General features: G+C 62.9%; 52 protein-coding genes and 1 pseudogene (2 of these 53 running past the window's edge). 30 read left to right on the top strand and 23 right to left on the bottom strand.

The window, feature by feature from the left end; all coding sequences use genetic code 11:
- Together IHE39_RS13770 and IHE39_RS13775 are read left to right on the top strand one after the other, a co-directional pair.
- On the top strand, nt 1–342 hold the 3' end of the coding sequence (locus IHE39_RS13770; protein ID WP_192566852.1) for a glycosyltransferase family 61 protein. 834 nt of this gene lie to the left of the window's left edge; the window shows 342 of its 1,176 coding nt (coding positions 835–1,176); the start codon falls outside the window, past its left edge; the stop codon is at nt 340–342.
- Nucleotides 343–370: 28 nt separating this feature from the next.
- The gene (locus IHE39_RS13775; RefSeq protein WP_192566853.1) at nt 371–1,303 is read left to right on the top strand and encodes a glycosyltransferase; all 933 of its coding nucleotides are present in this window, start codon (nt 371–373) and stop codon (nt 1,301–1,303) included.
- Between the two features lie 499 nt (nt 1,304–1,802).
- Here the strand turns inward: IHE39_RS13775 and IHE39_RS13780 are convergent, their stop codons facing one another.
- Together IHE39_RS13780 and IHE39_RS30645 are read right to left on the bottom strand one after the other, a co-directional pair.
- Nucleotides 1,803–2,873 carry an IS3 family transposase gene (locus tag IHE39_RS13780; protein ID WP_246471554.1) on the bottom strand — a complete coding sequence of 357 codons (1,071 nt, stop codon included), beginning with the start codon at nt 2,871–2,873 and terminating at the stop codon, nt 1,803–1,805.
- Nucleotides 2,840–2,992, bottom strand: a pseudogene (locus tag IHE39_RS30645) (transposase); the annotation flags it as partial. The pseudogene IHE39_RS30645 and the gene IHE39_RS13780, both read right to left, overlap by 34 nt.
- Before the next feature lie 183 nt (nt 2,993–3,175).
- On the opposite strand from IHE39_RS30645, the gene IHE39_RS13785 reads away from it, so the two are divergent.
- The 8 genes from IHE39_RS13785 to IHE39_RS13820 all read left to right on the top strand — a co-directional run bounded on the left by IHE39_RS13785 (nt 3,176) and on the right by IHE39_RS13820 (nt 12,875).
- Nucleotides 3,176–4,072 carry a class II glutamine amidotransferase gene (locus tag IHE39_RS13785; RefSeq protein ID WP_184770575.1) on the top strand — a complete coding sequence of 299 codons (897 nt, stop codon included), beginning with the start codon at nt 3,176–3,178 and terminating at the stop codon, nt 4,070–4,072.
- Between the two features lie 3 nt (nt 4,073–4,075).
- Complete coding sequence (locus IHE39_RS13790; RefSeq protein ID WP_184773600.1) at nt 4,076–4,813, top strand: GltB/FmdC/FwdC-like GXGXG domain-containing protein; 738 nt, start codon at nt 4,076–4,078, stop codon at nt 4,811–4,813.
- Nucleotides 4,814–4,821: 8 nt separating this feature from the next.
- The gene (locus IHE39_RS13795; protein WP_115734726.1) at nt 4,822–6,150 is read left to right on the top strand and encodes an FMN-binding glutamate synthase family protein; all 1,329 of its coding nucleotides are present in this window, start codon (nt 4,822–4,824) and stop codon (nt 6,148–6,150) included.
- Between the two features lie 29 nt (nt 6,151–6,179).
- The gene (glnT, locus tag IHE39_RS13800; RefSeq protein WP_184770577.1) at nt 6,180–7,523 is read left to right on the top strand and encodes a type III glutamate--ammonia ligase; all 1,344 of its coding nucleotides are present in this window, start codon (nt 6,180–6,182) and stop codon (nt 7,521–7,523) included.
- Nucleotides 7,524–7,606: 83 nt separating this feature from the next.
- A complete protein-coding gene (locus tag IHE39_RS13805; protein WP_184770578.1) occupies nt 7,607–8,860 on the top strand; it encodes a sarcosine oxidase subunit beta family protein in 1,254 nt (417 codons plus the stop codon).
- Nucleotides 8,861–8,876: 16 nt separating this feature from the next.
- Nucleotides 8,877–9,185: a sarcosine oxidase subunit delta gene (locus IHE39_RS13810; RefSeq protein ID WP_067967931.1), complete on the top strand. Its 309-nt coding sequence runs from the start codon at nt 8,877–8,879 to the stop codon at nt 9,183–9,185.
- Between the two features lie 2 nt (nt 9,186–9,187).
- Complete coding sequence (locus IHE39_RS13815) at nt 9,188–12,250, top strand: sarcosine oxidase subunit alpha family protein (RefSeq protein WP_246485473.1); 3,063 nt, start codon at nt 9,188–9,190, stop codon at nt 12,248–12,250.
- Nucleotides 12,243–12,875: a sarcosine oxidase subunit gamma family protein gene (locus IHE39_RS13820; protein ID WP_192566855.1), complete on the top strand. Its 633-nt coding sequence runs from the start codon at nt 12,243–12,245 to the stop codon at nt 12,873–12,875. Before IHE39_RS13815 ends, IHE39_RS13820 begins: the two co-directional genes overlap by 8 nt.
- A gap of 162 nt (nt 12,876–13,037) precedes the next feature.
- Here the strand turns inward: IHE39_RS13820 and IHE39_RS13825 are convergent, their stop codons facing one another.
- The gene (locus IHE39_RS13825) at nt 13,038–13,418 is read right to left on the bottom strand and encodes a BRA0787 family protein (RefSeq protein WP_192566856.1); all 381 of its coding nucleotides are present in this window, start codon (nt 13,416–13,418) and stop codon (nt 13,038–13,040) included.
- Between the two features lie 359 nt (nt 13,419–13,777).
- Here IHE39_RS13825 and IHE39_RS13830 point away from each other — a divergent pair, with 359 nt between their 5' ends.
- The 3 genes from IHE39_RS13830 (at nt 13,778) to IHE39_RS13840 (ending at nt 18,559) form a co-directional block, all read left to right on the top strand.
- Entirely contained in the window at nt 13,778–16,486 is a 2,709-nt protein-coding gene (locus tag IHE39_RS13830; protein WP_246485474.1) for a phosphoenolpyruvate carboxylase, read from the top strand.
- Nucleotides 16,487–16,526: 40 nt separating this feature from the next.
- Complete coding sequence (glyA, locus tag IHE39_RS13835) at nt 16,527–17,831, top strand: serine hydroxymethyltransferase (RefSeq protein WP_192566857.1); 1,305 nt, start codon at nt 16,527–16,529, stop codon at nt 17,829–17,831.
- Between the two features lie 80 nt (nt 17,832–17,911).
- Complete coding sequence (locus IHE39_RS13840) at nt 17,912–18,559, top strand: LuxR C-terminal-related transcriptional regulator (RefSeq protein WP_184774613.1); 648 nt, start codon at nt 17,912–17,914, stop codon at nt 18,557–18,559.
- A gap of 6 nt (nt 18,560–18,565) precedes the next feature.
- On the opposite strand, the gene IHE39_RS13845 is transcribed toward IHE39_RS13840, so the two are convergent.
- Both IHE39_RS13845 and IHE39_RS13850 read right to left on the bottom strand, forming a co-directional pair.
- The gene (locus IHE39_RS13845; protein WP_184774611.1) at nt 18,566–19,348 is read right to left on the bottom strand and encodes an anti-sigma factor family protein; all 783 of its coding nucleotides are present in this window, start codon (nt 19,346–19,348) and stop codon (nt 18,566–18,568) included.
- A complete protein-coding gene (locus tag IHE39_RS13850) occupies nt 19,345–19,884 on the bottom strand; it encodes an RNA polymerase sigma factor (RefSeq protein ID WP_184774620.1) in 540 nt (179 codons plus the stop codon). Before IHE39_RS13850 ends, IHE39_RS13845 begins: the two co-directional genes overlap by 4 nt.
- Nucleotides 19,885–20,061: 177 nt before the next feature.
- Between IHE39_RS13850 and IHE39_RS13855 the strand changes: the two genes are divergently transcribed.
- Nucleotides 20,062–21,438: a S8 family serine peptidase gene (locus IHE39_RS13855; RefSeq protein WP_192566858.1), complete on the top strand. Its 1,377-nt coding sequence runs from the start codon at nt 20,062–20,064 to the stop codon at nt 21,436–21,438.
- A 56-nt stretch (nt 21,439–21,494) separates the two neighbouring features.
- Here the strand turns inward: IHE39_RS13855 and IHE39_RS13860 are convergent, their stop codons facing one another.
- A complete protein-coding gene (locus tag IHE39_RS13860) occupies nt 21,495–22,718 on the bottom strand; it encodes a glycerate kinase family protein (protein ID WP_192566859.1) in 1,224 nt (407 codons plus the stop codon).
- 157 nt (nt 22,719–22,875) lie between these two features.
- Nucleotides 22,876–24,342 (bottom strand): SLC13 family permease, encoded by a 1,467-nt coding sequence (locus tag IHE39_RS13865; RefSeq protein ID WP_246485475.1) that lies wholly within the window; start codon nt 24,340–24,342, stop codon nt 22,876–22,878.
- Between the two features lie 480 nt (nt 24,343–24,822).
- On the opposite strand from IHE39_RS13865, the gene IHE39_RS13870 reads away from it, so the two are divergent.
- Genes IHE39_RS13870 through IHE39_RS13895 form a run of 6 tightly spaced genes read left to right on the top strand, consistent with a single transcriptional unit; the run spans nt 24,823 to nt 28,153 of the window.
- Nucleotides 24,823–25,140 (top strand): hypothetical protein, encoded by a 318-nt coding sequence (locus tag IHE39_RS13870; RefSeq protein ID WP_184774605.1) that lies wholly within the window; start codon nt 24,823–24,825, stop codon nt 25,138–25,140.
- Between the two features lie 11 nt (nt 25,141–25,151).
- Nucleotides 25,152–25,535: a hypothetical protein gene (locus IHE39_RS13875; protein ID WP_115734511.1), complete on the top strand. Its 384-nt coding sequence runs from the start codon at nt 25,152–25,154 to the stop codon at nt 25,533–25,535.
- Between the two features lie 11 nt (nt 25,536–25,546).
- Nucleotides 25,547–25,714 carry a hypothetical protein gene (locus IHE39_RS13880; protein WP_115734510.1) on the top strand — a complete coding sequence of 56 codons (168 nt, stop codon included), beginning with the start codon at nt 25,547–25,549 and terminating at the stop codon, nt 25,712–25,714.
- A 10-nt stretch (nt 25,715–25,724) separates the two neighbouring features.
- Nucleotides 25,725–27,122 carry an APC family permease gene (locus IHE39_RS13885; RefSeq protein WP_184774604.1) on the top strand — a complete coding sequence of 466 codons (1,398 nt, stop codon included), beginning with the start codon at nt 25,725–25,727 and terminating at the stop codon, nt 27,120–27,122.
- 10 nt (nt 27,123–27,132) lie between these two features.
- Nucleotides 27,133–27,882: a hypothetical protein gene (locus IHE39_RS13890; protein WP_246485476.1), complete on the top strand. Its 750-nt coding sequence runs from the start codon at nt 27,133–27,135 to the stop codon at nt 27,880–27,882.
- A 7-nt stretch (nt 27,883–27,889) separates the two neighbouring features.
- Complete coding sequence (locus IHE39_RS13895) at nt 27,890–28,153, top strand: hypothetical protein (RefSeq protein WP_115734536.1); 264 nt, start codon at nt 27,890–27,892, stop codon at nt 28,151–28,153.
- A 4-nt stretch (nt 28,154–28,157) separates the two neighbouring features.
- Here IHE39_RS13895 and IHE39_RS13900 read toward each other — a convergent pair whose 3' ends face one another.
- Together IHE39_RS13900 and hppD are read right to left on the bottom strand one after the other, a co-directional pair.
- Nucleotides 28,158–28,580 (bottom strand): hypothetical protein, encoded by a 423-nt coding sequence (locus IHE39_RS13900; protein ID WP_184774602.1) that lies wholly within the window; start codon nt 28,578–28,580, stop codon nt 28,158–28,160.
- 157 nt (nt 28,581–28,737) lie between these two features.
- Nucleotides 28,738–29,847, bottom strand: coding sequence for a 4-hydroxyphenylpyruvate dioxygenase (gene hppD / locus IHE39_RS13905; RefSeq protein WP_192566860.1), 1,110 nt, complete (start codon nt 29,845–29,847; stop codon nt 28,738–28,740).
- 124 nt (nt 29,848–29,971) lie between these two features.
- Between hppD and IHE39_RS13910 the strand changes: the two genes are divergently transcribed.
- A complete protein-coding gene (locus IHE39_RS13910) occupies nt 29,972–30,439 on the top strand; it encodes an Lrp/AsnC family transcriptional regulator (protein ID WP_184774598.1) in 468 nt (155 codons plus the stop codon).
- Here the strand turns inward: IHE39_RS13910 and IHE39_RS13915 are convergent, their stop codons facing one another.
- A complete protein-coding gene (locus IHE39_RS13915) occupies nt 30,440–30,895 on the bottom strand; it encodes a MarR family winged helix-turn-helix transcriptional regulator (protein WP_184774596.1) in 456 nt (151 codons plus the stop codon).
- A gap of 83 nt (nt 30,896–30,978) precedes the next feature.
- Here IHE39_RS13915 and hmgA point away from each other — a divergent pair, with 83 nt between their 5' ends.
- The 3 genes from hmgA to maiA are packed head-to-tail and all read left to right on the top strand — an operon-like array spanning nt 30,979 to nt 34,005.
- The gene (gene hmgA / locus IHE39_RS13920) at nt 30,979–32,328 is read left to right on the top strand and encodes a homogentisate 1,2-dioxygenase (RefSeq protein WP_184774594.1); all 1,350 of its coding nucleotides are present in this window, start codon (nt 30,979–30,981) and stop codon (nt 32,326–32,328) included.
- 19 nt (nt 32,329–32,347) lie between these two features.
- The gene (locus tag IHE39_RS13925) at nt 32,348–33,364 is read left to right on the top strand and encodes a fumarylacetoacetate hydrolase family protein (protein WP_192566861.1); all 1,017 of its coding nucleotides are present in this window, start codon (nt 32,348–32,350) and stop codon (nt 33,362–33,364) included.
- 5 nt (nt 33,365–33,369) lie between these two features.
- Nucleotides 33,370–34,005 (top strand): maleylacetoacetate isomerase, encoded by a 636-nt coding sequence (gene maiA / locus IHE39_RS13930; RefSeq protein ID WP_192566862.1) that lies wholly within the window; start codon nt 33,370–33,372, stop codon nt 34,003–34,005.
- 3 nt (nt 34,006–34,008) lie between these two features.
- Here maiA and IHE39_RS13935 read toward each other — a convergent pair whose 3' ends face one another.
- The 8 genes from IHE39_RS13935 to IHE39_RS13970 form a co-directional block, all read right to left on the bottom strand.
- Nucleotides 34,009–36,021, bottom strand: coding sequence for a putative 2-aminoethylphosphonate ABC transporter permease subunit (locus IHE39_RS13935; protein WP_192566863.1), 2,013 nt, complete (start codon nt 36,019–36,021; stop codon nt 34,009–34,011).
- 1 nt (nt 36,022) lies between these two features.
- On the bottom strand, nt 36,023–37,183 hold the full coding sequence (locus tag IHE39_RS13940) for a putative 2-aminoethylphosphonate ABC transporter ATP-binding protein (protein WP_184774586.1): 1,161 nt from the start codon (nt 37,181–37,183) through the stop codon (nt 36,023–36,025).
- A 75-nt stretch (nt 37,184–37,258) separates the two neighbouring features.
- Complete coding sequence (locus tag IHE39_RS13945) at nt 37,259–38,281, bottom strand: putative 2-aminoethylphosphonate ABC transporter substrate-binding protein (RefSeq protein WP_184774584.1); 1,023 nt, start codon at nt 38,279–38,281, stop codon at nt 37,259–37,261.
- Between the two features lie 264 nt (nt 38,282–38,545).
- Nucleotides 38,546–39,385 (bottom strand): EamA family transporter, encoded by an 840-nt coding sequence (locus tag IHE39_RS13950; RefSeq protein ID WP_184774582.1) that lies wholly within the window; start codon nt 39,383–39,385, stop codon nt 38,546–38,548.
- Nucleotides 39,386–39,544: 159 nt separating this feature from the next.
- Complete coding sequence (phnY, locus tag IHE39_RS13955) at nt 39,545–41,002, bottom strand: phosphonoacetaldehyde dehydrogenase (protein WP_192566864.1); 1,458 nt, start codon at nt 41,000–41,002, stop codon at nt 39,545–39,547.
- Nucleotides 41,003–41,015: 13 nt separating this feature from the next.
- Complete coding sequence (gene phnA / locus IHE39_RS13960) at nt 41,016–42,272, bottom strand: phosphonoacetate hydrolase (RefSeq protein WP_192566865.1); 1,257 nt, start codon at nt 42,270–42,272, stop codon at nt 41,016–41,018.
- A 30-nt stretch (nt 42,273–42,302) separates the two neighbouring features.
- Nucleotides 42,303–43,505, bottom strand: a complete 1,203-nt coding sequence (locus IHE39_RS13965; RefSeq protein WP_184770917.1) for a 2-aminoethylphosphonate--pyruvate transaminase — start codon at nt 43,503–43,505, stop codon at nt 42,303–42,305.
- 132 nt (nt 43,506–43,637) lie between these two features.
- Complete coding sequence (locus tag IHE39_RS13970; RefSeq protein WP_192566866.1) at nt 43,638–45,305, bottom strand: Na/Pi cotransporter family protein; 1,668 nt, start codon at nt 45,303–45,305, stop codon at nt 43,638–43,640.
- A 142-nt stretch (nt 45,306–45,447) separates the two neighbouring features.
- Between IHE39_RS13970 and IHE39_RS13975 the strand changes: the two genes are divergently transcribed.
- The 3 genes from IHE39_RS13975 to IHE39_RS13985 all read left to right on the top strand — a co-directional run bounded on the left by IHE39_RS13975 (nt 45,448) and on the right by IHE39_RS13985 (nt 47,001).
- The gene (locus IHE39_RS13975; RefSeq protein WP_192566867.1) at nt 45,448–46,317 is read left to right on the top strand and encodes a LysR substrate-binding domain-containing protein; all 870 of its coding nucleotides are present in this window, start codon (nt 45,448–45,450) and stop codon (nt 46,315–46,317) included.
- Nucleotides 46,318–46,368: 51 nt separating this feature from the next.
- Nucleotides 46,369–46,590 carry a hypothetical protein gene (locus tag IHE39_RS13980; RefSeq protein ID WP_192566868.1) on the top strand — a complete coding sequence of 74 codons (222 nt, stop codon included), beginning with the start codon at nt 46,369–46,371 and terminating at the stop codon, nt 46,588–46,590.
- 237 nt (nt 46,591–46,827) lie between these two features.
- A complete protein-coding gene (locus IHE39_RS13985; RefSeq protein ID WP_184770921.1) occupies nt 46,828–47,001 on the top strand; it encodes a hypothetical protein in 174 nt (57 codons plus the stop codon).
- A gap of 24 nt (nt 47,002–47,025) precedes the next feature.
- Here IHE39_RS13985 and IHE39_RS13990 read toward each other — a convergent pair whose 3' ends face one another.
- Nucleotides 47,026–47,409: a YciI family protein gene (locus IHE39_RS13990; RefSeq protein ID WP_184770923.1), complete on the bottom strand. Its 384-nt coding sequence runs from the start codon at nt 47,407–47,409 to the stop codon at nt 47,026–47,028.
- A gap of 105 nt (nt 47,410–47,514) precedes the next feature.
- Entirely contained in the window at nt 47,515–48,426 is a 912-nt protein-coding gene (locus IHE39_RS13995; RefSeq protein WP_192566869.1) for a LysR family transcriptional regulator, read from the bottom strand.
- A gap of 138 nt (nt 48,427–48,564) precedes the next feature.
- Here IHE39_RS13995 and gstA point away from each other — a divergent pair, with 138 nt between their 5' ends.
- Both gstA and IHE39_RS14005 read left to right on the top strand, forming a co-directional pair.
- On the top strand, nt 48,565–49,191 hold the full coding sequence (gstA, locus tag IHE39_RS14000) for a glutathione transferase GstA (RefSeq protein ID WP_192566870.1): 627 nt from the start codon (nt 48,565–48,567) through the stop codon (nt 49,189–49,191).
- Between the two features lie 2 nt (nt 49,192–49,193).
- Nucleotides 49,194–49,523, top strand: coding sequence for a DMT family transporter (locus IHE39_RS14005; protein ID WP_184770929.1), 330 nt, complete (start codon nt 49,194–49,196; stop codon nt 49,521–49,523).
- A 64-nt stretch (nt 49,524–49,587) separates the two neighbouring features.
- Here the strand turns inward: IHE39_RS14005 and IHE39_RS14010 are convergent, their stop codons facing one another.
- Nucleotides 49,588–52,065, bottom strand: a complete 2,478-nt coding sequence (locus IHE39_RS14010; RefSeq protein ID WP_192566871.1) for a GcvT family protein — start codon at nt 52,063–52,065, stop codon at nt 49,588–49,590.
- A gap of 208 nt (nt 52,066–52,273) precedes the next feature.
- Here IHE39_RS14010 and IHE39_RS14015 point away from each other — a divergent pair, with 208 nt between their 5' ends.
- Entirely contained in the window at nt 52,274–52,933 is a 660-nt protein-coding gene (locus IHE39_RS14015) for a dihydrofolate reductase family protein (RefSeq protein ID WP_192566872.1), read from the top strand.
- A 50-nt stretch (nt 52,934–52,983) separates the two neighbouring features.
- Here IHE39_RS14015 and IHE39_RS14020 read toward each other — a convergent pair whose 3' ends face one another.
- Together IHE39_RS14020 and IHE39_RS14025 are read right to left on the bottom strand one after the other, a co-directional pair.
- Nucleotides 52,984–53,766, bottom strand: coding sequence for a DeoR/GlpR family DNA-binding transcription regulator (locus IHE39_RS14020; RefSeq protein ID WP_192566873.1), 783 nt, complete (start codon nt 53,764–53,766; stop codon nt 52,984–52,986).
- Between the two features lie 77 nt (nt 53,767–53,843).
- Nucleotides 53,844–56,197, bottom strand: the 3' portion of a protein-coding gene (locus tag IHE39_RS14025; protein WP_192566874.1) for a GcvT family protein. The gene runs 70 nt beyond the window's last position; the window shows 2,354 of its 2,424 coding nt (coding positions 71–2,424); its start codon lies beyond the right edge, outside the window — the gene reads right to left on this strand; it ends in the stop codon at nt 53,844–53,846.

A 56,197-nucleotide genomic window follows, 5' to 3' on the forward strand; every position in this document is an offset into this window, starting at 1 on the left:
GTCGCTGCCGACTTTGGCTTTGAAGCCGTCTATCCTGAGATGATGACGTTTCGCGAACAGGTAGAGCTCTTTCACAGCGCTAGCCTCATAGTTGGGGCTTCCGGAGCAGCTTTCGCGAACATGATTTTTTGCCAAGCAGGGACGCGGGCCTTAACTTGGATCATTCCACAATATGACGAATTCTGTTGCTATTCTAATCTTGCAGGGCTTGTCGGAGCGGATCTAAATTACCTTTTTGTTTCCTCTGCAGTGAATATCACCTCTTCATTTGAGGCCTACAGCGCCGCATATAACGTGGATCCGATCGAGCTAAAGTCGGCCTTGATCGCCCTGAATTTCTGAGGGCCCGATGCGTGCAAGCATGATCTTGATGACCTACAATCATGAGGCATTTGTCGCTGAGGCAGTTAGGGGCGCCTTGGAACAGCAATGTGATCCAATTGATATCCTGATTTCAGATGACGCCTCACTTGATCAAACATTTGAGATCACGCGTCTGATCGTCGCGGACTATCGTGGGCCACATCGGGTCCGGCTAAACCGTAATGTGCACAATCTCGGTATCGCGGCCCACCTCAACCGGTGCATGGAGCTTACGGACTCTGAGATTGTTGTTGTCGCAGCAGGTGACGACATCTCGTTGCCGCAGCGCGTGTCGCGAGTACTAGAGACGTTCAGTGCGACAAACGCTCTTTTGGTCCATTCGAGAGTCAGAGAAATTGGGCGGCACGGGGAAGATGTTGAAGGTCCATTCCCTCACGATGGTGCGCTATTCTTGCGATCAACGTCTGCGGTCGCTGCGGCCAACAGTATGGCTCTCTATATTGGAGCGACGGGCGCATGGCGCCGGGAGGTCTTTGACCGATACGGCATTCTTCGGTTTCCGGACCTATACGAAGATTTAGTCGTAGGATTTCGAGCTGCGCTGGAGGAACGTGTTGCATTCGTGGATGAGGCACTGGTCAAGTATCGTGTCGGCAGTGGGGTCAGCAGCATCCCGCAGCAAGCGATGACCATGAATGACTGGCGAGTGACGCGACTTAAGACGCTGAAGCGCGATCGCGCTGTTTTGGAGCAGCGAACGCTCGACGCGCGCACTCGCGATGCGGCGGCAGTGGGGAGCGTCCTAGATGTTCTCGCGGCTGCCATAATGATTACTGATCTCCGGATACAGAGTTATGATCAGCCGAAGACAACTTTCCTCCTTAAAAATACAGGACGCCTTCACCTCGCGCTAAAGGCACTGATTTCGGAGCGGAAACGTGCGCGTCGGGCCATGCGCACCCATCAGTGGAAAGTGTGATGATGACGACTACGCAAGATTTCCTAGGGCAGTCGCGCAATGTTGGCCAGGTAGCGGATCGTCCATGATGGAGAGTGCTGCCCTGTTGATTGCCACTGAAAAACTGACACGGCATAGCTCGATTTTTGTTGAGCCATGTGTGAACCTTCCCTCGCTTGTTTTTAGCGGGGGCTGTGGGAGTGATCGACATGGCGTCACTTGGGGCGCCGAAAAAGGCGCGCCGCACGCCGATTCACAGTGACGGCATAGAAACAGAATTCCCGAGCCTCGGCGCTGGGATAAAGAGCAAGGTGCCAAAGCGTGATGAACCCGAGAGGCAACACCTCGATGCCGATCAGACCGTCTGACTCACTGCGCTATGCAGCGCGCAAAATTGATTAGGCGATCGGTATCGCGGATATCATCGTGGCCAGCGGTCGATGACCGCACTGACAGGCCGGACATATGACGGCACCCCTCGGAGAATTGCGCGACGACAACCTGACCTGCCACTGAACTGTCATCCATTGGCGATTAGAGCCTCGGCCGTTTTTGTTACGCCCTGAGGCGCGGTGAAAGCAACCGGCGGAGGCGTGGAGCCTTCCATCAGCACAGCGTCGGAGCCGGTTGCGGTGATGACCTCGGCATAGGCTGCGGGGGTCTGGTAGCCGAGCGAGGAATGCGGCCTCGCGGTGTTGAAGTCCTGACGCCATTCGGCGATGGCGCTTCGGGCGTGGTCGAGGCCGAAGAACAGGCTCTCGTTCAACAGCTCGTCGCGCATCCGGCCGTTGAAGGATTCGACATAACCGTTCTGCATCGGCTTGCCGGGCGCGATGTAGTGCCATTTGATCTCGTGATCCTTCGACCAGGCGAGGATGGCGTTCGAGGTGAACTCGGTGCCGTGGTCGGAGACGATCATGCCCGGCGTGCCGCGCTGGGTGATCAGTTCCGTCAGTTCACGGGCAACCCGACGGCCGGAGATCGAGGTGTCCGGGATTGCGGCCAGGCATTCGCGCGTCACATCGTCGACGACGTTGAGCACGCGGAAGCGCCGGCCGCAGGCGAACTGATCATGCACAAAATCCAGCGACCAGCGTGCGTTCGGCTTTGCTTCGACCAGGATCGGTGCCCGCGTGCCCACGGCGCGGCGGCGTGCCCGGCGCTTACGCACCGTCAGACCTTCCTCGCGGTAGAGGCGATAGATGCGGTTGATCCCCGACGCCTCGCCCTCGCGCCGGAGCAGTATGAACAGGCGCCGGTAGCCGAAGCGCCGGCGCTCGTTGGCCAGATCGCGCAGCCGGCCGCGCAACTCCGTCTCTGGCGGACGCCGGAACAGGTAGCGGATCATCTTGCGATCGGCGCCGACGAAGAAACAGGCCCGACGCTCCGACAGACCCATGACGGACTGCAGATGCGCGACGGCTTCACGCTTGGCGGCGGGCCCTACCATTTTTTTGACAGAAGCTCGCGCCGTGCCGAGGCTTCCAACATCTGCTCGGCGAGCAGCTTCTTCAGCTTGGCGTTCTCGTCTTCCAGTGCCTTCAGCCGCTTGGCGTCGGACACCTCCATGCCGCCATACTTCGCCTTCCAGTTATACAGCGTCGCCTCCGAGATCCCGTGCTTGCGAGCCAGATCGCCCGCCTTCGCTCCTGTCTCGTGCTCGCGCAGAACCGCGATGATCTGCTCTTCCGTGAACCGCTTTCTCTTCATCAGTCCGTCCTTCGATCAAGGACCGGACTCTAATCTCAGATGGAGGAAAAACTCAGCGGCAGGTCACCATTCGTCGCCGGCTCCGTTGTTTTTCTACAGGAATAAAAAATTCATCACAGTTGAATTGGCATCCGGAACCTGCTAGCTTTTGTCACAGGCAGCCAATCAGGTGAGGAAACCGGGATGTGCGGAATTGTAGGACTGTTTTTGAAGGACAAGTCGCTGGAGCCCCAATTGGGCGCATTGCTGTCCGAAATGCTCGTAACCATGACCGACCGCGGCCCCGATAGCGCGGGCATCGCCATCTACGGCGGCGGCACCAAGGGTCATGCCAAAGTCACCATCCAGTCGGCCAACCCGGACGCGGATTTCAAGGGTCTCGATGCCGAGCTCGGCAAGAAGATCGGTGCCAAGGTTTCATCGACGGTGAAGTCCACCCATGCGGTGCTGGACGTGCCGACCGAAAAGGTCGCGGAAGCCCGCGCCGCACTTTCCGAACTGCGCCCCAACGTCCGTGTCATGGGTGCTGGCGAAGCGATCGAAATCTACAAGGAAGTCGGCCTGCCGGTCGAAGTCGTGAAGCGCTTCGACGTCACCAAGATGAGCGGCAGCCACGGCATCGGCCATACCCGCATGGCCACCGAATCCGCCGTCACCACGCTTGGTGCGCATCCTTTCTCGACCGGCCCCGACCAGTGCCTGGTGCACAACGGCTCGCTGTCGAACCACAACAACCTGCGCCGCGAGCTGATCCGCGACGGCATGCGCTTCGAGACCGAAAACGACACCGAAGTGGCCGCCGCCTACCTGTCTTCGAAGATCGCGCATGGCCAGAACCTTGGTGAGGCGCTGGAAAGCAGCCTGAACGATCTCGACGGCTTCTTCACCTTCGTGGTCGGAACCAAGAATGGCTTCGGCGTCGTCCGCGACCCGATCTCCTGCAAGCCCGCCGTCATGGCCGAGACTGACCAGTACGTCGCTTTCGGCTCCGAGTATCGCGCCCTCGCCAATCTGCCCGGCATCGAAGACGCCAAGGTCTGGGAGCCCGAGCCGTCCACCGTCTATTTCTGGGAGCACTGAGATATGCATTCAACAAATCTTGCGACCGCGCCTCTGCACCAGGCCAACTACACGCCGAAGACCTTCGATCTGTCCAAGATCACGTTGCGCGAGTTCAACCAGGCCCTCCACAACGTGAAGGATGCCGCAGGTGAATCGAACTGGGAGGTTCTCAACCCCAAGGGCAGCCATGCTGTCGCCGTTGGCGCCGAACACGCGATCTCGATCGATGTGCAGGGTTCGGTTGGCTATTATTGCGGCGGCATGAACCAGAACAGCACGATCACCGTGCACGGTTCGGCCGGCCCCGGCGTCGGTGAAAACATGATGTCGGGCGCAATCATCGTGAAGGGCGACGCCAGCCAGTACGCCGGCGCCACCGGTCGCGGCGGCTTGCTTGTCATCGAAGGCAACGCTTCGTCGCGCTGCGGTATCTCGATGAAGGGCATCAACATCGTTGTCCGTGGCAACATCGGCCACATGTCGGCCTTCATGGCTCAGTCGGGCAACCTCGTTGTCCTCGGTGATGCCGGCGACGCGCTCGGCGACTCGATCTACGAGGCCCGCCTGTTCGTGCGCGGCTCGGTCAAGAGCCTCGGCGCCGACTGCATCAAAAAGGAAATGCGCCCCGAGCACATCGCCATCCTGAAGGACCTGCTTGATCGCGCCGGTATCACCGACGTCAAGCCGGAAGAGTTCTCGCGCTACGGTTCCGCGCGCACGCTCTACAACTTCAACATCGACAACGCCGACGCTTACTGAGGAACAAAATGAGCTATCACAATCCTCCGACGACGCCACGTAAGTCGGCCACGTTCGATGAATACGCGATGTCCGAAATCCGTCGCGCCGCAGCGACCGGTATCTACGACATCCGCGGCTCCGGCGCCAAGCGCAAGGTCCCGCATTTCGACGACCTGTTGTTTCTCGGCGCCTCGATCTCGCGCTATCCGCTCGAAGGCTACCGCGAAAAGTGCGACACGTCGGTTGTCCTGGGCACGCGTTTCGCCAAGAAGCCGATCGAGCTGAAGATCCCGATCACCGTTGCCGGCATGAGCTTCGGCTCGCTTTCGGGCCCGGCCAAGGAAGCCCTTGGCCGCGGTGCAACACTGTCCGGCACCTCGACCACCACCGGCGACGGCGGCATGACCGAGGAAGAGCGCGGCCACTCCAAGCAGCTGGTTTACCAGTACCTGCCGTCACGCTACGGCATGAACCCGCGTGACCTGCGCCGTGCCGACGCCATCGAAATCGTTGTCGGCCAGGGCGCAAAGCCAGGCGGCGGTGGCATGCTTCTGGGCCAGAAGATCTCCGACCGCGTTGCCGAGATGCGTACGCTGCCCAAGGGCATCGACCAGCGCTCGGCCTGCCGTCACCCCGACTGGACCGGTCCGGACGATCTAGAGATCAAGATCCTCGAAATCCGCGAGATCACCGACTGGGAAAAGCCGATCTACGTCAAGGTCGGTGGCGCGCGCCCCTACTATGACACGGCCCTCGCAGTGAAGGCCGGTGCCGACGTCGTCGTGCTCGACGGCATGCAGGGCGGCACGGCTGCGACCCAGGAAGTGTTCATCGAGCATGTCGGCCAGCCGACGCTTGCTTGCATCCGTCCGGCAGTGAAGGCGCTGCAGGATCTCGGCATGCACCGCAAGGTTCAGCTCATCGTCTCCGGTGGCATACGCAATGGTGCCGATGTGGCCAAAGCGCTGGCGCTTGGTGCCGATGCAGTATCGGTCGGTACCGCGGCACTTATCGCACTCGGCGACAATGACCCGCGTTGGGAGGAAGAATACCAGAAGCTTGGCACCACCGCCGGTGCCTACGACGACTGGCACGAGGGTAAGGACCCGGCCGGCATCACCACGCAGGACGTCGAGCTGATGAAGCGCGTCGATCCGATCGCGGCTGGTCGCCGTCTGGCGAATTATCTGAAGGTCATGACGCTTGAGGCACAGACGATTGCCCGTGCCTGCGGCAAAAACCACCTGCACAATCTCGAGCCTGAGGATCTCTGCGCTCTTTCGATCGAAGCTGCCGCCATGGCTGGCGTGCCGCTTGCGGGGACAAGCTGGGTACCTGGTAAGGGTCCCTTTTAAAACCACAAGGATTGGGAGGAGCAATTCACATGGGTACGGCGTTCGAAGCCAAGATCGATCAGTCGGAGGTGACTGATCTCAAAGAGTTCGCAAAAGCTCGCAACATCAGATACTTCATGGTCTCGTATACGGACCTGTTCGGAGGTCAGCGCGCCAAGCTGGTGCCGGCCCAGGCCATCTCGGACATGCAGAAGGACGGAGCCGGCTTTGCCGGCTTCGCGACCTGGCTGGATCTGACGCCAGCACACCCCGACATGCTCGCCGTGCCGGACCCGCTCTCGGTCATCCAGCTGCCATGGCGGCCGGAAGTGGCCTGGCTCGCGTCCGACTGCCTGATGGAAGGCAAGGGCGTTGCCCAGGCACCGCGCAACACGCTGAAGCGCCTCGTCGCTGAAGCCGCCAAGGAAGGCATGCGCGTCAAGACCGGTGTTGAGCCGGAATTCTTCCTGACGACACCGGATGGCAACCAGATTGCCGACGAGTACGACACGGCGGCAAAGTCCTGCTACGACCAGCAGGCCGTCATGCGCCGCTTCGACGTCATCGCCGAAATCTGCGATGCCATGCTCGACCTCGGCTGGAAGCCCTACCAGAACGACCATGAGGACGCGAACGGCCAGTTCGAGATGAACTGGGAGTATGACGACGTTCTCCAGACCGCCGACAAGCACTCCTTCTTCAAGTTCATGGTGCGCTCGATCGCCGAAAAGCACGGCCTGCGCGCAACCTTCATGCCGAAGCCGTTCCAGGGCCTGACTGGCTCGGGCTGCCACGCCCACATCTCGGTGTGGGACCTTGCCGGCAAGTCCAATGCTTTCGCCGACAAAAACATGGAACTCGGTCTTTCCGAGAAGGGCCGCCACTTCCTCGGCGGCATCATGAAGCACGCCTCGGCACTTGCCGCGATCTGCAACCCGACCGTCAACTCCTACAAGCGCATCAACGCACCGCGCACCGTCTCGGGCGCGACCTGGGCGCCGAACACGGTGACCTGGACCGGCAACAACCGCACCCACATGGTGCGTGTGCCCGGCCCTGGCCGCTTCGAACTGCGCCTGCCCGATGGCGCGGCCAACCCATACCTGATGCAGGCGATCATCATCGCCGCCGGCCTCAGCGGCATTCGCTCCAAGGCCGATCCAGGCCCGCGCAGCGACGTCGACATGTACCGCGAAGGCCACACCGTCACCCATGGTGCCAAGCTGCCGCTCAACCTGCTCGACGCCTTGCGCGCCTATGACGAAGACAGCGAGCTGAAGGCTGCGATGGGCGAAGAGTTCTCCGCCGCCTACGTCAAGCTCAAGCACCAGGAGTGGAACTCCTACGCGTCGCACTTCACCCAGTGGGAGCGCGACCACACGCTGGACGTCTGAGGCACCCAAACAGGCGTCGCGCCCGGTCGTCATGATAGGGCGCGGGCCTCGGATACACCTCACATTTCGCCGGAACACATGCGATGAAATATTCGATCTTCTCACTCGCCAAGGCTGCATTGTCGGGCCACAAGGGCTGGACCCGGGCGTGGCGCGATCCGGCACCCAAGAGCCACTACGACGTCATCATCATCGGCGGTGGCGGCCATGGCCTGGCCACCGCGTATTTCCTCGCCAACGAATACGGCATCCGCAATGTCGCGGTGCTTGAAAAGGGCTGGATCGGCTCCGGCAATGCCGGCCGCAACACCACCATCATCCGCTCCAACTACGGACTTCCAGGCAATACCGGCTTTTACGAGATGTCGATGAAGCTGTGGGAGCGCATGGAGCAGGATCTCAATTACAACGCGATGGTTTCCCAGCGCGGCATCATCAATCTCTACCACTCCGATGCCCAGCGCGACGCCTTTGCGCGGCGTGGCAACACCATGCGCATCAACGGCATCGACGCCGAATTGCTCGACGCAGCACAGATCCGCAAGGAGCTGCCGTTCCTCAATTATGACAGCCCGCGCTTCCCGATCATGGGCGGCCTGATGCAGCGCCGCGGCGGCACTGCACGCCACGACGCCGTGGTGTGGGGTTATGCCCGCGCCGCCGACCAGCGTGGCGTCGACATCATCCAGAACTGCGAAGTCACCGGCTTCGTGCGCGACCACAATGGCAAGGTCACCGGCGTTGAGACATCGCGCGGCAAGATCAGCGCCGGCAAGGTCGGTATGGCGGTCGCCGGCAATACCTCGCGTGTAGCCGCGATGGCCGGCATGAAGCTGCCGATCGAAAGCCACGTGCTGCAGGCCTTCGTCTCCGAGGCGATCAAGCCGCTGATCCCGGGCGTGATCACCTTCGGCGCCGGCCATTTCTACATCAGCCAGTCCGACAAGGGCGGCCTCGTCTTCGGCGGCGACCTCGACGGCTACAATTCCTACGCCCAGCGCGGCAACATGCCTGTTGTCGAGGATGTCTGCGAAGGCGGCATGGCGGTCATGCCGATGATCGGCCGCGTCCGCATGCTGCGCCAGTGGGGCGGCATCATGGACATGTCGATGGACGGCACGCCGATCATCGACAAGACGCCGATCGACGGCCTCTATCTCAACGCCGGCTGGTGCTATGGCGGCTTCAAGGCGACGCCGGCTTCGGGCCTCGTCTTCGCCCATCTGCTGGCGCGCGACGAACCGCATCCTGAAGCAGCGCGCTTCCGTCTCGACCGGTTCCGTCGCGGCGCGATGATTGATGAAAAGGGCCAGGGCGCCCAACCCAACCTGCACTGAAAGCGAGACTGGCGGAATGCGTATTGCATGTCCTTTCTGCGGCGAACGCGAGAATGGCGAGTTCACCTATCTCGGCGATGCTTCGCCCAAGCGGCCCAACTTCGCAGTCGATAGCGGCGAAAGCCCTGAAGGCGTCGAGGACGCCTTCTACGACTATGTCTATCTGCGCGACAACGTCGCCGGCTACATGCGCGAATACTGGTACCACGGCGGCGGCTGCCGCTCCTGGCTGATAGCCGAGCGCAACACGGTGACGCATGAATTCAGATCGGTGACCGCAGCCCCAGGCGTTGGCGCGGCCAAGCCGGTGCAGGCAGGAGAATAAACATGTCGGGCTATTCCGGATCCGAACCGCTCGGCAGGACGGCCGCGCTCGAGGGCACCACCCCAAGCGCACGCAGCCAGGCAGCATCGGCCAGCCAGTCGCACCGCCTGCGCAGCGGTGGTTTGATCGACCGCCAGCAGCCACTGCAGTTTTCCTTCGATGGCAAGGTTATGTCCGGCTTTGCCGGCGATACGCTTGCCTCGGCGCTTGTCGCCAACGGCGTCAAGCTGGTGGCGCGTTCGTTCAAGTACCATCGCCCGCGCGGCATCATCACCGCCGGCTCCGAGGAGCCGAGCGCGCTGGTCGAGATGCGCAGCGGCGCCCGCAAGGAGCCGAACACCCGCGCCACCACGCAGGAGCTCTATGACGGGCTGGTTGCCCAGAGCCAGAACCGCTGGCCGTCGCTGCGCCGCGACTTCATGTCGATCAACCAGCTGGCCGCCCCGATCTTCGTTGCGGGCTTCTACTACAAGACCTTCATGTGGCCGGCGAAGTTCTGGGAGAAGGTCTACGAGCCGCTGATCCGTCGTGCGGCGGGTCTCGGCAAGAGCGCCGAGCTGCCCGATCCTGACCACTATGACAAGGCCTGGGCGCATTGTGACGTGCTGGTGATTGGCGGTGGCGCTGCTGGTCTCGCGGCCGCTCTTGCAGCAGGCCGTGCCGGCTCGCGCGTCATCCTTGTCGAAGAAGACAGCCGCCTCGGTGGCCGTCTGCTCAGCGACGGCGGCGAGATCGACGGCATGCATGCCGAGGAGTGGGTGCGCCGCACGGTCGACGAACTCGCCTCGCTTGCAAATGTCCGCATCATGGTCCGCACCGCGCTGTTCGGTGTCTATGACGGCGGTGTCTATGCCGCGCTCGAGCGCGTCAACGACCATGTTCCGCTGCCGGGCCCACATCAGGTCCGCCAGCGCGTCTGGCGCATCGTCGCCAAGCGCTCGGTCGTGACAGCCGGCGCCATCGAGCGGCCGGTCGTCTTCCCGGGCAATGATCGTCCGGGCGTGATGATGGCATCAGCCGTGCGCACCTATGTCCATCGCTTCGCGGCGATGCCGGGCCGCAAGGTGGCGTTGTTCACCAACAATGACGACGGCTGGCGCACGGTCGAGGCCGTTCAGCAAGCCGGTGGCGACATTGCGGCAGTCATCGATCCGCGCGGCAAGGTGCCGGCGGAGTATCAGGCGCTTGCCGAGCTCTCCGACCTGCGCGTGTTTTCGGGCGGCGTCTCGGACGTCAAGGGTGGCGTCGATGGCGTGCGCGGTGTCGTCGTCACCGACAACAATGGCCGTACGCAGCAGATCGATGCCGATTGCCTCGCGGTCTCTGGCGGCTGGAACCCGAATGTCGGGCTGTCCTGCTTCCATCGTGGGCGTCCCGTCTGGCGCGACGATATTGCAGCATTCGTTCCGGGAGATTCGCCGAAGGGCATGACCACGGCCGGTGCCGCCAATGGCGAGTTCTCGCTCGGCGCCTGCCTGCGCGATGGTCATACTGCTGGTGCCGCGGCTGCCGCCGAATGCGGTGCATCAGGCAATGCCGGCGAAGCCTCGGAGGCTGGTGACGAGGTCTATGCGATCTCACCGCTCTGGCAGGTCAAGGCCAAGGGCAAGGCTTTCGTCGACTTCCAGCACGACGTCACCGCGTCAGACGTGACGTTGGCACAGCGCGAAGGCTTCGAGAGCGTCGAGCATCTCAAGCGCTACACCACGCTTGGCATGGCGACCGACCAGGGCAAGACCTCCAACATCACCGGCCTCGCCATCATGGCCGAAGCCACCGGCCGCACCATCCCGCAGACCGGCACGACGATCTACCGTCCGCCCTATGCGCCGGTGGCGATCGGCGCGCTCGCCGGCCATCATCGCGACGAGAATTTCCACGCCTGGCGCCTGACGCCGTCGCATCACTGGGCCGCGGCCCGGGGTGCAGTCTTCGTCGACACCGGCCTGTGGAAGCGCGCGCAATGGTATCCGCAGCCAGGCGAAAAGGACTGGATTGAATCGGTCACCCGCGAAGTGCTGGCCGTGCGCAACGGCGTTGGCTTCTGCGACGTTTCCACGCTTGGCAAGGTCGACGTTCGTGGCGCGGACGCCGGCACCTTCCTCGACCGCGTCTACATCAATGCCTTCTCGTCGCTTGCCGTGGGCAAGGCGCGCTACGGACTGATGCTGCGCGAAGACGGCATCGTCATGGACGACGGCACGACCTCGCGCATTGCCGAAGACCACTACTTCCTGACCACGACCACGGCCAAGGCCGGTCCTGTGATGGCGCATCTCGAATTCTGCCGCCAGGTGCTCTGGCCCGAACTCGACGTGCAGCTGTCGTCGGCTTCGGATCAGTGGGCGCAGTTCTCCATCGCTGGCCCCAACACCCGCAAGCTCTTGCAGGAACTTGTCGATCCGTCCGAGGACATGTCCAATGAGGGCTTCCCGTTCATGGGAGCTCGCGAGGTCAAGTTGCGCGGCGGTGTCACCGCTCGCCTGTTCCGCATTTCTTTCTCCGGTGAGATCGCCTTCGAGATCTCGGTTCCGGCCCGTTACGGCGGTGCCATGGCGCAGAACTTGATGATTGCCGGGCGCGATCTGGGCGTCACGCCTTACGGAACCGAAGCACTTGGCGTCATGCGCATCGAGAAGGGCCACGTCGCCGGTCCAGAGCTCAATGGCACGACGACCGCCGACGATCTCGGCCTTGGCAAGATGATGTCGAAGAAGAAGGACTTCATCGGTCGCGTCATGGCCGGCCGCGAAGCGTTGACGGCACCCGACCGCCAGGTCGTCGTCGGCATCAAGCCGCTCGACCAGAAGCGTCGCCTGCGCTCCGGCGCCCATGTCGTTCCCAAGGGCGCGATCCCGGGCCCGGAGACGGACCAGGGCTACGTCACTTCGGTCTGCTACTCGCCGATGATGGAACAGTGGATCGGTCTTGGCCTTGTCGAACGCGGCCGCGAGCGTTTCGGCGAAATCGTGCGCATCCACGACCCGCTGCGCAGCGAAGACTACGAAGCCGAAATCTGCAATCCAGTCTTCTACGATCCAGAAGGAGCGCGCCAGCGTGGTTGATTATCTCTGGAACACCCAATCGCCGCTGCAGAAGGCGCTTGTTCCCGGCCGTCATGGCGCAGCTGGAGCACATGTTGGCGTGACGCTCAACGAAGTGCGCGACATCGTGCTGGTGCAGGTCATGGCCCGGCGCGGCAAGGCAGCGGACGCCGCCAAGGCGGCCAAGAAGCTGTTCGGCATCGAGGCGCCGGCTACGCCCAAGGCTGTCACCGGTAAGACGGCGACGTTGATCTGGTCGGGCCCCGATCAGTTCACGGTCATTGCACCACGCACCGACGAAGCTTCGCAGCTCGCGGCGATGGTGCAGGTCTTCGCCGGCTCGGCATCTCTGTCCGACCAGTCGGACGGACGCTGCCTGATCCGGGTTTCCGGCCCGCGCGGTCGCGATGCCATCGCCAAGTTCTCGTCGCTCGACCTGCATGACCTGGCATTTCCGGTAGGTGCGGCGGCGAACACTTCGGTCGACCACACGGCAGTGAACTTGTGGCGCGAAGCGAACGGCGCTGACGGGCACCCTGTCTACAACATGCTGGTTTTCACCAGCTTCGCCGACAGCCTGTGGCACACGGTCGTGGATTCGTCGCTGGAGTATGGCGTCGAGGCGGCGAGCGCCCGGGCGGCTTGAGCCATTCTTCACATTTCAAAGCAAAAGCCCCGTTCGACTGGACGGGGCTTTTTGTTTTTTGGCAACTCAGACTCTCTGAGCCCAGGCTGAGGTTCAGTCATGGAAAAGCGCTGCCGCAAGCGCTGGAGCGATTACGGCAACGCTGATTGAAGCGGGAATGGATCAGCCCTCGACGCAGGCCTTGCGCAGTTCGATCAATGAGGCTGTCGGACGCAACAGCGACAGCGTCAGACGCTCGACGCAGATCGGCATCACCAGCTTGGCGCCATCGGCATAAAGCGAGCCGCCCGATGCGCGGAACGAACCCTTGTCGACGATGGTTTCGAGCACGTCGCGCGTTCGCAGCGGCAAAAGGTCGGTGCACGCACTCATGCGGGCGAAGATGTGGCTGATCGGGACGTTGTAGCTATCGACGGCTACGAGAGGCTCTTCATTGCCGTCCTTCCATTCCTCCAGCGCTTCGAGCGCATCATGGAAGGCGTTGTGGAGGGTTATGGGCGCGTGGCCTTCGTAAAGTTCCGGCAGCACTTTGTGCATGGGCATGTTCCTCTTCAAGCTCGGTTGGATCGTGCTGCGGCAATGCGGATCAGGCTATTGGACCTCACTTTCAAGTGCATCCATACTTGCCTCATATGCAACATATTTGCACATGAGTTAAATCTCGTCCACTGCAAAACGCACTGGACCAACCAGCGGCATCATCCTGATCGTGCACGTTGGGCGATAGTCCGATTTGGGCTTGGAGATCATCGTTCGGCCAGTTTCGGCACCACCCGAACGAATGGGAAATCTACCCGTCCGGGGCGTTTTCAAGCCGGCACAAAAACTGTCTGCTGTCAGTTAGGAAAACTGCATCTTTCCGGATTGCCGGCTCAACAAGCGGCGTTCGGGACCAACTCGAAATGAACGGGTGCCGCTTGGAGGAGAGCAGACCACTCAGCTTTCGCGAGGACGTCCGCAGCCTGCTGTTCAGGGTGCTTTTGGCCGTCGTCTCCGAACGCGAGCCGGACATGGCGGAGGTTCTCACCGGCCGCGTCAGCCTCGATGCGCTCGAAAGCGGGCAACGCATTGCCGCGCTGCAGGCAACCGGCATCTGGTTCCAGCTTGTTGCCATCGCCAATGAACTTCTGGCCATGCGCTCGCGCCGCGAACTTGAACAGATGGGCGGCGCGGACGAGGTCATAGGCTCTTTCGCCAATGTGATGGGTGAAATAGCTGCCGGCGGCTACCCGGCCGAGCAGATCCAGACTACCCTCGACGACCTCTGCGTCGGGCCGACGATGACGGCGCATCCGACCGAGGCCAAGCGCGTCACGGTCCTCGAAATCCACCGCCGCATCTACCGCAAGCTGACCGAGCTCGAGCAACAGCGCTGGGCGCCGCGCGAACGTGAGCAACTGATTGACGATCTCAAGAGCGAGATAGAACTGCTGTGGATGTCGGGCGAGCTGCGGCTCGAGCGGCCGTCGGTCGAGCGCGAGATCGCCTGGGGCCTGCACTTCTTCCGCGAAGTGATCTTCGAAGCGACGCCCAAGCTCTATGACAGCGTCGAGGAAGCGCTGGCACGCCACTACCCCGAATACGACCTCAAGGTGCCGTCCTTCATGCGGTACGCCTCGTGGATCGGTGGCGACCGCGACGGCAATCCGAATGTCACCGCCAAGATCACCGCCTATGCCCTCAACGAGTGCCGCCAGGCGATCGTCGGCTGGTACATCGGCCAGGTGCGCAAGCTGGTCACGGTGTTGAGCATCAGTGCCAATGTCGTCGACATTCCCGATAGCTTCATCAAGGCGCTGGGCCATGCGCTGCACCGCTCCGGCAATGCCTCGGAGATCGTTGCGCGCAATCCCGACGAGCCACTGCGCCAGTTCGCCGGCGCCATGCTCGACCGCCTGGAAGCGATGCGTGGTGCAGCCTCGGCCAAGCCGTACACCCGTTCGGAGGGTTTCAAGACCGACCTGCGCGAGCTTGAAAACGTACTTGCCCAGCTTGGCGGCAAGCTGATCGCCAGGCGCTTCGTCCGGCCGCTGCGCCAGCAAGTCGAGACTTTCGGCTTCCGCACCGTTTCGCTCGACATCCGCCAGAACTCGACGGTGGTGAACCGCGTGCTGAGCGAGCTGTTCAAGCTTGCCGACCCGGCAGCGGCGCCGGCGCCCGACACGCTGCAATGGACGCAGCGTATCAGGGCGGCACTGAACTCCGGCGAGCAGTTGGAGGTCGACAGGCTGGCGCTGTCAGAGGAAGCGCAGGAGCTTCTCGATCTGTTCGATGTCATTCGCAAGGCTTCGGCCGGCTTGAATGGTGGTGCCGTCGGGGCCTTCATCCTGTCGATGACCCGGTCGAGCGACGACCTGCTCGCCGTCTATCTGCTCGCACAGTACTCCGGCCTGGCGACAGCCATGGATGGCAGCGGAACCATCGCGCTGCGTGTCGTTCCGCTGTTCGAAACCATCGCTGACCTGCGTGCCGCGCCCGACATTCTCGATCAGCTGTTCGGTGTCTCGATCGTTCGCCGGTCGGTGCGCGACTTCGGCAACCGCCAGGAAGTGATGCTCGGCTACTCCGACTCCAACAAGGATGGCGGGTTCCTTGCCTCCAACTGGGAGCTCAACAAGGCGCAGCGCCGCATCACGGCACTTGGCATCAAGCGCAAGGTCAAGATCAGCTTCTTCCATGGCCGCGGCGGTTCGGTCAGCCGTGGCGGCGCGCCGACGGGCAGGGCGATTGCCGCCCAGCCGGCCGGCACGATCGGTGGCGCGATGCGCGTCACCGAGCAAGGCGAGGTTGTGTCGTCCAAGTTCGCCAACCGTGGCACCGGGCTCTACCAGCTCGAGATCCTGGCTGCGAGCGTCTTTGCCCACAGCGTCAAGTCGCCAAACGAGGCCGAACTGAAGGACATCCCGGAGTTCAGCGAGGCGCTCGAGGCGCTGACCGGCATGTCCCAGGCCTCCTATTCGGGCCTGATCAACGAGCCGGGGTTCATCGACTATTTCAACCAGGCAAGCCCGGTCGAGGAACTGGCGCTGCTCAAGATCGGCTCGCGTCCGGCTCGCCGCTTCGGTGCTCGTGACATCGCGGATTTGCGCGCCATACCGTGGGTGTTTGCCTGGAGCCAGAACCGACATCTGCTGACCAACTGGTACGGCATCGGCAGTGCGCTGAACTCGTTCGTCAATGTCCGCGGCGACGCCGGGCTGGAACTGCTCCAGCAGATGTTCGAGCGCTCGCGCTTCTTCCGGCTCGTCATCGACGAGGTCGACAAGGGTCTCTACCAATCCGATATGGACATCGGAAAGCTCTATGCCGGGCTGGTTCAGGACCACGAGGTGGGCGAGCGCATCTATTCCAAGATTTCGGCCGAATATGCGCTGACGCGGCGGATGATCTCCGAGGTCAATGGCGGCTTGAAATTGTCCGAGCGCTTCCCAGCCTTCAAGCGGCATTTCGATCGCATCCGCCCGCAGATGGACTCGATCCATCGCCTGCAGGTGCAGCTGTTGCGCGAGGTGCGCGCGCAGGACGATGCCACCGTCAATCCGAAGCGGGCCGTCAATGCGCTTCTGCTTTCGATCAACTGCATTTCCGCCGGTCTCGGCTGGACCGGATGACCCAGATTTCAGGCGTCTCAGGCGCCGCTAGGAGGAGCCCATGAATATCCCGACAAGACCCGGCATCGGCAGTGCCCGCAACTTCTTCCGCACCGGCGTCGCCCAGGCAGACCCCGCTGTCAGCGATGCGATGGGGCGCGAGCTTCAGCGTCAGCGCGACGAGATCGAACTGATTGCATCGGAAAACATCGTCTCGAGGGCGGTGCTCGAAGCACAAGGCTCGGTGTTGACCAACAAATATGCCGAGGGCTATCCCGGTCGTCGCTACTATGGCGGTTGCGCTTACGTCGACGAGGTCGAGGATCTGGCGCGTGAACGTGCCAAGGCGATGTTCAATTGCAGCTTCGCCAACGTCCAGCCCAACTCGGGCAGCCAGGCCAACCAGTCGGTGTTCATGGCCCTGATGAAGCCGGGCGACACGTTCCTCGGCCTCAATCTGGCAGCTGGCGGCCACCTGACCCATGGCGCGCCGGTTAACCAGTCGGGCAAGTGGTTCAATGTCGTCTCCTATGGCGTCAAGACCGACACACATCGCATCGACATGGATGAGGTCCGTGACCTCGCCAAGAAGCACCAGCCTAAGGTGATCCTCGCCGGCGGTTCTGCTTATCCCCGCATCATCGACTTCAAGGCATTCCGCGAGATCGCCGACGAGGTCGGCGCCAAGCTGTTCGTCGACATGGCGCATTTCGCCGGCCTGGTTGCCGGTGGCGTTCATCCCAATCCGCTCGAACATGCCCACGTCGTGACAACGACCACACACAAGACCCTGCGCGGCCCGCGCGGCGGCATGGTGCTTTCCAACGACGAAGAGATCGGCAAGAAGATCAACTCGGCGGTGTTCCCCGGCCTCCAGGGCGGCCCGCTGATGCATGTCATCGCCGCCAAGGCGGTTGCCTTCGGCGAGGCCCTGACGCCAGATTTCAAGGTCTATGCCGCCAACGTCGTCTCCAATGCCAAGGTGCTGGCCGAGACGTTGCAGGAGGGCGGCGTCGATATCGTCTCGGGCGGCACTGATACGCATCTGATGCTTGTCGACCTGCGCCGTAAAAACCTCACCGGCAAGGCGGTGGAGGCAGCACTTGGCCGTGCCCACATCACCTGCAACAAGAACGGCATTCCGTTCGATCCGCAGGGGCCCATGGTCACCTCAGGCGTTCGTTTGGGCACGCCGGCGTGCACGACGCGCGGCTTCCTCAACGAAGAGTTCCGCCAGGTTGGCCGCATGACGATGGCCGTCATCGACGGGCTTACGGCCAATGGCGAGGAAGGCAACGCCAAGATCGAGGCTGCCGTTCGTGAAGAAACGCACGATTTGGTCAGCCGATTCCGAATCTACGACTGATTTCTGTCGTAGAAGAGCAGGCACGCCTTGGCGAATTCGAGTGGAATGCGCCAAGGCACGATGCCTAAGATGGCGGGCTGATGGCGCAACAAAAGAAGCTGAATGTCCTGATCGCCGAGCGCAATCCGCTGGTGATTTCGGCTTTGCGCGACATGATCAGCCGCGACGAACGTTTTTCTTTCGTCGAAGGCGTACAAAGCGGCGACGCCTTCATCAAGGCGGTGGCGGCGGTCGAGCCGGCATTCGATGTCGCCATCGTGGCCTGGAAGCTGTCGGACATGGACGCCAGCGAGGTTCTCACCGAACTGCAACGCCGGCAGCTCACCGCCCGCATGGTGATCTTTTCCAACGACCATGACATCGGCATTCTGAAGCAGTGCGTGCGGCTGGGCGTGCAAGGCTTCTGCTATCAGTTCGACGATCCGTGCATCCTGTTCGACACGCTGCTTGCGGTCGCCAATGGTCGCATCTGCATTCCTTACATCGACGTCGCCAAGATCAATGAGACGCCACTGTCGCGGCTGACGACGCGCGAGCTCGAGCTGCTTGGTGTGCTGGCCGATGGCTGGACCAATCTGCAGATCGCGACACGGACCGGGATCTCGGAGAACACGGTCAAGTATCATCTCAAGAATCTCTACGACAAACTGGGCGTGCGCAACCGCGCCATGGCGGTCGCGCTCTATGCCAGCGAGCGCAAGCGCGGCCCCCAACCAAGCCCGCGATAGAGCCGGTCACGGTAGGCCGAGCGCCTTTTTCTCATCCGCTTCCGACAGCGGCGCGCCGGCATGGATCGTGGTCAGATAGGCATCGACTGTCTCGGAGGCACCAGCCGGAACATAGTCCTGTCCAGCTGTGGGCGCGGCCACGGCAAGCCTGAGGTCCCATTGCTGCTCGGTTCGACAGGCGACCGAAACAAGCGACGGCTTCGATGCGCGATGAAGCTCGAACTCGCGGCAGAGTGCGCCAGACTCGTCACGGAAGCTGGAGACGAGTTTCATTGTCGCGTCGCCCAGTGCCACGTCGGAGCCTGAAGCAGTAGAGCCGAGCGCTTCCGTGATGGCCGGATCGCTGATCGAAGCAACGGCGAAACCTTCCGAAGCAGGCGCCCCTGCCTTGCCGGCGAGATAGCCGCCGGCACCGACGATGACGGCGGCAAGCGAGGCGGCCAGCGGCAGTGCCCAGCTCGAGCTGACTTTTCGTGGCGCGCCAGGCTGAAACGCTACGACATTGTCCTGGGCAGGCGGCTCGCTTGCTTCGACAGCTGCATTGTCCCGCTGCCGCGCCGCGTCGATCATCTTTTGCACCGACAGGGTCAGCGCCTCGGGCACCGGCTCGTCGATCAAAGGCTTGAGCGCAGCCGATGCCTGGGCACGGCTTGCCATGAAGGTGGCGACGCGGGCAATGAGCGTGTCATCCGAACCCATGGCTTCTTCGATCGCCGTTGTGGTTTCAGCGTCGAGTTCGCCGTCGGCGAAGGCCATCAGGGTTTCGTCGTCGAATTCGCGCCTGCTCATATCTTCCCACCTTTTTCGGGTGAACGGTCCGCTGCCGGGTTTATTCCGGCTGCGTCCGCAAGATTCTTTCTGGCGCGGGCCAGCCTGCTCATGACCGTGCCGATGGGGATGCCCAGCACCTCGGCTGCCTCCTTGTAGGATAGATCCTCGATGCAGACGAGAAGCAGAACCTCGCGTTGCTCGTCGACAAGTTCGTCGATGGCCACAGCCACGCTTTTCAACGTCAGCCGTGCTTCGACGTCGCGTTCGCCGCTCGAGCCGACGATGTCCTGGCGGTCGTCGATGTCCTCGCGCGGCCCAGCCGTTTTGGTGCGGCGAACATGGTCGATCCACAGGTTGCGCAGAATGCGAAACATCCAGGCGTCGAAGCGGGTACCCGCTTCGAACCTGTCCTGACTGGCCAGGGCCCGTTCGCAGGCCGCCTGCACGAGATCGTCGGCGAGATCGCGCGATCGGCACAGCGAAATGGCGAACCGGCGCAGATTGGGCAGGAAAGCGATCAGGCGATCGCTGACCGGAACATCGTCACCCTTCATGCAGTCGTATCCTGTCTCTCCCCCGCGGAAATAAACGAGGCCACGGAATAAACCGGGCCCTCGTCCGTTGGGCTCAAAATGCACAAATGTAGTCAAAATGATATGGGATGCCGAAAGGCTTATGTGGATCGCTAACAATTGCCGTCTGCTCGCCATATCGGCAGGAAAGGACGAACCATGCCTCTGAAAGCTCCATCGGGTTCACTTGCGGTCGTTTTCGCGCTGGCCTTGAGCGGCGCGACCTTTGGTGTCCCCACGGCAGATCAGTTGCCGGGGCAGGTTTTCGGAACCGGCCTCGCGATCGCCGATGACGATGATGACGGCGGTGGTGGTGGCGGAAATTCTCCTGGAAGCAGGGACTCAAGCTCGTCGGGGCAAGGGGTTGGAAAGGGGCGAAGCATTTTCGACCTCTTCCGCACGCAGGAACCACGCCGCAAGGCCGCGGCACGGCCGGCTGCCGCGCTTGTACGCCAGGCGCCACAAGAGATCGTGGCGCTTGGTCTCGATCAGGGCTCGATCACCAACCTGACCGCCATCGGCTATTCGGTCAGCGACCGTGCCGATGTAGCGCTTGTCGGGGCCGAAATCGTCAAGCTGCGTGTTCCCAACAGCACGACGCTCGAAGCGGCCCGCGTACAAGTAGCGGCTGTGGCACCTGACGCCGTCGTCGACTTCAACCATTTCTACCGGCCCGACCAGGACCGTCCAGACCCTTGCGGCGCGGACCAGTGCCTGGCGCGCCACGTCGTTGGCTGGCCCGAGACCGGGGCGATGCCGGATCGCTGCACAGCCCCGGTGCGCATTGGTCTCATCGACACGGCGATCAATGCCGAACATCTCGCCTTTGCCGGCGGGCGGATCGAAACGATCAGGCTGGGGACGGGCGACCTGCCGGAGTCGGGGCGCCAGCACGGTACGGCGGTAGCAGCCCTTCTTGTCGGATCGGCGGAGAGCCGAACGCCCGGCCTCGTTCCCGGCGGCGAGCTCGTCGCGGTCGACGCGTTCCAGCGCAACGGCAATGACGACCGTTCCGCCGTTTACGATCTTGTGCGGGCGATCGACCTTTTGGCGAGCAAGGGGGTGCTCGTCATCAATATGAGCCTGACCGGCCCGGCAAACCTTTTGCTCGAACGCACTGTCGAGATGGCGGCACAGCGCGAGATCGTGCTGGTTGCGGCGGCAGGAAATGGCGGCCCGCGCGCAGCCCCGCTCTTTCCCGGCGCCTATGAGGAGGTGATTGCGGTGACGGCGATCGACCGGCGCAAGAATGCTTATCGCCGCGCCGGCGCCGGCAACCATATCGACATTGCGGCACCTGGCGTGCAGGTGTGGACGGCGGCTTCGGTCAAGGGTGCTTCTTCCAAGACGGGTACGTCCTTTGCCGCGCCCTTCGTCACGGCAGCAGCGGCGATGATCAAGGCCGCCAATCCGCAACTCAAGGCCGACGAGGTCGAGGCGCTGTTGCGTCAAGGCGCTGAAGATCTGGGCAAGCCCGGCAAGGACCCGGTGTTCGGCTGGGGTCTGCTCAACGCGCGAACAATCTGCCAGAGCTGACACGGGTTGCTGATCGGCACGAAAACGCCGCCGCGAAATTCGCGGCGGCGGTCCAGTCAGGCGGCGGCGCGGGGGCTGCCCTTTGCGCGCGGCGCAAGGTTCTGGTTGCGTGGCACGACACTGGCCTGATTGAGGCGCATGCCGACCAGGATCATGCGCGAAGCGTCCTCGGCGGCGCGCACCAGCAGCTTCGAGGCGGCACCAATGGCTTCGTCGAGGCTGCATGGACGTTTGAGGATGGAAGCAAAGGCATCGATGCCATGCTCGAAGTTGAGCGTCACGCCCTTGCCGATGGTGCCGGCAAGCGCGATCACCGGCAGACCTGCCGCCTTTGCCCTTTGGCCGACCTCCGCCGGAACCTTGCCGAACGGGGTCTGGCCGTCGAGGCTGCCTTCGGCGGTGATGACGAGGTTGGCGCGACCGATCAGGCTGTCGAGTTCGAGATAGTTCATCACGATCTCGTAGCGGGGGTGGAGTTTGCCGGACAGGAGTCCAAGCACCGCGGCACCCAGTCCGCCCGATGCGCCGGCACCTTCGGCAGCGCCGACGTCGAAGCCTGTCTTGGCCACAATATGCGCTGCGTAGTTGTCCATCGCCTGGGCCAGCAGTTCGACCTGCTCGGGCGTCGCTCCCTTTTGCGGGCCGAAGACACGGGCGACGCCGCGCGGGCCAAGCAGCATGTTGTGCCAGTTGACGGCGGCATCGATGCGGACGGTTTCAAGACGCGGGTCGCGATCCGACATGTCGATGGTCGCGAGCCTTGCCAGTTCCGCGCCGCCTGCGGCGAGCGGCCGGCCTGCATCGTCGAGGAACCGCACGCCAAGTGCTTGTGCCATGCCGGCGCCGCCGTCGTTGATGCCGCTGTCGCCGCAACCGTGCAGGATGCGCTGAGCGCCGGCGTCGAGCGCGGCCTTGATCAGTTCGCCGACGCCGTAGCTGCTGGTCAGGCACGGATTGCGCCGGTCGCGCGGCACCAGGCGCAGGCCTGCGGCGGCCGCCATTTCGATGACGGCGGTGGGCACAGGCGCGCCGCCGAGAAAGCCGAAAAACGACTGGACGGGATCACCGACCGGCCCGGTGACGGTGAGCCTATGCATGGTGCCCCCGGTGGCCGCGACCAGTGCCTCGGTGAAGCCTTCGCCGCCGTCGACCATCGGTGCCTTCAGTATCTTCGCCTGCGGAAAAGCGCGCAGCACGCCTTCACCGATGCAGTCGGCAACTTCGTTGGCGGACAGGCTTTCCTTGAAGCCGGACGGCGCGACAAGAACCGTGAATGTCATTGATGTAACTCCTCGTCTGTCATGTGAACGATGGAGGAGAAACGGTGTTCGGCGTGCTTTATTCCGCTAAAAAAATAAAATAATTACAATGGCTTACGTAAAAATAGCCAAGCCGTTTCTGGCTTGGCTGCATAAGGTCCCAACGGCTGCTTTCTGTTTAGAGCCGTATGCCGAGCAGCGGCCAGGCAAAGATCGCGAAGGCCCCAAGCAAGGCGACAAAGGGCACGAACAGCAGTGCTGAAAGCCACAGCAGATCTACCGCCGAAAAGGCTGGCGGCTCCATCCCGCCGAACAATGTCACCGGCTTGGCCGAGACCATCAGCGTCTGGCAAAAGCCGCTGCCAAGTGTGACGACCAAAATCATCGCGGCCGGATTCACCCCGAGGCCGGCAAGTGGCAGCGCCAGTGCCGGAATGAGCACGGTGGCGCGCGCGGTGCGCGAGGTGATGACGATATGGGCAAGCGCGGACACTGTCGCGGCAAAGGCAATCAGGACCCACGCCGCCGGCGCGACAGAACCCTGGAAGGTTGCCATGACGCGATCGACAACCAGCTTGGCATCGCCCGTTTCGAGCAGGGCCTCGCCGATCACCAGCGTGGCGGCCAGAAACAGCAGCAGGTTCCACTCGACGCCCTTGAGCGCCGCCTTGAAGGTGATGCCGGATATGGATTTCGACGCCACCACAAGTGCGCCCACGAGCGCCACGATCGGTAGCCCGACCCCGTGCAGGCTGCCGCTCGCCCACAGCGCGACGGTTGCGCCAACGACCGCGAGGATGGTCTTGTCGCGGTTGGAGAAAGCCTTTGATGCTCCCTGGCCATGGGTCATCAGTGCTTTGCGGTCCTCGGTGTTGAGGAAAACAAACAGGATGAGGCCGCAGGCGATGAGGCTGGAGACCAGCGCGAAGGGGGCGCTCAATAGCGCCCAGGTGGCGAAATCGACTGATTGACCTGAAACGCGCCTGATTGCATCGGCTGCCACCAGATGAGCTCCAGCACCGGTCAGCGAAGCGGCGGCCGAAAGCAGGATCACAGAGGGGAACAGCAAGGCAAGCCCGCGCGTCACGGTTGGCCTGCCGATGGCCGCCGAAAGGCTCAGGAAGATCGGCATCAGGATCGCCGCGCGCGCCGAGGTCGACGGCACCAGGAAGGCGGTCAGGAAGATTGCGCCGGTCGTTGCCCAGAAGATGCCCTGCACGGCTTGGAACGGCGCGAGCATGCGCGACGCGCAACGCTCGGCAAGTCCGGTCTGCTTCAGCACTGCACCGATGACGAAGGCGGCGAGCATGAGGACGACGATCTCGCTGCCAAGGGCTGCAAACAGCGCCTGCTCGCCGACGGCACCAGACAAAACCAGTGCCAGAGCGCCTGCCAGCGCAACTGGCGTCTCGGGCAGGTCCATCACCGTCCAGGCGATCAGTGTTGCAGTAAAGACGGAGAGCGCGCCGCGCATTTGGGTCGACAGGCCGTCGATGCTGGCAAAGATGGCAAAGGTCGCAAAGGCGATCAGCAAGACGCCGACCAGGATGCGCACCAGCCGTAGCGAGATCTGCTGTTCCGCAACTGTCGAGGCAGCGGCGGACAGATTGCGCATGTCAGCGGGCAGGGCCTGTTGTTCCGACATCGATCATCTTCTCCTTCGATCCCCTGCTGTTTGCGGTCAGAAATTGCAGTGGGCCTGTCGTGTTGTTGGCAAGGAGAACGGCCGAGCAGGCGCTCTATTCCACGCCGGCAAAGTTTTTTCGGCACTGTCCTTGCGCCACCTGCAAGGGAAGATCCTTGCATTGGTGGCCTAATCGATCGGCCGCGACTCCCGTCGCCAAGAGTGGCGAATAGACAGTGCTGCTGTCTCAATAATCAGCCTGTCGAAGGACGTTCGGCAGACGTGTTTTGTTCAACGGGTAAAAATTCCGACAGCCTGTCAGGCTGACAAAATCCAATTGATTCAATGCAATTCGCCTTTGTCGAAAGTCGTAGTGCGACAAGTGCGCGTGGTCGTCACTTGACAGGAAATTAACTTTGCCAGACATTCCTCAGGGGAAATTAATTTCCCGCAGAAGCAAACCAGAATGAAGCCGAAAACGGCCGTGGTGGAGGAGGAAATATGGAAGCGACTTTAAGTCAGCAGCGCGGGGACGCGACTCTCGAGCAGCGCATCGACAAGATGCATGGAAGGGATCGAGCGGGTCTCGTGATTTTCGTTGCGGTGCTCTGGTGCACCATGTTGTTCGCCCTGTTCAGCGTCTGGTCCTACATTTCCATCCCGGCCATCCGCGTCATACTGTCAGTCGCCTGTGCCCTCGTGCTGGCGCTCAATACCGCGGCCATCGTCGCCATGTTGCGCCACTACGTCGAAGACAAACACTTCATCTATGGCCTCGACATCAAGCATCTCGACGAGATGCGGCGTCGCCGCGGCTGAGGAGCGCAACAATGGCTTACAAACCTCCGAAACAGAGCCTCGCCGGCCAGATTTTCGACGTCTTGACCTTGCTCGTGCTGACCATCGGCGCCCTTTACATTCCGCTCTATCTGGGCCTGGCGGGCGCTGTCAAAGTGCCTAACCCGATCGCCAATCCGACGTGGGAGGCGCTCGGCCAGAACGCCGCCGAGCAGCAGCAATGGGCGGCCCTTGGCATCACCGATCCGGCAGCCGCCAATGACATCATCACCGCCCGCTTCGACTACAGCTTCAGTTGGGCAGCACTGATCGTCATGGCCGTGCTGGTCATCGGCTATTTCGTCATGGTCGTCCGCTTGTCCGACCGGGAGTACCGCGAAGTCATCGAAGAGCGCTTCGGCGACAAGAAGCGCTAGGGGAGGCGACAATGGATACCTGGAATTATCTGGAATACGCCGCCTGGGCGCTGTCCGCGCTGTTCGGCGTCCTGATGCTCATCGATCTCGTCCGCATCGATACCACCTACGACAACGAACTGCTGATCTCCTCTCGCGAAGGCGAGATCGAGGCGACCGCAGAACGCCACGAGATCTGAGGGGACGACGATGGCAAATGTGACTTCAACCGCCGCAGAGCCCGAACGGCTTCAGTTGCTGCGCGTGCTCGGCCCCGCCCATATCTGGGCGCTTGGCGTCGGCATCGTGCTTGTCGGCGAATATATGGGTTGGAACTTCTCGGTCGGCAAAGGCGGCATGATCGCCGGCCTGATCGCCTGCTGGGTGGCTGGCCTGCTCTACACCTGCGTCGCCATGATCGACTCCGAGGTGACCTCGACAGTTGCCGCTGCAGGTGGCCAGTATGCCCAGGCCAAGCACATCGTCGGCCCGCTGATGGCCTTCAATGTCGGCCTGTTCCTGGTCATGGCCTACACCATGCTGGAAGCGGCCAATGCGATCACCGTCGGCTTCCTGCTCGACACGGTGGCCGGCATGCAGGGCCATTCCGGCCTCAACCAGCAACCCTTCATCATCCTCGCCATCATGTTCCTGGCGTGGCTGAACTATCGCGGCGTGCTGGCGACACTGACCTTCAACCTGGTCATCACCGCAGTCGCCTTCGTGGCCATCATCACCCTGTTCATCGCGGTGCAGTTCGGCGCTTCCAACGTGCCGCTCGACTTCTCGGCGATCACCTCCGATCCGCTGCCTTATGGCTGGGTCGGCATCGTGGCCTCGCTGCATTTCGGGCTCTGGTACTATCTCGGCATCGAGGGCACCTGCCAGGCGGCCGAGGAAGTGCGCTCGCCGGCGCGTTCGCTGCCCTATGGCACGATGGCCGGCATCATGACGCTGCTGATCGCCGCGACCATGACCTGGTATGTCTGCTCGGGCTTGATCCCGTGGGAATATCTCGGCCAGGCCGGCACGCCGCTGTTCGACGCTGCGCGTGTCACCGGCAGCACATCGCTGATGGTACTCCTGTTCGTCGGCACGACGTTCGCAACGCTTGCCTCGGCCAATGGCTGCATCAACGATGCCTCGCGGGCCTGGTTCTCGATGGGCCGCGACCGCTACCTGCCGAGCTGGTTCGGCGCCGTGCACCCGGTTTACCGCACGCCGTACCGCGCCATCGTCTTCCTGGTGCCGATCGCGCTGATCTTCGCGCTCGGTGCGCCGCTCGACCAGGTCGTCACCTTCTCGATCCTGTCGGGTCTGCTCGGCTACACCTTCATGACCTTCAATATGGTGATGTTCCGCAACAAGTGGCCGCTCGACACGATCAAGCGCGGCTATGTGCACCCGTTCCACCCGCTGCCGACGATCGTGCTGCTGATCCTGTGCTCGACGGCCTACTTCGCCGTGTTCCTCGGTTACGGCACGCAGCTGAGCGCAATGATGTGCTTCTACATCGTGGCATCGCTCTGGTTCCACTTCCGGCGCTACCAGTTCGTGCGCCGTGGCGACCAGTTCACCATGCCCTGGCCGAAGCCGCAGGGTTACTGACAAGCCAAGCATGGCGGCGCGGACCATCGCGCCGCCATCGTCGCAAAACGAGGCGCTGCCGATGATCACGACGCTTGCCTTCTCAGCCTTCGTCGCCTTTTCCTGCGGCTGGATCGGCATGCGTGCGGTCCGCGAGCATCGCGACGCTCTCGCCGAACGCAGAGGCCTGCTCGACGACGCCGCAAAGCTGCTTCGAAACGCCCGCATTGCTTTCGGTCCCGACCAATTCCCAGTGCTGGTCGGCGAGATCAGCGATGGCCGTCGGGCCAAGATCGAGCTCATTGCCGACACCATGGTCACGCGCAGGCTGCCCCAGCTTTGGCTCAGGGTGACGCTCAGCGAAACCAGGGAATGCATGAGACCGACAATCGGCGCGCTCGCCCGCCCGACAGGCGCTGAATATTACTCGCTGGTCCATGACATGCCGGAATGGATGTCACCACCCGAGACCGACGCCTCGCTGCTGATGCGCGGCGATGGTCGTGCGACGGCATGGCAGATCGAACGGGGTTCGGCGCTGTTCAAGAGCCTGTTTGCAGACCCGAGGGTCAAGGAAGCCGTCATCACGGCTCGTGGTACCCGCATCATCCGCCAGGCAGCGCAAGGCGAGCCCGGTGCGCATAAAGTGCTGAGGCAGGTGCGCTTTCCGCTGACGTCGATCCCGACCGAACTGGTCGGCCTTGCCATCGCCGAAGCCGAGGCGCTGAGCGCCTTGCTGGTCGACGACGACATCGTCGCTCCCGTCTATGAAGCGGCTTGAGGGTTCCATGACAAAACCGATCAATCCTTATGTCGTGCTGGCCCTGGCCATCGTGTTGCCCGGCGCCGGCCACGTCGCGGTACGCGACGCGACGCGCGGGCTCGCCTTTGCCTTCTTCGTCGTTTTGTTTTCCGTGCTGTCCTACGTCACCACGACGCCGGAAACATCGTTCCTTGGTCGCCATGCCGGCGGCCTGTTCGTCTGGGCGCTGTCGATACCGGATGCCTATCGCCGGGCGCGGATACGCAGCGTCATGGCTCCGAAGGTCTGACTTTTCAGCTCGCCAACCTGCAATCGCCGCGGCCGGCCAAGGCGTCGAGATTACCGGCGTTGGGGCAGAAATCCCGATAGGATGCCTCGAAATCTCTTGCTTCCAGCCGGTCGCTGCAGACGCGTCGTGCCGGGCACATCATGCAGGTCCGGCGCATGTCGCGATTCCATTCCGGGTAGCGGTTCTCGAAAGTCTCGGCGTCGACGCCCTTGGACTTGATGGCCTCGGGCAGCAGAATCTTTGAGGCGAAGGCAAGACGCATGGCCTGCCTGAAATCTGACCGCGATAGCCCGCACTCTGCCAGCATGCGTTCGCCGTCATTGCCGAGTTGGCTGATCTCCAACACCGAGGCACGGCGCTGGCGCCAGTCCTTAAAGCGGAGCACGACCAATCGCCAGAGCTCGTAAGACATCGGTATCGTATTCATTGCTGCTATCTCCCACGTCACGAGACACCCTCACCCTTTGCAACTTGTGCAGGCGGGGCGGCAGTGTTCCTTGCGCTGGATCAAGCTGGCGGCAAAAAAGAAGGCGGGTTGCCCTGCGTGCAACCCGCCCCAACAGAGGTCTGTTTGAAGCTGCCGATTAGGCGGCAGATTGGGAGATCACGCCGCGGCGGATCTGGTCTTCCTCGATGGATTCGAACAGTGCGCGGAAGTTGCCTTCGCCGAAGCCCTCGTCGCCCTTGCGCTGGATGAACTCGAAGAAGATCGGCCCGATCACGGTCTTGGAGAAGATCTGCAGCAGGATCTTGGTCATGCCGCCGTCGATCACGCCTTCGCCGTCGATCAGGATGCCGTGCTTCTTCATCTTGTCGAGCGGCTCGTCATGGCCATGCACGCGGCTGCGCGACATTTCGTAATAGGTGTCGGGCGGGCCGGGCATGAACTTCAAGCCCTTGTCGGCGATCCTGTCGGTGGCGGCATAGATGTCGTCGCTGCCGACGGCGATGTGCTGGATGCCTTCGCCCTTGTACTTCCTGAGATATTCCTCGATCTGGCTGGTGTCGTCCTTGGACTCGTTCAGCGGGATGCGGATCTTGCCGCAGGGCGAGGTGATGGCGCGGCTGACCAGGCCGGTGATGCGGCCGTCGATGTTGAAGAAGTGGATCTGCTTGAAGCCGAAAAGCTCGCGGTAGAAGTCCCACCACTTGTCCATGTTGCCGCGATAGACATTGTGGGTCAGGTGGTCGAGGAAATAGAAGCCGACACCTGCGGGTTTCGGATCGGCCTCGCCGAGCCAGTCGAATTCCGCCGCGTAGGCTGAGCCCTTGGCGCCGTATTTGTCGACAAAATATAGCAGCGAGCCGCCGATGCCGACGATGGCAGGCACGTCGAGCGCCTTGTCGGTTCCGGTGTAGGGCGTGGCACCCTTCGACACGGCGTGGTCGAAAGCGTGCTTGGCATCGACAACGCGCCACGCCATCGAAGCCGCGCAGGGGCCGTGCTCGTCGACGAAGCGCATGGCGTGGCTGCCGGGCTCGGCGTTGACGATGTAATTGATGTCGCCCTGGCGCCAGACGGTGATCTTCTTCGTCTTGTGGCGCGCGACCGGCTCATAACCCATGCGGGTGAAAAGCTCTTCCAGCTTCTCGGGTTCGGGATGGGCGAATTCGACGAATTCGAAACCGTCGGTACCTGCGGGGTTGTCGGCGCTGATCTTGGCCGGCGGCGCATCGTGCGGGAACGGACCCATGGAAATTCCTCCTCAAAACTCGGTAGTGCATATTGTGCTCCCGATTCGATGCAATGTGCTTGCATTCTGGCCTCGTATGGGTCGTTTTATGCGTAAGACGTGCATATATGAGGAGTTTGATGCAATGAATGAGGTGCTTGACCAGTTCGACCTCAAGATCCTGCGCGCGCTGCAGATCGACGGCCGGCTGACCAACAACGAGCTGTCGGAGAAGATTGCGCTGTCGGCTTCGCAGTGCTCGCGAAGGCGCGCCCGGCTGGAGGCGGAGGGCTTCATCCGGGGTTACCAGGCGATGCTCGACCGCGAGCGGCTGGGTCTCGAGCTCCTGGTGGTGATCTCGGTGACACTGGCCACCCACAACCGCGACAACGCCCAGCGCTTCGCCCGACTGGTCAACGATTTGCCTGAGGTGCTCGAGGCCTATTCGCTGACAGGCGAGATGGACTACCACATCAAGGTCGTCGTGCGCGGCCTGTCGGACCTGTCACGCTTCGTCAACGAGGTGCTGTTGCCGCATGATTCCGTGCAGCATGTGAAGACCGCGATCGTTCTGACGACGCTGAAGCAGTTCGGACCGCTGCCGATCGGGTAGTCAGCCGCGCTTGCGCGGTCGGTTTAGCAACGCCCGTTCGACATCCGCCAATCCGGCCTCGATGCGCTCGATGGCACCGGGACCGAGCGCCTTGTCGAGTGTTTGCTGGTAGGTACGGGCGAGGTCGGCAATCTCGCGATAGGCTTTCTGTCCGGCTGCAGTCAGTTCGAGGTGCTCGACGCGGCGGTCGGCCTCGTTTTCGCGGCGTTTCAGCCAGCGTCGTTCCTCGAGCGCTGCCACGGCACGGCTGACCTTGGTCTTGTGCATGTTGGAATGCGTGCCAATTTCGGTCGCGGTCATGCGACCGACGCTACCCAAGGCGGCGAGCGCGCGCCACTCCGGCCGCGTCATCTGGAAACGCTGCTTGTACTCCCTGGAAAAGCTCAGGCTGATCAGCTCGGCGGCCCGGTTCAGCCGGTAGGGCAGGAAGCTCTCCAGGTCGAATGCCTCGGGCATATCAGGCCTTTGATAGTTACAAAATCAATGGTTACACTTGCAACCATCTCGACGTTCTCACGTCCGCCAGGGAGGTGCAAGACATGCTGGACAAGGCCATCACACAGACGACGACCGCCATGGCTGCCGGCTACATGCCGGGCTTCGGCAATGACTTCGAGACCGAGGCGTTGCCAGGTGCGCTGCCGCAGGGCCAGAACAGCCCACAAAAGTGCAATTACGGGCTCTATGCCGAGCAGTTGTCAGGCTCGCCGTTCACCGCGCCCCGCGGCACCAACGAACGGTCCTGGCTCTACCGTATCCGACCAAGTGTCCGGCACACCAAGCGCTTTTCGGCAGCGAGCTATCCGCATTGGAAGACCGCGCCTTGCCTTAACGATCATTCGCTGGCGCTCGGCCAGTTGCGCTGGGGGCCGCTGCCGCAGCCCAAGGAGAAGCTCACCTTCATCCAGGGCATCCGCACCATGACGACGGCGGGGGATGCGATGACCCAGGTCGGCATGGCGGCGCATGTCTATGCCTTCAACGACGACATGGTCGACGACTATTTCTTCAACGCCGATGGCGAGCTTCTGATCGTGCCGGAAGTCGGATCGATCCGCATCTTCACCGAAATGGGCATCATCGACGTCGAGCCCTCGGAGATCTGCCTGATCCCGCGCGGCATGATGTTCAAGGTGTCGCGCATCGGCGACGGCGAGCTGCGGCGCGGCTACATCTGCGAAAACTACGGCGCCAAGTTCACGCTGCCAGATCGTGGCCCGATCGGCGCCAATTGCCTTGCCAATCCGCGCGACTTCAAGACGCCAATGGCAGCCTATGAAGACAAGGAAACGCCATGCCGCGTGCTGGTCAAGTGGTGCGGCAAGTTCCACGTCACCGAGATCGGCCATTCGCCGCTCGACGTCGTCGCCTGGCATGGCAACTACGCCCCGTTCAAATACGACCTCAGGACCTTCTCGCCGGTCGGCGCGATCCTGTTCGACCATCCCGACCCGTCGATCTTCACGGTGCTGACCGCGCCGACCGAAGAAGCGGGCACGGCCAATGTCGACTTCGTCATCTTCCCGCCGCGCTGGCTGGTGGCCGAGCACAGCTTCCGTCCGCCCTGGTACCACCGCAACATCATGAGCGAGTTCATGGGCCTGATCTACGGCCAGTATGACGCCAAGGAAGAGGGGTTCGTGCCGGGCGGCATGAGCCTGCACAACATGATGCTGCCGCACGGGCCCGACGCCATGGGCTTCGAGAAGGCGTCGAACGGCGAGCTCAAGCCGGTCAAGCTCGACCACACGATGGCCTTCATGTTCGAGACGCGGTACCCCCAGCAGCTGACGCAATTCGCTGCCGAGCTGGAAACGCTGCAGGACAACTACATCGATTGCTGGGACGGGCTCGAGCGCAAGTTTGACGGTACGCCCGGTATCAAGTGAAGCATCAAGTGAGGACGTCATGAAACTTGCCACGCTGAAGGACTCCACCCGCGACGGCCGCCTGGTCGTGGTCTCCAGGGATTTGACCCGTTGTTCGGAGGTCGGTCACATCGCCCGCACGCTGCAGGCCGCGCTTGACGACTGGGCCCATGTCGGCCCGCGCCTCGCCACTGTTGCCGAGGGCATCGAAACGGGTTCACAGCCGACCATGCGCTTTCACGAGCACGATGCGACGTCGCCTTTGCCGCGCGCCTATCAGTGGGCCGACGGTTCGGCCTATGTGAACCACGTCGAGCTGGTCAGGAAGGCGCGGGGCGCCGAGATGCCCGACAGCTTCTGGACCGATCCCTTGATGTATCAGGGCGGCTCGGACACCTTCCTTGGGCCGCGTGATCCGATCGTCATGGCCGACGAAGCCTGGGGCATCGACCTCGAGGGCGAGGTGGCGGTCATCGTCGACGACGTGCCGATGGGCGCTTCGGCTGAAGAGGCGCGCGATACCATCCGGCTTGTCATGCTGGTCAACGACGTGTCCCTGCGCGGCCTGATCCCGGCCGAACTTGCCAAGGGCTTCGGCTTCTTCCAGTCCAAACCGTCGACCGCGTTTTCGCCGGTGGCGGTTTCGCCCGATGAACTCGGCGTTGCATGGGACGGCGGCAAACTGCATCTGCCGCTGCTCGCCAGCATCAACGGCCAGCCGTTCGGCCGCGCCGATGCCGGCACAGACATGACCTTCGACTTCGGCCAGTTGGTGGCGCATGCTGCCAAGACCAGGCCTCTGGTGGCGGGCACCATCATCGGTTCGGGCACGGTGTCAAACAAGCTCGACGGCGGACCGGGCAAGCCGATCGGAGACGGTGGCGCAGGCTATTCCTGCATCGCCGAGATCCGCACTATCGAGACCATAGAGCAGGGCGCCGCCAAGACCCCGTTCCTGAAGTTCGGCGACCAGATCCGCATCGAGATGCATGACAAGACAGGCCACTCGATCTTCGGCGCTATCGAACAGACCGTGACGAAGTACGAAAAGGCCTGAGCCCGATGAGCGAGACCGTCCTGTTCGACTACTGGCGCTCGTCTGCGAGCTACCGGGTTCGCATCGCGCTCAACATGCTCGGCGAGGCCTATCGGCCGGTATCGGTCGACTTGCTCGCCAAAGCGCAGAAGGCGCCGGAGCATCTGGCGCGCAATCCGCAAGGGCTGGTGCCGGTGCTCGACATCGATGGCCACGCCTTCACCCAGTCGCTGGCGATCATCGAGTATCTCGATGAAACCCGTCACGCGGGGTTTCTGCCGTCCGATCCGCTAGGTCGCCAGCGGGTACGCCAGCTGTCTTATGCCATCGCCATGGAGATCCATGCCGTCTGCAACACCGGCGTGATCGCGGAGCTGATGCGGCTGATCCCTGACGGCGAGGCGGCGCGCGATGCCTGGATGCAGAAGTTCATCGGCGACGGCATGGCCGCTTTCGAACGGCTGCTCGACAATCCGGCCACCGGCGCGTTCTGCCATGGCGACAGCCCAAGCATGGCCGACATCTGCCTGGTGCCGCAGGTCTATAACGCGCGGCGCTGGAACGTCGACATATCAGGCCTGCCGCGGCTGCTGGAGATATCCAGCCGCTGCGAAGGCCTCGAGGCCTTCGCCAAAGCGCATCCGGATCGCGCCAAAGGCTGAACCTCAGCGCATCCGCCAGGCCTGGGTGCGTTTGATCAGCACGCGTGACAGGAGAAGGTGGATCAGACGCGCTATGGCGTTGGTGTAGAAGATCATCATTGCCATCGCTGCGGCCGGTGCCACGTCGCCGGCATCGTCCATGTTGAGCACCGCGACCGAGGCCAGCGTCGTGTCCTTGGAATAGAGGAACACCACCGCCGATACCGTCGTCATGGCGTTGACGAAAATGTAGATCGAGATGTCAAGGATGGCCGGCAGGCAGACCGGCACGGTGACGCGGGCAAACAGCTTGTAGAATGGCTGCTTGAGCGAGGCTGCCACCGGCTCGAACTCCTGGTCGATCTGCTTCAGCGCCGTGAGCGCGGTCAGATGCCCCACCGTATAGAAGTGGGTGATGGTGCAGACCACAAGGATGGTCATGGTGCCGTAGATGGCGTTCAGCGGGTTTGACGGGTCGTTGAAGAAGAAGATGTAGGCAAGGCCCAGAACCATGCCCGGCACTGCCATGGGTAGCATGGCGAGGAACTGGAATGCCGTGCGGCCGCTGCGGAAGCCGTCGGTCTTTTCAACCATGTAAGCGCCGACGAAGATGATGACCGTGCCGATGACAGCCGTCAGCGCTGCCAGCCGGATCGAGTTGTAGTAGGAGCCCCAGCCACCGCCGTCCATGCGGTCGAAGGCGAAGTGCTTGAGGCTGAGGCTGAGGTCGTAGGGCCAGAGCTTGACCAGTGCTGCGAACTGGCTGGTTGCCATGATGCCGAGGATGAAGACGGCGATCAGCGAGCACCAGGCAAGGCACAGCGTGTCGAAGCCACGGTTCGGTTTGGGCTGGTAAGGCACCGAGCGTGCCGACAGCAGCGCCACCTGCTTCTTCGTCACCATGCGGTCGACGATGAATGCGGCGATGGCCGGCACGAGCAGGATCACCGAGACGACCGCGCCCATTTCGAAATTCTGCTGGCCGATGACCTGCTTGTAGATGTCGACGGCAAGCACGTTGTACTGGCCGCCGATCACCTTGGGCAGGCCGAAATCGGTGATGACGAGCGTGAAGACGACGAAGGCCGCCGAGATCAGGCCGTAGCGCGCGCCGGGAATGGTGACGGTCCAGAAGGTCCGCCAGCGGCTCGCCCTGAGCGACTCGGCGGCCTCGTAGTGGCGCTGGTCGGAGATGGCGAGTGCGGTCGAAATGATGATCATCGCGTGGGGGAAGGCAAAGAAGATCGAGCCGACGACGATGCCGAGCGGACCGTAGATCGAGGTCCCCATCAGCAGGTCCTTGAGCAGGCCCTGGTTGCCGAACAGGTAAATCAGGGCGATGCCGGGCAGTAGCGACGGCACCAGGATCGGCACCATGGCGACGAGCTTGAACGCATCCTTGAAACGCATGCAACTGCGGTTCAGCGCATAGGCGAAACCGAAAGCGAGCCCGACGGTAATGATCGTGCTGACGAGCGCGATGAAGACTGAGTTCTCGATCGAGCGGAACAGCGTCGGCGTCGAGAAATAGGCGGTGTAGTTTTCGAGGCCGAGCGCCCGCGACGGCCGCAGCATCACGCGGCGGAAGTCATTGGAGGTGAACTCCTGCCACTCGGTACCGGACTGCGGGTTGAGGCCGACGAGATAGGTGGCGTCCGATGTCGTGCCGCGGATCTTGTATTTGACTGGGCTGCGGAAGCTGAAGTCGGGGAAGAAGCTTGTCGCCTGCAGTCGCCCGTCCGAGTTGGTGGCGAGTTTTGTTGGCGGCACCGCATTGAGTTTCTCGTTCAGCGCTGCGGCGGTGACGGGTTCACCCCAGTTTCCGTCCTTGTCGCTGAGCTGGAACTCGAATTTGGCGAGGTCGAAGCTGTAGGTCGAAAACGACTTGGACAGCATGATCGCCAAGGGTGCGGCCAGCGCAACCAGCAGGTAGAGCGCGATCACCAACATCAGGCCGCGCTTGATCAGTTCGTCGCGGTCGAGCCGCAGGCGGAGGGGGCGGCCGACCGGCAGGGCGGTGTCGATTGCCATCGCCATCTCAGGCGCCCCTGGGGTAGATCAGTAGCCGTTCGGCCGGCAGTTCGACGGTCAGCTCTCCGCCCGGCACCAGCGACAGGCGGCGCGCAGCATTGATGGAGAAGTCGGCGATCAGCGTCTCGTTGCCGAGTGCGTGGCCGTGCAGCCGGGTCCGCCAGAACGAGCCCAGGAACTCCATCTCGCTGATGGTGACGTCGATGGTGTTGGCGGCGGCCCCGTTGGCGAGCGAGCCGCTGGCATGGGGGATGATGTCCTCCGGGCGGATCGCAGCGATGACGGGCGTACCGTCATCATAGTCATGCGGCTCGCAATGGAAACTCGCCGCGCCGATGCCGACGGCGTTGTTCGATGCCCTGGCCTCGAACTTGTTGGCCTCACCGATGAAGTCGGCCACGAACAGCGTCGCCGGATGACGATAGATTTCGGTCGGCGTGCCGATCTGCTCGATGACGCCGTGGTTCATCACCACGATGCGGTCGGCCATCGACAGCGCCTCTTCCTGGTCATGGGTGACCATGATGGTGGTGACGCCGAGCTTGCGCTGAAGCTCCTTGATCTCGTGGCGCAGATGGGTGCGCACCTTGGCGTCGAGTGCCGACAGCGGCTCGTCGAGCAGCAGCAGGCCGGGTGAAATGGCAATGGCGCGGGCAAGAGCAATGCGTTGCTGCTGGCCGCCGGAAAGCTGGGCCGGGTACTTGTTGCCCTGCTCGGGCAGGCCGACGAGCTTGAGCAGTTCGGTGACGCGGGCTTCGATCTCGGCGCGCGGGCGCTTGGTGTTTTCGAGGCCGAAGGCGATGTTCCTGGCGATCGTCAGGTTGGGGAACAACGCGTAGGACTGGAAGACGATGCCGTAGTCGCGCTGTGACGGCGGCAGCGTCGAGACGTCGCGTCCGCCCTGCTGGATCGAGCCGCGGGTCTGCAGGTCGAGACCGGCAATCGCCCGCAGGAGTGTGGTCTTGCCGCAGCCCGAAGGGCCGAGGAAGCAGACGAACTCACCCTCGCTGATGTCGAGCGATATGTCCTTCAACGCATGGAAATCGCCGAAGGCTTTCCAGACGTTTGCGATCTTGAGATAGGCTGGCTTCACGTTCAGGCTGGCGGCGGTCATGGCGCTCACTTCAGTCGGAATTCGCGGCTGCCCGGCGAGGGTTTCGTGTCTCATCGTAACCATCCGGCTTGGGGGCAAGGGTGCGGGCGCAGCACAAGGCGGCGCCCGCATGTCGAGGCTGGCTGAAGGTCAGCTCTTCGGCTCGGACTTCGAGTCGTAGCGCTTGGTCCATTCCTCGAGGATGGTGTTGCGGTTGTTGGCCGCCCATTCGAAGTCGTTCTTGATCATCCTGGCTTCGATGTCGGCAGGAAGGTGCTGCACCGGCTTGGCGACGCCGGGCATGGCGACGACCGCATAGCCGACATTGTACATCTCGTTGGCCTTCTTGGTGACCGACCAGTCGAGCAGGGTCTTGGCGGCTTCTTGCTTGGACGTGCCGGCGACGATTGCCGACGCTTCCATGTCCCAGCCGATACCTTCTTCGGGGATGATGATGTCGATGGGCGCACCTTCAGCCTTCGACTTGGCGGCGCGGAACTCGAAGGAGATGCCGACCACCGTCTCGCCTGCGGCTGCCATCTTGCACGGCTTGGAGCCCGAATGCGTGTAGGCGGCTACGTTCTGGTGCAGGCCGTCCATATAGGTCCAGCCGTCCTTCTCGCCGAACAACTGCAGCCAGCTCGATACGTCGAGATAGCCGGTGCCTGACGATGCCGGGTTCGGCATCACGACATGCCCCTTGTATTCGGCCTTGGTGAGATCCTTCCAGCTCTTCGGCGCGGTCAGGCCAAGTTTCTGGCCTTCGACGGTGTTGAAGCAGATCGAAGCGGCCCAGGCATCCATGCCGACCCAGCTTGGCGGGCTGTCGCTGTCGACGAAATTGGGCTTCAGCTGGTCAGCCCCCTTGGGCGCATAGGCTTCCAGCATGCCCTCGGACTTGAGAACCAGAAGCGATGTGGCGGCGAGGCCCCAGACCACGTCGGCCTGCGGGTTGTCCTTCTCGGCGAGCAGCTTGGCGGTGATGACGCCGGTGGAGTCGCGGATGAAGTTCAACTTGATGTCGGGATGGTCCTGATTGAAGGTCTCGGCATAACGCTTGAGGTCTTCCGCCTCGATAGCGGTGTAGACCGTGAGCTCGGTCTCCGCCCAGGCCGCCGATGACATCAGCATCGCCGCGAAGGCGGCAAGCGCGAAGGTTTTCTTCTGGTTCATTGAATTGGCTCCCATTTGAATCGCTTAGGCACGTTCTGATTGGGAGAGGTCTTGTCGGGTCGCGTTTTCAGCTGTGCCCGTTTTGCGCCTCGTCCATGGTCGATAGTGGGAACGGGCGTTCAATAAGTAAAATCTATTCTTTTTATGATCTGGTAGGCTGAGCTTATGTGATGCACAGGGTTACGACAGGCATGTGACAGGGTTGCCGCATGCTTGTGCATCGCTGCTAGTTTTCTGTGCCGAGAAGCGAAATTTGCCGAACTGTCAGCCCGAAAAGGCGAGCGCAACAACGCCGCCGGCAACGATGGCGGCCGAAACGATGCGGGCCTGCCAGGGTCGCTCGCCGAAAATGAACAGGCCGATCAGGGCCGCGATGATGACGCTCGATTCACGCACGGCCGAAACCGCGCCCAAGGGCGCGATGGTCTTGGCGTAGATGACGAGGCCATAAGCGGAGACCGCACCCAGGCCGCCGACGAGGCCTAGCATGACGGTCTTGCGGTCGATGGTGTGGGTCGTTCCGCGCCGCCGGAACAGCACGAACAGCGTCACCGGAAATTCGAGCAGGAACAGCCAGCCCATATAGCCGAACGGGCTGTCGGACAGGCGCACGCCGATACCGTCGATGACCGAATAGGACGCGATCAGCACACCGTTGATGGCGGCGGCACCAACCGCCCGCGGATCGGCATGGGCCGCACCACGCTGGAAGGCGAGGAAGGCGATGCCGAAGGTGATCGCGCCAAGCCCGAGCCAGCCGAGCGGCGGCAGTGTTTCGCCGATCATCACATAAGCGCCGAAGGCGACAAGCGCCGGCGCCAGGCCTCGGGCAATGGGGTAGACTTGGCTCAAGTCGCCCAGGCGATAGGACTGGAACAGGAAGACGTAGTAGCCGTAGTGGATGACCGTCGACAGGAAGATGTAGATCCAGCTCGCCTGCGACGGCGGTGTGGCGAAGAACACCAGCACGAGCCCGAGCGTGGCATGCGTGGCGGACACCGCTGCCAGTACGACGGCGCGGTCCGTCGCCGCCTTGACGACCGCGTTCCAGCTCGCATGCAGCAAGGCTGCCACCAGCACGATGGTAAGGGCGAAACCGGACATCGGTCAGGCTTTCGAGGTGGGCAAGCGAAAAAGGGGAGAGGGCTGCGATCCGGTCAAGCTCGCCCCGGCAGTTGGCAATAGCATTTCCCCTCCAAGCAAATGAGGGGGCGCCAGGCCCCCTCATCGACACTCATCTGATTTGCCGGCTCAAGACAAGGCTCAGGCCCACGGCAAAGAGAATGTCTTGACGTTGGTGAAGCTTTTCATGGCTTCGATGACGCCTTCCTTGTAGCCGTTGCCGGAGTCCTTGATCCCGCCAAAAGGCGACATCTCGATGCGGTATCCCGGGACTTCCCAGATATTCACCGTGCCGACCTGCAGGCCGGCGATGTATTTCTGCATGCGCCGGAAGTCGTTGGTGCACACACCTGACGACAGGCCGAAGGCGGTCGAGTTGGACAGCGCGATCAGCTCGTCGTCATTGTCGGGCGCGCGCACGATCGGGATGATCGGACCGAAGGTCTCTTCCATCACCAGCTCAGAGGTATGCGGCACGCGGTCGACGACGATCGGCGGCAACAGCGCGCCCTTTCGGCCTGGGTCGTAGAGCACTTCGGCACCTTGTTCGGCGGCCATGTAGACGCGCTTTTCAAACAGCGCAGCAGCCTTCTCGTGCACCACGGTGCCGAGATCGGTACTGCGGTCCATCGGGTCGCCGAACCTGATCTTCCTGGCCCGCTCCAGCACCATCGGCACGAAACGGTCGGCAACACTTTCCTGGCACAGGATGCGCTTGACCGCGGTGCAGCGCTGGCCCGAGTTCTTGGTGGCGCCAGCGACCGCCAGATCGGCTGCCTTGGCGAGATCGTCGTCGGAGAGGTCGTTGAGGATGATCAGAGGATCGTTGCCGCCGAGCTCCAGCACCTGACGCTTGTAGCCGGCGGTGCGGGCAATCAGCTTGCCCACCGGCACACCGCCGGTGAAGGTGATCAGCTCGATATTCTCGTTGGTGATCATCTCGGCGCCGATGTCGGCGGGCATGCCCGTCACGACAGACAGCATCTCCGGCGGCAGGCCTGCCTCGTAGAGGATGTCGGCGAGGATCAGCGCCGTCATCGGCGTCAATTCCGTCGGCTTGACCACGACGCAGTTGTTGGTGGCGATTGCCGGTGCCACCTTGTGCGACACCATGTTGAGCGGATGGTTGAAGGGTGTGATTGCCGAGATCGCCTTCAGCGGCTCACGCGTGGTGAATATTTTCCGCGCCTTGCCGTGCGGCGTGAGATCGCAGGAGAAGATCTGGCCGTCGTCCTGGATGCACATCTGCGCCGACAGCGTGAATACGTCGTAGGCGCGGCCAACCTCGTACAAGGAGTCGGCCTTGGAGATGCCGAGCTCCAACGTGATGATGTCGGAGATCTCTTCCTTGCGCGCGGCAAGGGCTTCGGCCGTGCGGAACAGGATCTGCTGACGCTCGTAGCGCGTCAGCTTCGGCTTGTAGTTGGCCGCGATCTCGAAGGCCTGGCGGGCGTGCTCGGCACGCCCCGCCGGCACCGTGCCGATCACCGCATCGGTGTAGGGGTAGTGGACGTTGACGACGCCATCGGCATCGACCTTGCGTCCGGCGATGCGCATCGGCTCATGACGCACCTTGAACGTTGTTTCAGCCTTGACCATCACAGGTCCTCCCTCAGGCCAGTGCCGCCGCCATGGCGGCATAATAGAACGCATCGAAGTTGCGCAGAACCGGCTCGTTGGGCAGCGACGGCAGCTTGCGGTTGACGATGAACGGCACCGCCTGTTCGGTCAGGCCGCCATGCGAGCGCAGCGGCTCGTTGAGCGCTGCCAGATCATGGCGATGCTCGCTGGTGCCGATGGTCTTGTTTTCAGTCGACACCAAAACGATGTCGCCGATGCGGTCGGAGGGCAATTCGAAGCGCTCGCAGGCGGTGGCATTGTCGATGACCACGTCGATGCCTTCGATGGCGGCGAGGCGCTTCATGATGCCGGCCTGGTCGGCACCTTCGGGCAGATAGGCGGTGGCAAACGAGCCGAGCGCGCCGTGATGGACGACATAAGGATCGGTGATCGGCAGGATGACGCGCGCTGCGTCCTTGCCGAGCCACTCGTCGAGCAGGTCCTGGACATAGACCACGTCAGGGGTGCCGTCGGCCTTGTGCTTGGGCTTCATGCCATGGTCGGCGGTGATGACGATGGCAGCACCGAGCGCGTCGAGTTCGCCGAGATACTTGTCGAACATCTCGTAGAAGGCGTTGGCCTGCGGCACGCCGGGCGCATATTTGTGCTGCACGTAGTCGGTCGTGGTCAGATACATCACGTCAGGCTTGAATTCCTTCAGCAGCTTGACGCCGGCGGCAAATACGAACTCCGACAGTTCGGCCGAATAGACTTCCGGCACCGGCTTGCCGAGCCAGGCCGAGGCATTGTCGATGCCGTGCTCGGCCTTGGTCGAGACATCGGACTTTTCCGACGAAAAGCAGATGGCGCGGCCTTCGTCGAACTTCAGGCCGCTGCCGAGCAGGGCGCGCAGCTTGTCCTTGGCGGTGACCACGGCAACGCGTGCGCCGGCATCGTAGAAGGCCTGGAAGACGGTCGGCGCGCGCAGGAAGCGCGGGTCGTTCATCATCACTTCCTTGCCGGTCTCGCGCTCATAGAGATAGTTGCCGCAGATGCCATGCACGGCCGGCGGCCGGCCGGTGGCGATCGACAGGTTGTTGGGGTTGGTGAAGCTCGGGATGACGCTGTGGGCGGTGCGCTCGGTGCCCTTGGCGCGGATCTTCACCAAGTTCGGCATCAGGTCCGCCTTGATCGCTTCGTCGAGATAGGCCGGCTCGCAGCCGTCGAGGCAGATGGCAATTGCCGGCACCCGCGGCCATTCATAGTTGCGGCCGTTGGCGCTGACGTTGATCGTGCTCATCTTGTTCATGGGGGGAGGTCCTTTGTGATCTTCTTGTTGTCAGGCGGCGAGCTTGGCGCGCTCGGCGATGGCAGCTGCTGGGGGAGCAGCGGTATCGACGCCCATTTCGCGCAGTGACTGGCCGGCAGCCTCGACCACCTTGCGCATGACATGCTCGTCCATCCGCCCGATGCAGCCGACGCGGAAGCTGTCCACCACCGTCAGCTTGCCCGGATAGATGATGAAGCCCTTTTCCTTCATCAGCTCGTAGAAGCGGTCGAAGGAAAAATCCGGATGAGCCGGGTTGAAGAAGGTGACGATGATCGGCGACAGCCAGCGGTCCTTGAGCAGCGTTTCGAAGCCCAGTTCGCGCATGCCAGAAACCATGACGTCACGGTTTCTGGTGTAGCGCGCGCCGCGGCCGGCAACGCCGCCCTCGACCTCGTGCTGACGCAGGGCTTCAAGGAAAGCCGCCACCACATGCGTCGGTGGGGTGTAGCGCCACTGGCCGGTCTTGTTCATGTGCGCCCACTGGGCATGCACGTCGAGGCTGAGCGAATGGCTGCGGCCCTTGGCGGCCTCGAGCTCACTCTTGCGGGCGATGATGAAGCCGAAGCCGGGTACGCCCTCGATGCATTTGTTGGCGGAAGACACCATGGCCTCGTAGCGCACGTCGCCGACTTCGAGCGGGATGGCACCAAAGGCGCTCATCGAGTCGACCAGGAACTTGCGGCCCTTGGCGTAGACGGTCTCGGAGATCTCGGCGACCGGGTTGAGGATGCCGGAGCTGGTCTCGCAATGGACCAGGATGACGTGGGTGATGGCAGGGTCGGCGTCGAGGGCTGCAGCCACCTCATCACCGCGCGGCGGCATGTAGTCGCCCTTGTCGATGGCGACGTGGTCGCGGCCGAGATAGCCGAGCGTCTGGACGATGCGCTGGCCGTAGGCGCCATTGACCAGCACCAGCGCCTTGCCGTCACGCGGCACGAACGAGCCGAGCATCGCCTCGACGGCGAAGCTGCCGCTGCCTTGCATCGGCACGCAATCGAACTCGCCGTTTCCGTCGCCGAGCATGGCGAGCAGACGCTGGCGCATCTCTGATGTCATCGCCCGGAAATCGCCGTCCCAGGAGCCCCAGTCGCGCAGCATCGCCTGCTTGACCGCATAGGAGGTGGTCAGCGGCCCGGGGGTGAGCAAATAGGGCTCGCCCAGGGCCGGAGCGGGGAAGGGGGCCTGAGCCGCAAGCTTGTGTTCGGACAGCATTTCTTTTCTCCTGGCCGTCTTGGGGATGTCTTGTTCGGCTTCACATTGCTGGCAGGCAATCCATATGTAAAATCGTTATTTTGTATCCACCTATAATCCGAAACGATGATGCCTCCATGACGGGCACTCCGACTAGGCCGTCTTGGCAAGCCGGCTTTCCAGCAGGTCGCCGCTCTGGGTCAGGATCGGGTAGGCGACCGAGACCAGCAGCGAATTGAACTCCTTGAGCGCGCGCACGGCCTCGAGATGGATGTCGCTGGTCTCGATGCTTTGCGGCGTACCCGACTGCAGCCGCTTGAGGTGGCGCTCGTGGCTGTCGCGCTCCAGCCTGCGCATGCGTTCCTTCTCGACCACCAGCTGGCGCGCCGCTTCGAGGTCGCCCGATACCAGCACGTTCATGGCGATCTGCATGTTGGCAAGCACACGGTCGTGCAGGGCCGTCAGTTCCGACCAGCCTTCCCTGGAGAAGCTCAGCCTCTTGTCGTTCTTCTCTTCGGCCAGAACCAGCAGGTTCTTGGCGATGATATCGCCGGCATGTTCGAGATTGATGGCAAGGTCGGTGAGTTCGATGCCGCGGCGCGCCTCGTCCTGGCTCATCGTGCCTCGATTGACCTCGGCGATATAGAGCTTGATGTCGGTGTGGGCACGGTTGACCTCCTCGTCGAGCCGGCGCAGCTGCCCCACGCGCGCCTTGTCGCCGCTCTCGAACAGCTCCATGACGGGCCGCAGCATGATCTCCACCGTCTCGGCCATGCGCAGCACCTCGCGCGTGGCACTGGCCAATGCGACACTCGGCATCTTGATGACGGTGCGGTCAAGCGCGCTCTTGCGCCGCGACATCAGGTCGAATGCTTCCTCGCCTGCCGGTGCGTCGGGCAGGATCAGCCGCGCCAGCTTTTCCATCACCGCGGTGAAGGGCAGGCAAGCGACCAGCAGAGTGACATTGAAGCCGAGGTGCATGTTGACCACCTGCCGGGCCGCCGTTTCGCCGAACCAGGCCATCGGCAAGGTCGCTACCTGCAGGCCAAGCAGGATGACGACCGCCGCCGTTGCCCGGAAAATCAGGTTGCCGAGCGGAATCCGCCTGGCTTCGATCGCCTGGCCGCGCGTGAGCCCGACAGCGACCAGCCCGGCGCCGAGGTTGACGCCGAGGATCATCGGCAGCGCGACTTCGGCCGGCAACACGCCTTGCGCCGCCATCGACATGAACAGGAGCACGGACGCGACGCTTGAGTGGACCAGCCAGGTGAACAGGGCCGCTGCGCCAAAGGCCGTGACGGGATCGCTGCGCAGGTAGTCGACGGCCATCGGCAGCAATGCGCTGTGGCGCATCGGGGCGGTCGCCTCGCCGACCATGCGCAGCGAGATCAGGATGAAGGCGATGCCGAGCAAGGTGCGCCCGGTCTGCTTGACAATGCGGGCCTCGACCTTGAGAAACATCGTTGCGCCGGCAAACAGCAGCAGCGGCACCAGCCACGAGAGATCGAAAGACAGCGCCTGCACCACCAATGCCGAGCCGACGTCGGCGCCCAGCATCACGGCGAGCCCGCCCGAGACAGACATCACGCCGGTGGCGGCGAAGCCGGCGGCCAGCACCGCGACCGCGGTGGCGCTCTGCAGCATGACGGCGAGCACCGTGCCGGCCGCCGCCGCGCGAACGCGGCCCTTGGTCGCGCCGCGCAGCGCCTCGCGCAACAATACGCCATGCGCACGCTCGACGCCTGTGCGCACCATGCGCACGGCCCAGAGCAGAAGCATGATGGCGCCCGCCAGCTGCAGCAGGATGTACATAAGATGCATGGTGCCGTGCCTCCCGACGCGCGGCGCGCAAGGGTGGCGCCTGCCCTATCCTCGGCATGGCCAGCCATAAATCAAATCGTTAGTTTTGATATTTCTATCGGCTCAGTTTATTGCTAATCTACCCTGACGTCAGGGAGAAGGCATGCGCTACGTTCAGCTTCGAGCTTTCCATTATGTCGCGATTTGCGGCGGCTTTTCGCGCGCTGCCGAAACGCTGTTTCTCACTCAGCCGGCCATTTCCGATCAGGTGCGCAAGCTCGAGGAGGAATACGACGTCCTGCTGTTCAACCGTCACAAGAAGCAGGTGACGCCGACGGTGGCCGGCCAGCAACTGCTCGAAATCACCCGCCGCATGTTCGACACTGAGCAACAGGCATTGGAGCTTTTGTCGGAATCGCGCGCGCTGCGCTCGGGCACGCTGCGCATCGTGGCGGACGCCGCCCACCACCTGCTGCACATACTCGGTCAGTTCCGCCAGAAATATCCCGGCATCCAGGTCTCGGTCCGTGCCGGCAACACCGAGACGGTCATTTCCAGCCTCTACAGCTACGAGGCCGATATCGGCGTGCTTGGCGAAATCCCCACAGGCCGCGATTTCGAAGTGGTGAACCTCAACTCGACGCCGATCGTGGCCTTCGTCTCGACTGATCATCCGCTCGCTCAGGCCAAGTCGCTGTCGCTGCACGAACTGTCCCTGCTGCCACTTGTCATGCGCGAGCGCGGCTCCAAGACCCGCGCCAAGCTGGAGGACCTCGCTTCGAAGGAAGGCTACGAGTTCAAGCCGGCGATAGAGGCGGAAGGCCGCGAGGCGGTGCGCGAAATCGTGGCCTCTGGCGCCGGCATCGGCTTCGTGTCGGCCGCGGAGTTCGGCCAGGATGCGCGGCTGGTGCGGATCCCCATCGCCGCACCGGAGATGCTGATGGACGAAGCGCTGATCTGCCTCAAGGAGCGCAGCGGCGGCAAGCTGGTGCGGGTCTTCCTCGACATCGCCCGGACGATGGCGGCGGCATAGCGAGGCCGTTGCGCCGGACCAGGGGGATGCTAGGCTGGTCCGCATCCGAACTTGGGAGGTGCTGAAATCTCAGAGACGGTCATCCTCTCGATCCTGCTGCTCTCACTCGCCTTTGCGCTGGGCTTCGCCCTCCCAGGCGGCAACGACACGATGCTGCTGTTGGGACTTCCAGCAGGCGCTGAAGATGCCGTGCTGGCCTATCTGCTGTTTGCCGTATCGATTGCAATTCTGGTCCGTACTATCGGCTCGTCGGCTCAGGCATGGTCGAGATGAGCGACCAGGCTTAGCCAATCCCAGGTCTAGCCGGTTCAAGACGATGGACCGTGTCACTGGTACGATCACATCCAACTCAAATTTCTCTGGTGTGAAACAAGATTTCATGCTAGGAAATAGATGACTTCGGATCAGATCGGCAGAGCGACCGTCATCCGAAGCTTCGCATACTCAGCAACCGAACCGTGTGCTGAAGCCGTCAGGCTTCAGGCGGGTAGTTATTGACTGGCGATGGTTATGAAGACCGCATCGACCCTGCTTCAGCTTCTGGCACTCAGCGCATGCCTCGCAGCGCGGTTGATCTGCGCCGGCGACCTTCAAATGCCGGGCGTTCGCCGAGCCATGCAGACAATGGCGGCAAGCGGACAACCAGCTATTGCCGAGTACCTGGGGCAGTCGATGCCGGTATGAAACGCTCCGCGAAAAGGCGACGCGCTAATTCTCCTCTCGCGCTGCAATCGGAGTACCTGGAAGATAGAGCGTGATTGGCCTGATCTCATAGACGGCCGTCGGATTGGCGGAGCGCAACTCGCGCGCGGCAGCGACCGCCGCGTCGATCGTCGGGTAGTCCACGACATAGAAGCCGAGCAACTGCTCCTTGGTTTCGGCAAACGGACCGTCGGTGACCAGACCCAGCCCTTTCCCCCTCAAGGTCACCGCGCTCTCGGTCGCCCCCAACCGCGCCGCCGGACCCAGACGCTTCTCCCGGACGAGGCGATCGTTGACCTCCAGCAGATCCGTCATCAGCGCCGCGTCTTCCTCCTCGGTCCAGGATTCGACCACGCCCTCGGCGTGATAGGCCAGGATAGCGTACAGCATTGCTGTTCCTCCGTTCTTGCCGCACCTTTCGACTTCGGCCAAGCGAGCCATTGTTTGGTTCTGACTGCAAGTGGCAAAAACCTGCCCGGCTGCCACCCACTGGCATCACAAACTTCGCCCGCCTTCAAAAAGTCCCCGCTCGCGGACCAGTCCCTCGCCAACGACGTCGAAGAACGCGCGAACACGGGCGGTGCCCTTGAGATCGGAATGGGTGACGATCCAGAGTTCGCCGGCGAGTTCCTCGATCGGCTCGGCCAACGCGCGAACGAGTCCCGGCTCGCCGTCACCGAGGTAGCAGGGTAGGAGCGCGAGCCCTATGCCGGCCCGTGCCGCCACCGACTGGTTGACCAGGCTGTTGGTGCGGTAGACGACGTTGTCAGCCGGGACGTTCCGGTCCAGCCAGTCGGCAGCCATGATGCCGCCCGCCGTCTCTTCCCAGCCGACCATTGCGCGACCGTCCAGTTTGTCGGGACATTCGATAATACCGCCATGGACATCGAGATAGTCCTGCGAAGCAAACAGGGTCCAGGCGACGCTTGAGAGTTTCCGGCCCCAAAGGTCGCCTTCTTTCGGCCTGATGGGCCGCAGCGCCACGTCGGCCTCGCGGCGCGACAGGCTGAGAATGCGGTTTTCGATGGCCAGCTCGACGACGATGCCGGGATGGACGGCGCGGAACGCGGCCAGATGCTTCGTCAACCTGCTATAGGCAAGCGTTTCCGACGAGGTGACGCGCAGCCGTCCGGATAGCCGGCCGTCGGCCCCGGCGATGTCGCGCGCCAGCGCCAGCGCTTCGTCCTCCATGCGCTCGGCCGCCGCCGTCATGCGTTCACCCGCCGGGGTCAGCTGGTAGATGCCGCCGGGCAAACGCTCGAACACGCGTACGGCCAAGCGCTGCTCGAGCGCGTTGAGCCGGCGAAAGACAGTCGAGTGGTCGATACCAAGCAGCGGCGCTGCCAAGGTGAGGCTGCCGGCGCGGGCCACTCCCAGCACCAGCCTGAGTTCGTTCCAATCTTCCATTGGCGCTTTCTAGCATGGCGCAAGCTTGCAGTCATGCAAGCGCGATTGGCAAAGAACCAATGAGCGTTGCGATTACGCAATCCCTAGATTTGTCCCTGGAAGCAGCGACCACACGGTCAGAACCCAACAGGACAGATCATGAAACTCTACTACGCCACCGGAACCTGCTCGCTTTCGCCCCATATTGTGGCGCTCGAAGCCGGTATCCCGCTCGACGTTGAGCGGGTCGACATCTCCAGGAAGCCGCATGTCATCGGCAACGGCCATGACTTCACCAAGGTGAACCCGAACGGCTATGTGCCGGTGCTCGAACTCGACGACGGTTCGCTCCTGGCCGAGGGCGCTGCGATCGTGCAATACCTTGCCGACCTCAAGCCGGAATCCAGGCTTGCGCCAGCGGCCGGCACGCGTGATCGCTACCAGCTACAGTCCTGGCTCAACTACATCGCCACCGAACTGCACAAGATGTACAGCCCCTGGCTGTTCCACCCCGAATATGGTGCCCAGGCGCAGGAGGTGGCGCGCGGCAAGATCGGCGAGCGTCTTGCCTATGTCGAAAGCCATCTGCAGGGCAGTGGCCCCTATCTGATGGGCAACACCTTCACCGCCGCCGACGCCTATCTCTTCACCATCGTCGGATGGTCGGCCTATGCCAAGGTCGATCTTTCCGCCTTCCCACAACTGCGCGCCTACATGGATCGCGTCGGCGCCCGGCCCATGGTGCGCGAGGCGATGGTAGCCGAAGGCATGAAGCGCGCGGCCTGATCATGAGTCAGGGACTTGCCTGGACCCTGCTGCTGGTGGCCGGCGTGCTCGACGTCGCCTGGGCGGTGTCGATGAAGTATGCCGACGGCTACACGCGGCACGGCTGGTCGGTGGTCTCGGTGCTGTTGCTGGCAGCCTTCGTCTACTTGCTCGGCAAGGTTCTGGAGGTGTTGCCGGTCGGCACCGCCTATGCAGTGTGGACCGGGATCGGGGCTGCCGGCACCGTCATCATGGGCGTCGTGCTGTTCGGCGAGACCCTCGGTCCGCTGAGGCTGGGCGGCGTTGTCGTCGTGCTCGCCGGCATCGCCATGCTCAAGCTCGCGGAAGCCTGACACCGAAGAAAAGCCCCTCTGGCAACGGGAGGGGCAGTCAGGGGAGGGGGCTGATGGTGGCTGTTCAGGCAGCTTCGCGCAGTTCCGTGCTGTCGGCCTTCACCCGTTCGGACTTCGGATCATAAGGCGCCTTCAGATGAGCCGTCGCGGTATGGCGTTCGCCGGCAAGGTCGATCTCGAAGCGACCGCTTTCGATGAAGTCCTTGTCGACCCCGGCTTCGCTGTGAAGCAGGCCGAGCGCCACCGAGCGGCCAAGCGTGTGGCCGTAAGAGGCCGAGCGCACCTCGCCGACCGGCTTGCCGTCGCGCAGGATCAACTCGCCGCCCCACAGCATCGGCGCTGCGTCGTCGAGCGTGAATTGCACGATGCGGCGGGTAAGCTTGCCCTTTATCTTTGCCGCGACCAGCGCGTCCTTGCCGATGAAGCCGCCAGGCTTGTCCATCGACACGGCGAAGGCCAGGCCGGCTTCGTAAGGGGTGATGTCGGGCGTAAGTTCCCGGCTCCAGGCCCTGAAGCCCTTTTCGATTCGCAGCGCCTCGAGTGCGTAGTAGCCGCAGTCGGCGAGGCCAAGGTCGCGGCCCGCCTCGTGCAGCGCCTCGTAGACACCGACGGTGAATTCGGTCGGCACGATCAGCTCCCAGCCAAGCTCGCCGACATAGGTCATGCGGTTGGCGTAGGCTGTCGCGTAGCCGACATCGATCTCGCGGATGGTGGCGAAGGGGAAGCCGGCATTGGACAGATCGGCTGAGGTCAGCTTTGCCAGGATATCGCGCGACCTTGGCCCCATCAGCGCCAGCACCGAATAAGACGAGGTGACGTCGGTCAGCGTGACATGGGCGTCCTCGGGGATGTTCTTCGCAATCCAGTCCGCATCATGCACTGCCTGGGCCGAACCGGTGACGAGCAGGAACTTGTCGCGGCCGAGCCGCATGACGGTCAGGTCGCTTTCATAGCCGCCACGCTCGTTGAGCAGGCCGGTATATATCGAGCGGCCGATCTCGGCGTCGATGTCGGCAGCGCAGATGCGATTGAGCACTGTGGCCGCGTCGCGGCCTTGCACCATGATCTTGGCGAACGAGGTCTGGTCGAAGATGCCGGCGGCCTCGCGGGTGGCTTTCATCTCGCGCTTCACCGCCTCGTGCCAGTTCTGCTTGCCGAAGGAGTATTCGATCTCGGGCTTTTCGCCCGGTCCAGCGAACCAGTTGGCGCGCTCCCAGCCCATCTTGGAGCCGAAGCTGGCGCCCTTGGCGGCGAGGCGGTCGTAGAGTGCCGAGCGGCGGAATGGCCGCGCCGTGTCGAGCTCGCGGTTCGGCCAGGGCATGGCGTAGTGCAGACCGAGCGTTTCCTTGACGCGGTCATGCAGCCAGCGCGGATTGTTGTTGAAGCCGGCAAAACGCCTGATGTCGACCGGCCACAAATCCATGGTCGCCGCACCATTGACGATCCATTCGGCCAGGGCCCGGCCGGCGCCGCCGGCGCTGGCGATGCCCATCGAGTTGAAACCGGCGCCGACGAAGAAGTTCTTGAGCTCCGGTGCTTCGCCGAGGATGAAGTTGTTGTCGGCGGTGAAGCTCTCTGGGCCATTGTAGAATTTCTTGACCTCCGAGGTCTCCAACTGCGGCACACGCACCAGCGCGTTCTGCATCAGGATCTCGAACTGGTCCCAGTCGTCGGGCAGAAGCGCGAATTCGAAATCGTCGGGAATGCCCTTCATGCCCCACGGCTTGGCTTCGGGTTCGAAACCGCCCATGACCAGGCCACCGACCTCTTCCTTGAAGTAGATGTAACCGTCGGGGTCGCGCATGACAGGCAGGTCCGGATGCACGCCCTCGATCTTGCCGGTGACGATGTACATGTGCTCGGCCGAGTGCAGCGGCACGGTGACGCCGCACATCGCGCCGACCTTGCGCGCCCACTGTCCGGCGCAGTTGACGACGATCTCGGCCGCGATGTTGCCCTTGTCGGTCGAAACGCCTGTGGCGCGGCCGTCCTTGGTCTTGATGCCGGTGACGCGGACACGTTCGATGACACGCGCGCCGCGGTTGCGCGCGCCCTTGGCCAGCGACTGGGTCAGGTCGGTCGGGTTGGCCTTGCCGTCGCCCGGCAGCCAGACGGCGCCGGCGAGGTCGTCAATGGCCATGACCGGCCACAGGTCCTGCGCCTCCTTGGCCGAGATCACTTCAATGTCGACACCTTGCGCGCGGGCCGACGCCGCGGTGCGCTTCAATACCGTCATGCGGTCAGCACTGCGCGCCACCGACAGAGAGCCGCAGTTCTTCCAGCCCGTGGCGAGACCCGTCTCGGCCTCGAGCTCGCTGTAAAGCTGGGTCGAGTATTTGATCAGGCTGGTCATGTTGGCATGGCTGCGCAACTGCCCGACGAGGCCCGCCGCATGCCAGGTGGTGCCGCCGCTGAGTTGGCCCTGCTCGAGCAGCACGACGTCGGTCCAGCCGAGTTTTGTCAGATGATAAGCGACCGAGCAGCCGATGATGCCGCCGCCGACGATGACGACGCGTGCCTGCGTCGGGAATTCCTGCGCCATGATGATGAGACCTCCCAAAGGTGATGACGTCACCATATCGCTGTTGCAACAAAATGCAACATTAAATGCAACAAACAGCCACATTGCGTTTTGATGCCCGGGAAAGGCGGACGCTGTGGCCATCAATTTTTACGCGGTGCTGTCGGAACGTGTCACGTTCGAACGTCTTCAAGACGTAGAGCCGGCTGGGGCGATGAAGGAGAGCGACATGAGAAAGATCGTTGTGGGTGTGTTCATGAGCCTGGACGGCATCATGCAGGCGCCGGGCGGACCCGATGAGGATCCGATCGGCGGCTTCAAATTTGGTGGCTGGGCCGCGCCCTATTTCGACGAAACGATGACCGAGGGGGTGGGCGAGATGTTCGCCAAGCCGTTCGATCTGCTGCTCGGGCGCAAGACCTGGGACATTTTCGCCGCGCACTGGCCCTATGTCGATGCCGACGACCCCATCGGTCCGCTGTTCGATCGCATCAACAAATATGTGGCGACCCGCAACCCGGACCTGAAGCTCGGCTGGCAGAACAGCCATTCGCTCGGTCCCGACGCGGTCGCTGCCGTGCGCAAGCTGAAATCAGAGGACGGGCCGGACCTGTTGACCCAGGGTTCGACGGATTTCCTCAAGACCCTGCTCGCGGCCGACCTCGTCGACCAACTCAACATCTCAATTTTCCCGCTGGTGCTGGGCAAGGGCAAGCGCCTGTTCGGCGATGCCGCCATGCCTTCGAAACTGAAGCTGGTGTCTTCGAAGGCTTCCGGCACCGGCGTGACGGTCAACAAATACGTCCGTGACGGCGACATTGTTACCGGCTCGTTCGAGTTCGAGACCCCGACCGATGCGGAACTGGAGCGGCGGCGGAAGCTGACCTGATCGTCAGGCAGGGCCAGCGGAGCGGCAGCCTTGCTGTTCCGCCATGTCAGCTATTCGCCGACTATCACCTTCGGTCCCTTCCGCTCCAGCGCCTCGACCATCGCTGCAGGGGGAGGGGCGTCGACGATGACACCGGCAGCGAGTTCGAAGCGCTGGATGCGCAGCGGCGTCAGCCGGCCGAACTTGGAGCTGTCGAGCACGAAGTAGGCGCGGGCGGCGGTGGCCGCCATGCGCGAGCGCTGTTCGGCACCGTTGCGGGTGAAGTCGGTGATCTCGCCGTCCGGCGACAGCGCACCGCCCCCGAGGAAGGCGATGTCGATGCGGAAGCGGCCGACAGCGTCGAGCGCGTCGATGCCGACCGCGGCTTCCTCTAACGGGTCGATCTCGCCGCCCAGCATGTGCACGCGCACATGCTGCTGGCGGCACATATGCAGCGCGATCGTCAGGCTGGTGGTGCAGATGGTCAGGTTCTGCTTGCCTGCGAGCGCATGGGCCACCGCAAGCGTGGTGGTGCCGGAATCGAGGAACACGACCATGCCGTCCTCGACCAGTGCGGCTGCGGCCCGACCGATGGCTGCCTTGCCGCCGGCATTCTCCTGGCTGCGCAAGGTGAGCGCCGGTTCGGTCGCTTCGAACAAGGTCGCGCCGCCATGGACGAGGTCGAGCTGGCCGCGCTCGGCGAGGTGTTTCATGTCGCGGCGGATGGTCTCGCGCGAGACGTCGAAAAAGGCGGCAAGCTCGGTGATGCCGACCGAGCCGTCGGCGGCGAGCCGCCTCAGGATCTCGTCGTGGCGCCGCGGCGCGAGCGCCTTGTGGTTTTGCGAGTCGGACATGACGCCAATGTGGCGGCATAGCAGTCACATTGGCAAGCAGATGTTGCAATATGTGGCATACGGAGCTTGTCGCCACATCAGATTCGGACGCGTTCCCCCGCGGGATCGTAAACACAGCGCTCGACGACCGTTGCCCGGCTGCGGCGTCCGAAGGCTTCGACCTCGATCTCCTTCAGCGCCATGTCGTCGCCCTTGAGATAGCCGAAGACCAGCGATGCGCCTGTCGTGTGGCCGAAGTCGCCGCTCGTCGTCATGCCGACGACGCGGCCATTCACCGACATCGCCTCGCCGCCATAGACCGATAGCGGCTCATCGAGCTTGAAGCAGGCGAGCTTGCGGGTCAGGCCGCGCTCCTTCTGCGCCACAAGCGCATCACGACCTTGGAAGTCGCCCTTCTTCATCGACACGGCAAAGCCGAGGCCGGCCTCCAGCGGCGTGTCGTCCGGCGTGATGTCGGCACCCCAGTAGAGATAGCGCTTTTCCATGCGCAGGCTGGAGATCGCCTTGTAGCCGACGTCGGCGATGCCGAACGCCGCGCCCGCGTCTTTCAGCACCTCGTAGACATAGGCCGTATATTCAGTGGGGATGTGCAGCTCCCAGCCGAGCTCGCCGACATAGGTGACGCGGGCGGCAAAGACCGGCGCCCAGCCGACGCGGATCTCGCGGCAACTCATGTAGGGGAATGCTTCGTTGGAGATGTCGTGCTCGCTGACCTTGGTCAGCACCTGGCGCGCCAGCGGCCCGCACAAATTGATGACGCCGTAGGCCCCGGTCACATCATGCACCGAAACCGCGCCGTCGCGCGGCATGTGGCGGCGGATCCAGCCGCCGTCACGGGTGCCGAAGGCAGACCCCGTGACAACATGGAACCTGTGTTCGCCCTGACGCATGATGGTGAGGTCGGCCTCGATGCCGCCGTGCCTGTTGAGCAGTTGGGTGTAGACGACGGCGTTGTCGCCCTTGTCAACATTGGCGGCAGCCAACCACTGCAGATAGGACAATGCGCCGGTACCGGAGACCTCGAACTTCGAGAAGGATGACTGGTCGACCAGCGCCACCCCCTCACGCACGATCCTGTGCTCGCGGCCGATGACTTCGGCGTAGGGCGCGCGTTCGAAGGTTTCGAGCGGCGGCTTGGCCTCGCCGGCTTTCAGGAAATAGTTCGGCCGTTCCCAGCCGAACTTGACGCCGTTGACCGCACCTTTCGCGGTCAGGGTCTGGTAGAGCGGCGAGCGGCGCAGCGGGCGGCAGGCGGAGCGTTCCTCTTCCGGCCAGGCGATGGCGTAGTATTTCGAATAGGCTTCGATGGCGCTGTCTCGGAGATAGGCCAGCCCGCCATGCGGCTTGCCGAAGCGGCGCAGGTCGAAGGCCCACAGGTCCATGCCGGGGTCGCCTTCGACGATCCAGTTGGCCATGGCACGGCCGGCACCGCCCGACGCCGCGATGCCCGAGGTGAAGCCGCAGGCGACGTAGAAGTTCTCATAGTCGCCGGCAAGGCCCATCACCGGCTCGCCGTCGGCCGAGATCGGAATCGGGCCGTTGACCACGGCGCGCACGCCGAGTTCGCCGAGGATCGGGATGCGGTTGGCAGCACCTTCGATGACTTCCGAGATGCGTTCGAGATCGTCGGGGAACAGCTCCTGGCCGAAGCTCATCGGCAGTTTGCCGAGCCCGTAGGCAGCGCGCGTTTCCTTTTCCCAGCCGCCGATCGCCATCGCGCCCGGTTCCGGCTTGACGTAGAAATTGGCATCGGGGTCGCGCAGCGTCGGCAGGTCGTCGGGTACGGCAGGTGACTTCTCGGTGACGAAATATTCGTGCTCAACGACGGTGATCGGCAGGTCGATGCCGGCGAGTTCGCCGAACTGGCGCGCCCAGAGGCCTGCGGCGTTGACGACGATCTCGCAGCCGACATCGCCATCAGCAGTCTTCACCGCGGTGATGCGGCGATCCTTGATGGCAAGGCCTGTGACGGTGACGCCCTCGACGATGCGCACGCCGCCCGCACGCGCGCCTTTGGCGTAGGCGTGGGTCAGCGAATAGGGATCGACATGTCCGTCCGAGGCGATCCAGGTCGCACCGCGCAGATCCCTGGTGTCGACAAGCGGGAACAGCCGCTTCACCTCGTCGGGGCCGACCAGTTCCATGTCGAAGCCGTAGCTCTTGGCAGCCGTGTGCGCCCGCTTGAGCTCTTCCCAGCGCGCGTCGGAGGCGGCGAGGCGCAGGCTGCCGACATTCTTCCAGCCGACGTCCTGGCCGGTCTCGGCGCCGATCCTGGCGCACAGGTCGGCGCTGTACTGCATCAGGCGGGTCAGGTTCACCTTGCTGCGCAGCTGTCCCATCAGGCCGGCGGCATGCCAGGTGGAGCCCGCCGTCAGCACGTTCTTTTCAAGCAGCAGCACGTCTTTCTCGCCCGCCTTGGCGAGGTGATAGG

Origin of the sequence: Aminobacter carboxidus (assembly GCF_014863355.1) — a bacterium.
Classification (GTDB): domain Bacteria; phylum Pseudomonadota; class Alphaproteobacteria; order Rhizobiales; family Rhizobiaceae; genus Aminobacter; species Aminobacter carboxidus.

Bases quoted from the DNA above. Each gene is read 5' to 3' on its own strand.
- IHE39_RS13950 (WP_184774582.1), bottom strand. From the start codon at position 39,385: ATGTCCGGTTTCGCCCTTACCATCGTGCTGGTGGCAGCCTTGCTGCAT.
- IHE39_RS13895 (WP_115734536.1), top strand. From the start codon at position 27,890: ATGACAAAACCGATCAATCCTTATGTCGTGCTGGCCCTGGCCATCGTG.
- IHE39_RS13785 (WP_184770575.1), top strand. From the start codon at position 3,176: ATGTGCGGAATTGTAGGACTGTTTTTGAAGGACAAGTCGCTGGAGCCC.
- IHE39_RS13795 (WP_115734726.1), top strand. From the start codon at position 4,822: ATGAGCTATCACAATCCTCCGACGACGCCACGTAAGTCGGCCACGTTC.
- IHE39_RS14010 (WP_192566871.1), bottom strand. From the start codon at position 52,065: ATGGCGCAGGAATTCCCGACGCAGGCACGCGTCGTCATCGTCGGCGGC.
- IHE39_RS13860 (WP_192566859.1), bottom strand. From the start codon at position 22,718: ATGACATTCACGGTTCTTGTCGCGCCGTCCGGCTTCAAGGAAAGCCTG.
- IHE39_RS13870 (WP_184774605.1), top strand. From the start codon at position 24,823: ATGGAAGCGACTTTAAGTCAGCAGCGCGGGGACGCGACTCTCGAGCAG.
- IHE39_RS13910 (WP_184774598.1), top strand. From the start codon at position 29,972: ATGAATGAGGTGCTTGACCAGTTCGACCTCAAGATCCTGCGCGCGCTG.
- IHE39_RS14005 (WP_184770929.1), top strand. From the start codon at position 49,194: ATGAGTCAGGGACTTGCCTGGACCCTGCTGCTGGTGGCCGGCGTGCTC.
- IHE39_RS13775 (WP_192566853.1), top strand. From the start codon at position 371: ATGACCTACAATCATGAGGCATTTGTCGCTGAGGCAGTTAGGGGCGCC.
- IHE39_RS13805 (WP_184770578.1), top strand. From the start codon at position 7,607: ATGAAATATTCGATCTTCTCACTCGCCAAGGCTGCATTGTCGGGCCAC.
- IHE39_RS13875 (WP_115734511.1), top strand. From the start codon at position 25,152: ATGGCTTACAAACCTCCGAAACAGAGCCTCGCCGGCCAGATTTTCGAC.
- IHE39_RS13865 (WP_246485475.1), bottom strand. From the start codon at position 24,342: ATGTCGGAACAACAGGCCCTGCCCGCTGACATGCGCAATCTGTCCGCC.
- phnA (WP_192566865.1), bottom strand. From the start codon at position 42,272: ATGAACAAGATGAGCACGATCAACGTCAGCGCCAACGGCCGCAACTAT.
- IHE39_RS13790 (WP_184773600.1), top strand. From the start codon at position 4,076: ATGCATTCAACAAATCTTGCGACCGCGCCTCTGCACCAGGCCAACTAC.
- IHE39_RS13925 (WP_192566861.1), top strand. From the start codon at position 32,348: ATGAAACTTGCCACGCTGAAGGACTCCACCCGCGACGGCCGCCTGGTC.
- hppD (WP_192566860.1), bottom strand. From the start codon at position 29,847: ATGGGTCCGTTCCCGCACGATGCGCCGCCGGCCAAGATCAGCGCCGAC.
- IHE39_RS13825 (WP_192566856.1), bottom strand. From the start codon at position 13,418: ATGCCCATGCACAAAGTGCTGCCGGAACTTTACGAAGGCCACGCGCCC.
- IHE39_RS13940 (WP_184774586.1), bottom strand. From the start codon at position 37,183: ATGAGACACGAAACCCTCGCCGGGCAGCCGCGAATTCCGACTGAAGTG.
- IHE39_RS13995 (WP_192566869.1), bottom strand. From the start codon at position 48,426: ATGGAAGATTGGAACGAACTCAGGCTGGTGCTGGGAGTGGCCCGCGCC.
- IHE39_RS13815 (WP_246485473.1), top strand. From the start codon at position 9,188: ATGTCGGGCTATTCCGGATCCGAACCGCTCGGCAGGACGGCCGCGCTC.
- IHE39_RS13845 (WP_184774611.1), bottom strand. From the start codon at position 19,348: ATGAGCAGGCGCGAATTCGACGACGAAACCCTGATGGCCTTCGCCGAC.
- hmgA (WP_184774594.1), top strand. From the start codon at position 30,979: ATGCTGGACAAGGCCATCACACAGACGACGACCGCCATGGCTGCCGGC.
- IHE39_RS14015 (WP_192566872.1), top strand. From the start codon at position 52,274: ATGAGAAAGATCGTTGTGGGTGTGTTCATGAGCCTGGACGGCATCATG.
- glnT (WP_184770577.1), top strand. From the start codon at position 6,180: ATGGGTACGGCGTTCGAAGCCAAGATCGATCAGTCGGAGGTGACTGAT.
- IHE39_RS13945 (WP_184774584.1), bottom strand. From the start codon at position 38,281: ATGAACCAGAAGAAAACCTTCGCGCTTGCCGCCTTCGCGGCGATGCTG.
- IHE39_RS13810 (WP_067967931.1), top strand. From the start codon at position 8,877: ATGCGTATTGCATGTCCTTTCTGCGGCGAACGCGAGAATGGCGAGTTC.
- IHE39_RS13965 (WP_184770917.1), bottom strand. From the start codon at position 43,505: ATGCTGTCCGAACACAAGCTTGCGGCTCAGGCCCCCTTCCCCGCTCCG.
- IHE39_RS13850 (WP_184774620.1), bottom strand. From the start codon at position 19,884: ATGAAGGGTGACGATGTTCCGGTCAGCGATCGCCTGATCGCTTTCCTG.
- IHE39_RS13890 (WP_246485476.1), top strand. From the start codon at position 27,133: ATGGCGGCGCGGACCATCGCGCCGCCATCGTCGCAAAACGAGGCGCTG.
- IHE39_RS13970 (WP_192566866.1), bottom strand. From the start codon at position 45,305: ATGCATCTTATGTACATCCTGCTGCAGCTGGCGGGCGCCATCATGCTT.
- IHE39_RS13880 (WP_115734510.1), top strand. From the start codon at position 25,547: ATGGATACCTGGAATTATCTGGAATACGCCGCCTGGGCGCTGTCCGCG.
- IHE39_RS13935 (WP_192566863.1), bottom strand. From the start codon at position 36,021: ATGGCGATGGCAATCGACACCGCCCTGCCGGTCGGCCGCCCCCTCCGC.
- IHE39_RS13830 (WP_246485474.1), top strand. From the start codon at position 13,778: ATGAACGGGTGCCGCTTGGAGGAGAGCAGACCACTCAGCTTTCGCGAG.
- IHE39_RS13975 (WP_192566867.1), top strand. From the start codon at position 45,448: ATGCGCTACGTTCAGCTTCGAGCTTTCCATTATGTCGCGATTTGCGGC.
- IHE39_RS13840 (WP_184774613.1), top strand. From the start codon at position 17,912: ATGGCGCAACAAAAGAAGCTGAATGTCCTGATCGCCGAGCGCAATCCG.
- IHE39_RS13855 (WP_192566858.1), top strand. From the start codon at position 20,062: ATGCCTCTGAAAGCTCCATCGGGTTCACTTGCGGTCGTTTTCGCGCTG.
- IHE39_RS13985 (WP_184770921.1), top strand. From the start codon at position 46,828: ATGAAGACCGCATCGACCCTGCTTCAGCTTCTGGCACTCAGCGCATGC.
- IHE39_RS14020 (WP_192566873.1), bottom strand. From the start codon at position 53,766: ATGTCCGACTCGCAAAACCACAAGGCGCTCGCGCCGCGGCGCCACGAC.
- maiA (WP_192566862.1), top strand. From the start codon at position 33,370: ATGAGCGAGACCGTCCTGTTCGACTACTGGCGCTCGTCTGCGAGCTAC.
- gstA (WP_192566870.1), top strand. From the start codon at position 48,565: ATGAAACTCTACTACGCCACCGGAACCTGCTCGCTTTCGCCCCATATT.
- IHE39_RS13990 (WP_184770923.1), bottom strand. From the start codon at position 47,409: ATGCTGTACGCTATCCTGGCCTATCACGCCGAGGGCGTGGTCGAATCC.
- IHE39_RS13915 (WP_184774596.1), bottom strand. From the start codon at position 30,895: ATGCCCGAGGCATTCGACCTGGAGAGCTTCCTGCCCTACCGGCTGAAC.
- IHE39_RS13885 (WP_184774604.1), top strand. From the start codon at position 25,725: ATGGCAAATGTGACTTCAACCGCCGCAGAGCCCGAACGGCTTCAGTTG.
- IHE39_RS13900 (WP_184774602.1), bottom strand. From the start codon at position 28,580: ATGAATACGATACCGATGTCTTACGAGCTCTGGCGATTGGTCGTGCTC.
- phnY (WP_192566864.1), bottom strand. From the start codon at position 41,002: ATGGTCAAGGCTGAAACAACGTTCAAGGTGCGTCATGAGCCGATGCGC.
- glyA (WP_192566857.1), top strand. From the start codon at position 16,527: ATGAATATCCCGACAAGACCCGGCATCGGCAGTGCCCGCAACTTCTTC.